Here is a 57169-nt window from a genome sequence, read left to right as displayed (position 1 = left end):
AGTGTTCGAATAGCCGAGGTCGCTCATGCGCAGGCTGGTCGCGTACGGACGATAGAGCGTGTCGGCGTCGAGCGTGTCGAGCGTATGTTGGCGATCGCGCAGGAAACGGCGATCCAGTGCCGGCGAAGCGCCGAACAGATACATCAGCAGCCAGTTGGTGCGGCGGAAATTGCGGATCAGCGCGAGATAGCGGTCGGACTGGAAGTCGACGGCGTTCGCGGTGGATTGCTGATCGGCATGCAGCAGCCGCCACACTTCTTCGTTCAGCGAATAGTTGTAGTGGATGCCCGCAATGCACTGCATCGTGCGACCGTAACGCAGCGCGAGACCGATCCGGTACACGTACTTCAGTTTGCCGATATTCGAACTGCCGTAGTGCGCGATTGGAATGCCTTCGTCGGTGTCGGGCAGCAGACCCGGCATGGAGTTGTTCCACAAGATCTCGTCGCCGAGTTCCGCGTAGACAAAACGATGCAGCGTGTCGAGCTTCTCCAGCGTGATCGCGACGTCGTGCTCAGCCGGCGTGATCAGCTCGAGCAGCGCTTCGGAATAATCTGTAGTGAGCGAAGGATGCGTGAGCGCCGAACCGAGCGCCGGCGAATGCGGCGTCAAGGCGAGCTTGCCCTCGTGCGTCACGCGCAGGCTTTCCTTTTCGATGCCGCGCAGGCCGCTTGTCAGCGCGTCGCGCTGCGGGCCTGAGGTCAGCACGGACAGGCGGTGCGAGAGCGCGTCGGTCGTGCGGGAAGGTGTCGTGTTTGGCATTGATGCGAGTCGGGCGTTGTCGGCCGCCATGTGCCGCAGCACTGCGCGGTGGACAACGTTCGGCGGAATTTTCAGTAGCGGGCACTTTAACATCTCGCCACAACGGCTGCTTGAGGCCGCTCCGGTAGGGCATCCGGGCGCGCCGGGCAGCCTCTTTTCCGGGCCAATTTGCCAGCCTTTTCGGCCAGTTCGTCGGCTGTGCGCCACACTACTCTACCCGCCACGCGCGTTGCGCGCGATCCGCTTTTCTCCCCGCTTTTCTTCCTGCCCGACGCCAGGCTTCAGCCGCCACGCGCAGCGCCGGCGCGGTCCGCCACTTCATTCCATAAATGCATCGCCGCGTACGCGCGCCACGGCCGCCACATGTCGGTGCGCGAGCGTTGCTGCGTGGGCCGCACGAGCGACGGATCGCGAGCGCAGATCGCCTGCATCAGCACGAGGTCCCATGCGGGCCACGCGTCGGCGTCACGCCATGCGCGCATCGCGACATACTCGACGGTCCACGGGCCGATGCCGGGCAGCGCAAGCAGCGCGGCACGCAGGGCGTCGGCGTCGGCTGTCTTGCTGTCGAGCGGCACGTCGCCGGTCGCGACCGCGTGCGCGAAACCTTGCAGCGCCGCCACGCGTTTTCCCGGCATGCCGATCTGCGCGAGGTTCACGGCGGCCAGAGCAGCGGGCGTCGGAAAGCGCCAGGCGGTGTTCTCGTGCGGATGACCCTCGATGCGCTCGCCGGCGCGCTGCACCAGTCTTCCGATGATGGTGGTCGCCGCCTTCACGCTGACCTGTTGTCCGACGATCGCACGCACCACCAGTTCGAAGCCCGACCATGCGCCCGGCACACGCAGGCCGGGCACGGCTTCGACGAGCGGCGCGAGCCAAGGGTCGGCGGCGAGCCCGGCGCCGATCTTTTTCGGGTCGGCGTGCAGATCGAACATCTTCGCAATCGGCGCGGCGAGTGCGTCGGCGTGACGGCTCACGGGCCCTTCGATGCTGGCGACGAGGCAACGCTTGCGCGGATGCAGACGCACACTGAGCGTGCCGCTGTCGCCGGCCCAATCGATCGCGCGACGGTACGCGCCGTCTTCCACCGCTTCGACGCCCGGCGTCGCGCGTCCGCCGAAGAAGCGCAGCAGGCGCGGCCAATCGAAGGGTGGTTTGAACGGCAATTCGAGGGTAGCGACTTCGTCAAGCGTGCTCACGCGGCGTGATCCAGTTTGTTGGTGGTTTCGTTGTCGATATTGGCGTCTGCAAGGGCGCGCTCGTCATGCCTTGTCTGGCCGCGCGAAAAATCACCGGCATGCTGGGCCTCGTTGTCGAGCAGCGCAGCCTTGCGCGGCAAACCCCAGCGATATCCCGCCAGCGCCCCGCCCTTTGCCACCACGCGATGACAAGGAATCGCCAGTGCCACCGGGTTCGTCGCGCAGGCGCTGGCGACCGCGCGCACGGCACGCGGCGCGCCGACCGTTTCGGCGATCTCCGAATAGCTGCGCGTCTCGCCGTATGGAATGCGCCGCAACGCATCCCAGACACGCTGCCGGAATGCGGTCGCGGCGATGTCGAGCGGCAGATCGAAGTCGTGGCGCGTGCCCCGCAAATAGGCGTCGATCTGCGCGATGAACGGCGCAAGGTGTTCGGTATCTTCCAACAGATCGGCGTTGGCGAGTTCGCTGCGAAGGTCGTCGGCGAGCATGGCGGCGTCGTCGCCGAAACCGATCTTGCAGATGCCCTTCTCCGTGGCCGCCACGAGCACGAAGCCGAGCGCCGTGGAAGCGCTGGCATAGCGCACGGTGAGTCCGGCGCCCTTGCGGCGATACGCGGACGGCGCCATGCCGAGTTCGGCCGAGGCGCTGTCGTACATCCGCGAGGGCGAGCCGAAGCCCGCGTCGAGCGTGGCGCGAGTGACGTCCGAGCCGCGCCGGAGCGCGTCGCGCAGCGCGGCGCCCCGTTGGGCGGCCTGATATTGCCGCGGCGACACGCCGACCACGCGTTTGAACAGGCGCTGAAGGTGAAACGGGCTGACGTGCACGGCGGCGCTCAACTGCGCGAGCGTGAGGCGTTGCTGCGGATCGGCGTCCAGCGCGGCACAGGCGCGGTTCACGATTTCCAGCTCGCGCGGCAAACCGCCGGGCTGGCAGCGTTTGCAATCGCGAAATCCTGCGTTGCGCGCGGCGGCGGCGTCGACGAAGAACGCGACGTTCTCGCGGCGCGGCTGGCGCGACGCGCACGACGGGCGGCAGAACACGCCGGTGGTTTTGACGGCGTAGAAGAACGCGCCGTCGGCCAGCGGCTCACGGCGTGTGACGGCTTCCCAGCGCTCGTCGTCGGAAGTCCAGCTGGCGGCGCTGGAGGGGGTGTCGGTAGGCGTGCGGTTCATGTTGGTCCCGGATCAGCGGTGTCGATGTTCACCAATGTAGGCCGCATGCCGACACAGTACGCCCCGGTTCTTGCTCTGTCATTGCGCTTCTTCGTAGCGCCCAAAGGCACGCCAGGCGCTCGTTTTGCCGCAAACTGCGACAAATTCGCACGATATCGGGTTTTCCCTTAAAAAGTTATTGCGTCGCACCAACCCCATGTGTATATTAGTACTTGTCTCCTCCATGTCTCCTCCTGATATGGATTCAGCCCGCTCCACATAGAGCGGGCTTTTTTTCGCCCATACCTGTCTGATCCGGCCCTCACTCGCGGCGCCGTCCTTTCTCCTACACTGGCTATTCACCCGTTCTTCGAACCGGCCAAAGGGGCGTTCGACATGAAAATCCATATTCGCGAGATCGATCATGTCGTCATTCGGGCGACGAACGTCGAGGCCATGGCGCGATTTTATTGCGACGTGCTGGGTTGCACCGTGGAGAAGGAGCAGCGCGATCTGGGTCTGACACAGTTGCGTGCGGGGCGCTCGCTGATCGACCTGTTGCAGGTCGGCGCCAAGCTCGACCATGCCGAAAACGGCGTGCCAGGAGCCGGGCGGAACATGGACCACCTGTGTTTGCGCATCGAGCCGTTCGACGCCGAAGCGCTCAAGGCGCATCTGACCGGACACGGCGCGCGGCTGGGCGAACTGGGGCAGCGCTACGGCGCGGACGGCTTTGGACAGTCGCTGTATCTGTTCGACCCGGAGGGCAACATGGTCGAACTCAAGGGGCCGCCGGACGCGGCGCGCGTGACGTCGCTTTAAGCGCTTCGAGCGTCGGCCGCGTTCAGTGTCAGGCGTTGGCGGGCGCCTTCAATACCGTCCATTCGATTTTCACCGCATCGGCTTCGGCGCTGCCGAGCCATGCTTCGCCGTCCTGCACCGTGCATTGCAGCCGCATGGTCCGTTCGGCTAGCGAGCCGAGCGCGCTGGCGACGTCTTCGCCGAGTGTCCACACCGTCACGTTGCGCATACGTTCGACCTTGTTGCGCACGCCCTGCCACCAGATGTCCGACGCCCGGCCGCCATAGGCGATCACGATCACCTGATTCGAGCGGCCGCTTGCCTTGGCGATACGCCGTTCGTCCGGCTGACCGACTTCGATCCAGGTTTCGATCGCGCCCGTGAGATCTTTTTCCCACAGATCCGGTTCGTCCACATCCGACAAACCTTTGCAGAATTCGAGGCGTTCCTGCGCGAACAGCGCGAATGCGGCGACGCGGACCATCATCCGTTCGTCGGTTTCCGAGGGATGGCGGGCGATCGTCAGCGAATGGTCGGCGTAATAATGCCGGTCCATGTTGGCGATCTGCAGTTCCGCCTTGTAAATCGTCGATTTGAGAGCCATGCCGTTGCTAAACCAGGCGCTCGCTCCACCGGAGCGAACTGAAAAAGAATCGTCGACGGCGCGTTGCCGTTTTCCGTGTTTGTGGTACATCTTTCGGTCCCTCCCGCGCCGTCAGCCGGCTGCTATTACCACGGGAGAAGCATTTATCGCGCCACTGCCGGCTCGAAAGCGGTGCCGTACACCTCGCCCGCGGCTCCCCGCAGGGCTTCCAGCACGACCGAGGCTGCCGGTGAAAGCAGGTGCGACTGGCGCGTGATGATACCGAATGTATCCATCCTGCACGGTAAATCGATCGGCACTCGTTTCAAAACGCCGTACTGTTGGTATTGACGCGCCACTTCGTCGGGTAGAACCGCCAACATGTCGCTTTGGAGCAGCAAGCTCGAAATCGCCAGAAAATTGTTCGTATTGACCACGTTTTGCGGCGGATTCAGCCCGATTTGAGAAAACATCAGATCGAAACGATGGCGCAAGACGCTGCCTGGCGGATGCAAAACCCAGCTCGCGTTGACGATTCCACGTAGCGTCAAACCCGTCTCATTTTCGAGATGATGGCCGGGCCGCGCGACCACGCAAAGCGGTTCATCGGCGAGCGGTTCATAGCGGACTTCGGCGTTGAACTGGTTTTGCCGCTCCAGAACGCGGCCGATCATGATGTCCAGTTCGCCTTCCGCCAGCCGCGGCAGCATCACGTCCGAGGTTTCCACCTCCACCCAGATCTGCAATTGCGGATAGCGTTCTTTCACCTCGGCAATCGCGCGAGGCACCATGGTTGCCGCGGCCGCCGCGATCACGCCGATCCGCACTTGGCCCGCCAGACCCGCGCGCAACGCCGATATTTCGTCGTGTGCGTGGCTCAGATTCGACAGCACCATGCGCGCATGGCGGATCATGACCTCGCCGTACAGCGTGGCGTGCATGCCGTGCGGCGTGCGGTCGAACAGGCTCACCTCCAGCATGTCCTCCAGCTCTTTGAGCAGACGCGAGGCGGCGGGCTGGGTCATGCCGAGCACGTCGGCGGCCCGGCGGACGTTGCCCTCCTCGTCCATCGCCGCGAGCAGCAGTAACTGCCGCGTCTTGAGCCGCGCCCGCACGAACCAGTTCGAGTAGCTACGCGTCATGGTCTCTCTCCAACCTGTTTTCTGATAAGCGGCTCGAAGCCGACCGCTGCGCGGTTTGTGCGGGGCGGTGCTCCATCATGCCATATCGAAATTGATATCGGGACGGCTTGAAAAGGGATTGGAAAGTTATTGGGACGGCTCATACCATTCGTGGACTTTCCGAGCTTCCTCACGTTCTGCCTTTCCATCGATGAACCGCGATCCCGTCCCACTCGCTGCAAGTCCGTTGCGCCACTACATCAATGGCGGATGGGAGACCGGCGCGACCACGGGCGTCTCGCTCAACCCGTCGGACCTGGACGAACCGGTCGGCGAATATGTGCGGGCCGATGTGCGGCAAACGGATACGGCCATCGAAGCGGCGCACCTGGCTTTCCGCGAATGGTCGCTGGCGTCGGCTCAACGCCGTGCGGACGTGCTCGATGCGATCGGCAGCGAGGTGCTCGCGCGCCGCGACGAACTTGCCCAACTGCTGGCACGCGAAGTCGGCAAGACGCTGCCCGAGGCCATGATCGAGACGACGCGGGCCGGCCAGATCTTCAAGCTGTTGGCGGCCGAAGCCTTGCGTGCCGTCACCGAGTCCGGCGCGAGCACGAGCGCGCGCGCCGGCGTCGAAGTGGACGTGACGCACGAACCGCTCGGCGTGATCGGCATCATCGCGCCGTGGAGCGCACCGCTCGCGGTCGCCGCGGCGAAGATCGGCGCCGCGCTCGCCCACGGCAATTGCGTCGTTTTCAAGCCGGCCGAATCGACGCCGGCCTGCGCGGCGGCGCTGGCGTCGATCATCAGCCGCGCCGGTCTGCCGGCGGGCGTGTTCAACCTCGTGATGGGCAGCGGCCGGCAGGTCGGCGCGCGGATCGCCGCGCATCCGTTGACGTCGGCGATCAGCTTCACCGGTTCGGCGGAAACCGGCACGCGCGTGCTGCAAGCCGCCGCCGCCCGCCAGGCGCGTGTGCAACTCGAGATGGGCGGCAAGAATCCGTTCGTGGTGCTGGCCGATGCCGATCTCGACGGCGCCGTCGATGCCGCCTTGTACGGCGCCTATGGCTCGACCGGTCAATGCAGCACCGCAGCGGCGCGGCTGATCGTCGAGCGCGCGGTGTTCGACCCGTTCGTGGACGCCTTGCGGGCGAAACTCGCGAGACTCACGATCGATCACGCCCTGAAGCACGGCACTGACATGGGGCCCGTGGCGAACGCCGCGCAGTTGCAGCGCAATCTCGACTATGTGCGCATCGGTCTGCAGGAAGGCGCGCACCTGCTGCACGGCGGCCGCCAACTGGAACGCGCGACGCGCGGCTATTTTTTCGAACCCGCCTTATTCATCGGCGAATCCGAACACCGTATCGCGCAGGAGGAAATCTTCGGTCCGCTCGCCGTCGTGCTGCGCGCGGACGACTACGACCACGCGCTGCATCTCGCGAACGACACCGCATACGGTCTATGCGCGGGCATCTGCACGCGCTCGCTCAGCCGCGCGCGGCATTTCCGCCGTCATGTGCATAGCGGTCTCGTCACGATCAATCTGCCGACCACGGCCGTCGAGCATCACGCGCCCGGCGGCGGCCGCAAGGCGTCGGCCTATGGCGCTACCGGCGCGGGTTTCTGGACGGCCGTGAAAACGGCCTACGTAGCGGACTGATGCTCATGAGATCCCTTCACCCCGTGGCGTCCCATCGCACTCATCCACGTCCCGGCTAACGCCGCCGTGCATCACCCGCTGCAAATAAACGAAACCAATGCAGCTTTTCAACCTCAGGAGACAGACATGACCAGCAAGCTTCGCCGTTTGACGCTATCCGCAGTAGCGGCCGCCGCGCTCGCCGCGCCCTTTGCCGCGCAGCTTTCCGCGCACGCGGATCAGCCGCTCAAGGTCGGCTTCCTCGTGAAGATGCCGGAGCAGGCGTGGTTCATCAACGAACAGAAGGCCGCGAGCGCGCTCGGCCAGAAGGACGGCTTTTCGGTAGTCAACATCGGTACGCCGGACGGTGAAAAAGTGCTGGCCGCGATCGACAACCTCGGCGCGCAAGGCGCCAAAGGCTTCGTGATCTGCGCGCCCGACGTGCGCCTCGGACCGGCGATCCAGGCTCGGGCGAAGCGCTACAACATGAAGTTCGTCACCGTCGACGATCAGCTCGTCGACTCCACCGGCAAGCCGCTGCCGAACGTGCCGCATCTGGGCATGTCCGCGTTCAAGATCGGCAATCAGGTCGGCACCGCGATCTCTGAAGAAATGAAGCGCCGCGGCTGGAAGCCGGAAGAAGTCGGCGCGCTGCGCATCACGAACTACGAATTGCCGACCGCGAAACTGCGTACCGATGGCGCGACGCAATCGCTCCTCGCCGGCGGCTTCAAGAAGGAAAACATTTTCGACGCTCCGCAAAAGACAACCGACGACGAAGGCGGCTTCAACGCATCGTCGCCGGTCCTCGCGCAGCATCCGAACATCAAGAAGTGGGTGATCTTCGCGCTCAACGAGGAAAGCGTGCTGGGCGGCGTACGCGCGACCGAGCAGTTGCATATTCCGGCGGCGGACGTGATCGGCGTCGGCATCAACGGCGCGGGTGAAGCATTCGCCGAATTCCAGAAGAAGGAACCGACGGGCTTCTACGGCACGATTGCCGTGAGTTCGACGATGCATGGCAAGGAAAGCACGGAGAACCTCGTCGAGTGGATCAAGGACGGCAAGCAGCCGCCCGCCGATACACAGACCACCGGCAAGCTGATGGTGCGCGGCAACTGGCAGGACGTGCGTAAAGAGCTCGGTATTTAAGCGGTATTCGAGTCTGCACGCCGCGGGCCGTCCCTCGCTCAAGCGAGAGCGGTCCGCTCTGGTTGTTCTTCCGCTTGAGGTTTTTCGATGACGTCTTTACACACCGAGTCCCACGCCGGCGAACCGGCGCCCTCACCTGCGCCCTTGCCTGCGCGCCCATCGGCCGAGCCGTATCTGCGACTCGACGGCATCACCGTGCGCTTTCCGGGCGTGCTCGCGCTCGACCAGGTGTCGCTCGAAGTGCGGCGCGGCGAAGTGCATGGCCTGATGGGGGAAAACGGCGCGGGCAAATCGACGTTGCTGAAGGTGTTGTCCGGCGTGAATCAACCCGCGGCGGGCACCTTGTCGCTCGACGGCGTTGAACAGCAGTTCGTCACGACGAAGGCGGCGATTGCCGCGGGCGTGGCGATCATCTATCAGGAACTGCATCTGGTCCCCGAACTGACGGTTGCGGAAAACCTGATGCTCGGAGCCCTGCCCAATCGTTTCGGTGTGCTGGACGAAAAAGCGCTGGTGGCGCGCGCCATGCGCGAACTGGAACGGCTCGGCGAAAAGATCGACCCGTCGCAGCAGGTGAAGAATCTCTCGATCGGCCAGCGGCAAATGATCGAAATCGGCAAGGCGCTAATGCGCGACGCGCGCGTGATCGCGTTCGACGAACCGACCAGTTCGCTGTCGTCGCGCGAAACGACGCAACTGTTCCGGATCATTCGTGCGCTGAAGGCCGAAGGCCGCGCGATCATCTACGTCACGCACCGGATGGATGAAGTGTACGAACTGTGCGATCGCGTGACGGTGTTTCGCGACGGCCGCCGCATCGATACCTTCGACGCGGGTGAAGGACTCGATCGTGATCGCCTGATCAGTTGCATGGTGGGCCGCTCGATCGCCGATGTGTACGGTTATCGCTCGCGCGAACTCGGCGACGTGCAACTCGATGTCAAGAACCTGATGGGACGCGGTCTGCGCGAACCGGCTTCTTTCACGGCGCGCAAAGGTGAAATCGTCGGCTTCTTCGGGCTCGTCGGCGCGGGGCGTTCCGAGTTGATGAAGCTCATCTATGGCGCGGTCAAACCGGCGGGCGGCGAGATCACGCTCAAAGGCAAGCGCGTGCGCTTTGCCACACCGCGCGACGCGGTGCGCGCGGGCGTGGCGCTGTGTCCCGAAGATCGCAAGCAGGAAGGCATCGTTTCGATCGCCTCGGTCTCGGACAACCTCAACATCAGTTGCCGCCGCCATTTCAGCCGCTTCAGCGTGCTCAACGGCCGCAAGGAAGCGCAGACCGCGAGGGAGTTCATCGGCAAGCTCGCGATCAAGACGCGTAATGGCGACACGCCGATCGGCACGCTCTCGGGCGGCAATCAACAGAAGGTGATTCTGTCGCGCTGGCTTGCCGAAGACATCGACGTATTTTTGATGGACGAACCGACGCGCGGCATCGACGTCGGCGCGCGCAGCGAGATTTACGGGTTGCTGTATGGGCTCGCCGAGGCGGGCCGCACGGTGATCGTCGTGTCGAGCGACCTCGCCGAAGTGATCGGCGTGGCGGATCGTGTGATCGTGATGAAGGAAGGCCGCATTGTCGGCGATCTGCCCAAGGCGCAGGCCACGCCGGGTGCGCTGATCAAGCTCGCCCTGCCCCGCTGACGCTGTCTTGCATCCTCGACACAACGAAGGCAACTGAATCGAATTGCGCTATTGAAACGGAATACACACCATGCACACACCTTCAACCGATTCATCGACCCCAGCCGTCGCCTCAGCGGGATTGAGCGCGCGCGCCGCGCGCACCTGGGACATGATCAACAAGTCCGGCATCGTCATGGTGTTCGTGATTCTGTTCGCGGTCCTGTCGTTCACCGTGCCCGACTTTCTGAGCTCGCGGAATATTCAGGGCTTGTTGCTTTCCGTCACGCTGATCGGTTCGATCTCCGTCACGATGATGTTCGTGCTCGCGCTCGGCGAAGTGGATCTGTCGGTCGCGTCGATCGTCGCGTTCGCGGGCGTGGTGGCGTCCACGCTGATCACCGCGACGCATAGCGTGATGCTCGGCGTCGCGGCCGGCGTGCTCGCGGGAGGTGCGGTCGGACTCGTGAACGGCGTGCTGGTCGCGCGCTACAAGATCAACTCGCTGATCGTCACGCTCGCCATGATGGAGGTCGTGCGCGGCCTCGCGTATATCACCTCGAACGGCGACGCCGTGATGATCTCCGAAGAACGTTTCTTCGACCTCGGCGGCGGCTCGTTCCTCGGTATTTCGTATCCGATCTGGAGCAACATTGTCGGCTTCGTGCTGTTCGGTTTTCTGCTGAAGAAAACCGTGTTCGGCAAGAACGTGCTGGCCGTCGGCGGCAATAGCGAGGCGGCCTTGCTGGCGGGCTTGCCGGTAACGCGCATCAAGATCACAGTGTTCGTATTGCAAGGCCTCGTGACCGGCTTTGCGGGCGTGATGCTGGCGTCGCGCATGAGTCTGGGCGACCCGAAAACTTCGGTTGGCCTCGAGCTCGGCGTGATTTCGGCGTGCGTGCTTGGCGGCGTCTCTCTCACTGGCGGCGTCGCGACGATTTCCGGTGTGCTGGTCGGCGTGCTCATCATGGGTTCCGTGCAGGACGCCATGAGCCTCCTGAATGTGCCGACCTTTTATCAATACCTGATTCGCGGCGGGATTCTGCTGCTCGCGGTGCTGTTCGACCAGTTCCGGCGCAGCAAGCGCGTGCACTAATGCGCGCCCCGCTCTACATGTTTGCCAACAGGAGATTTCATGGCTGATTCGAACCAGACTAAAAAGCCGCTGCGCAGCCAGGCGTGGTTCGGCCTCAAGGACCGCGACGGCTTTCTGCATCGCTCGTGGATGAAAAACCAGGGCATTCCGCACGACGAATTCGACGGACGTCCGGTCATCGGCATCTGTAATACGTGGTCCGAACTGACGCCTTGCAATGCGCATTTCCGCGAGCTGGCGGAGTACGTAAAAAAGGGCGTGCATGAAGCCGGCGGCCTGCCGCTCGAGTTTCCGGTGATGTCGCTCGGTGAGACCAACTTGCGGCCCACCGCAATGCTGTTTCGCAACCTCGCTTCCATGGATGTCGAGGAGTCGATTCGCGGCAATCCGATGGACGGCGTGATCCTGCTGGTCGGCTGCGACAAGACCACGCCGGCTCTGTTGATGGGCGCGGCTTCGTGCAATCTGCCCGCACTGGCGGTCTCCGGCGGACCAATGTTGAACGGCCGCTTTCGCGGCAAGAACATCGGCTCCGGCACGGGCGTATGGCAGATGTCCGAGGAAGTACGCGCCGGTACGATGACGCAGGAAGAATTCACCGAGGCCGAGTCGTGCATGAACCGCTCGCGCGGCCACTGCATGACGATGGGCACGGCGTCGACCATGGCCTCGATGGTCGAGTCGCTGGGCATGGGACTGCCGCACAACGCGGCGATTCCCGCCGTCGATGCGCGCCGTCAGGTGCTCGCGCATCTCGCGGGCCGGCGCATCGTCGACATGGTTCGCGAGGATCTGACGATGGACAAGATCCTCACGCGCCAGGCCTTTGAAAACGCGATCCGCACGAACGCCGCGATCGGCGGGTCGACCAATGCGGTCGTCCACCTGATCGCGCTCGCGAAGCGCATTGGCGTGGAGTTGTCGCTGGAGGATTGGGAGCTCGGTTCGAACGTGCCGTGTCTCGTGAATCTGCAACCGTCCGGCGAGTATCTGATGGAGGACTTTTACTACGCGGGCGGCTTGCCGGCCGTGTTGAAGCAACTCGGCGAGCAGGGGCTCCTGCATAAAGAAGCGCTGACGGTGAACGGCAAGACGCTCTGGGACAACGTGCGCAACGCGCCGAATCACGACGAGAAGGTCATCACGACCTTCGCCGAGCCGTTCAAGCCGAAGGCCGGCATTGCGGTGCTCAAGGGCAATCTGGCGCCGAACGGCGCGGTGATCAAACCGTCGGCGGCGACCGCGGCGTTGCTCAAGCATCGTGGCCGCGCGGTCGTGTTCGAGAACATCGAGGAGTTGCACGCGAAGATCGACGACGATTCGCTCGACATCGACGAGCATTGCATCATGGTGCTCAAGGGCGCGGGGCCGAAGGGTTATCCGGGCTTTGCGGAAGTCGGCAACATGCCGCTGCCGAAAAAGGTGCTGCAAAAAGGCATTACGGACATGGTGCGCATTTCGGATGGCCGCATGAGCGGCACGGCTTACGGCGCGGTGGTGCTGCACGTATCGCCGGAAGCGGCCGCGGGCGGCCCGCTCGCGTTCGTGCAAACCGGCGACATGATCGAGCTGGACGTCGAAGCACGCCGCCTGCATCTGGACGTCACCGACGAGGAACTCGCGCGCCGGCGCGCAGCATGGCAGGCGCCGGAAGCGCCCAAACGCGGCTACTACAAACTCTACGTCGAACACGTGCTGCAAGCCGACCAGGGCGCGGATCTGGATTTCCTGGTGGGATCGAGCGGTGCGCCGGTGCCGCGCGACTCGCACTGATATCGACACGGCTCCTCGCGCGACGAGCCAACGGTTGTTCCCTGCGCTTTGCGAGAAGGCGTACTGCCGATGCGGATCGACATAATCCGCATCGGCTTTTTTCTGTCCGGTTCCCAAGCGAATTGAACGCGCACAAATAAAAACGGCCAGGCATTTGATGCCCAGCCGATTTTTAACTCACAGGTTCACCGTCTCCGGCTTTTTAAAAGTCAGAGAATCGACGCACGCAAAATCACATTCCGGCATTCCGCCCGAATGACGGCGCTTAGCTTATTGCTTGATGAATCGATCGTTTGCCCAAAGTCCTTGCGTGTCGCTATTGCCGGAATTCACGAATTCGACGTCGTGACCAACCACGCGCACGACGCGGAAACTCGAATTTTCCGGTGTGGAGACACACTGGTATCCAGAGAAAAATTCCAGCATTTTTTGCTGTTCACCGGCTTGCGCATGCTGGTCGGCGGCGTCGAGTTTATCCTTCGACAGGCAGCCATATGCGTTGGCCTTGAACTGGATGGTTTGCTGCGGCTTGATCATGACGTCTTGTGCCTGAACAGTGGCGGCAGCCAATCCCGCAATGGCGAAAACAAGGGCGATTCGCATTTTCATATTTTCCTCCGGTGCGGGTGGATAGTCAGGTTAGCTATGTATTTAACTTTAACGTTGAACCCGCACCTTGCACTTTAGGAGAATGCGAGAGAACGACAAGCACATCTTGTGTGCGGTCGCAACAGCGGCGAATTGTCGCACCATGCTTTGCGGCTGCTTAATTGCTGGGCAACGGTTTAAGTGGGTGTGATTGCCGTGGGTAACTAGGAGACGGGCAGGGTGCGCCGCTTTAACTAGTAACGCTTTGCGCCGCGTATTCGCGTAAACGAGCAGCCTCAATTAAGCGATTTACTACATTAAATTTCGCGGGTTGGTGCATTGCACACAAAGTCATTCAACTGACCAAATTAAAATCACGAAATAACGGTGTATTTGCAGAAAATAAAGAGTGCCAGGTACGACAAGCTGTGTCGGCAGAGTTCGCTGCGATGGCAGCGCTTTGCCCGGTCGCACTTCATCGGACCTGCTGGTTCATCTTGAAGAACTCGTCCTGAAACATGCACATGCGCAGGGCGTTGTGATAGCTGCCGTTGCCGAAAAATTCCTCGATCAACTCGGCCTCGTGCCTGAACCCGCACTTCTCGTAAACGTGGATGGCCGACGTATTCGACTTGTCGACGATCAGATAAACCTTGCGCAAGTTCAGCACTGAAAACGCATAGTCGGTAGCGAGTTGGGTTGCCAGAGTCGCATAGCCGCGGCCTTGCGCATGGGGCGCGATGATGATCTGAAACTCGCCACGCCGGTGGATATAGTCGAGCTCGATCAACTCGACGACGCCGACCGTTTGCCCTTCGTTGTCGATCGCCACGAAGCGGCGCTCGCGCAGGTCGTGCACGTGCTGATCGTAAAGCTGCGTCAGTTCCGAGAAGGTTTCGTACGGCTCCTCGAACCAGTAACGCATGATTTTCGCGTTGTTGTTCACTTCATGGACGAAGCGAAGATCGGTACGTTCGAGCGGGCGCAACGTGAGTTCGCTGCTACGTTCGGTAGTCATTGGATTCCCCTTGAGAACTTGTTGGTCTGAGTGCGCGCGTGCCATATCGGATCGAGCGCTTTTCATTTTCAGTTAGTCAGGTCTTGATGCGGGGAGTTCTTGCAACCTCGTGCGCCCCTGCGCCACTTTTTTGCAATGCGCGAGGCGGCATGAGGGTTTGGTGAGGTGAGGGCGTCGCATTGCCGCAGGCTCGCGAATGGGCGCGCTCGCGTGATTGTGAGCGGCGCGGCACGGTATGGGTACGCGCGGTGCTCTACAATGAAATCATGCTCCCGCGATCGGAGGCCACCGTGATCGAGCACTTGATATTGGGCGTCTTTCTGGTCATTCCGCTGCTCATCGTCGCGTTTCTTTTCTCCGACGAATTGTGGCAGGAACACCGGCATCTGCACGAGATGCGACCCGCGCACCTGAAACCGCGTCGCATCGACTGGCGGCATCCGCTGCGCCGTTCGCGGCATCGGCTTTAACGCGCCGCGTTGGCTCGCCAGTTGACCCGTCTGAGATTGAATACCGCGAATTTTCGCAGCCGTTTCGGCGCGCGGGAGCGCGCGCGTCACTCACTCACCGTTAGTCTGCACGCCAATGCGCGCGAATGCGTTTAGCAAGCGCTTCGAGCGTTTCCGCATCGGCGACGTCGCGCGCGTGCATGCGCAGCGGCTGGCCTTCCCAGCGCGGAATCACGTGAAAATGCACATGCGCCACCGTTTGTCCCGCGGCGGCGCCGTTGAATTGCCCAATGAACACACCATCCGGCCGCAAGGCCGCGCGCACCGCGATCGCGAGTTTCTGCGTCATGCGTATGCATGCCACCGTCGAAGCATCCGACAACTCGAAAATCTCCGCCACGGCTTCCTTGGGCACCACCAGAAGATGGCCGTCGGCTTGCGGCATCAGGTCCATGAAGGCGAGGGCGGCATCGGTCTCGGCCACTTTGATGCAGGGTAGTTCGCCGCGCAGAATCCTCGCGAAGGGATTGCTGTTGTCGTAGGTCATCGCGTTCCTCTCATGGTGGAAGGTCATATCGGTGTTGCTGCGGTTGGCGATATTGTCCATCACCTGTGTTACATCACGCGCGCCGCACGCTTGATGGCCTGCGGCGGCTGGCCGTACGCCCGTAGAAACGCACGCCGCATCCGTTCGGTATCGACAAAGCCGGTTTCCGCGGCCACCGCCTCCATGGAATGGCGGCCCGCTTCCAGCATGGCGCGCGCGGCTTCGACGCGCAATGACTCGATAGCTTTGGCTGGCGATTGGCGGGTTTCGTCGCGAAACGCGCGGCTGAACTGACGGGGGCTCAGGTGCGCGACGTCGGCGAGTTGCTCGACCGTCAATGGCTCGCGCAGATGGCTTTTGGCGTACGAGAGCGCGTTCTGGATGCGGTCGGATTTCGGCTCCAGGTCCAGCATGGCCGAGAACTGTGACTGGCCGCCGGTGCGGCGGTGATAAACCACGAGCTTCTTGGCGATGGCGCGGGAGACCTCGACGCCGAGATCGTTTTCAACGAGCGCCAAACATAAATCGATGCATGCGGTCATGCCGGCCGACGTCCACACCGAGCCGTCGACGATAAAGATGCGGTCCTCATCCACGCGCGCTTGTGGAAAGCGCTGTTGCAGATTGCGGGCGTGAATCCAGTGGGTCGTGGCGTGGCGGCCGTCGAGAATCCCGGCCTCGGCCAGCACGAACGCGCCGGTGCAAATGCTGGCGGTACGCCGTGAGGCGACCAGCGCGTCGTTCAGGAACGCCAGCAATCCCGGCGACGACGGCGCGATCTGCATCGCGCCGGTGACCACCACGGTGTCGTAAGCCGGATCGCCGAACGGCTGGGTGGCGATCTCGACGCCGGCCGAGCTGCGCACCATGCCGCCATGCTCGGAAATGATTTCCACGTCGTACTCAGGCTGGCCGGCCTCCAGGTTCGCCAGTTCGAACACCGCGACCGCCACCATATCGAGGATCTGAAAGCCGGGAAAAACCACCACGCCGACGTGTCTCATTGCGATGTCCTAAAACGAGGTAAATACGACATTTGAGACAAAAGAGTACGCGCCTACACTTGCCTCGTCAACACCGCAATGCAACGCGAAACAGCGCAGCGGCGGAGGTTTCCAGGTTTTTTCCATTCATCGGACAGGGCAGAGGCGCCACGCGCCGCGCCCGCAAGGAGAGATACACATGGCAACGCAAACAGGCAAAGGCACGGCATTGGTGACGGGCGCTTCGTCGGGTATCGGCGCGGTGTATGCGGACCGCCTCGCGCGGCGCGGCTACGACCTGATTCTCGTGGCGCGCGACGCAGCGCGGCTGAACGCTCTGGCCGAGCGTCTGACGACCGAGACCGGCCGCCGTATCGACACGATCACGGCGGACCTCACCGTCAAAGCCGACGTGCGCCGCATTGAAGAACGGCTGCGCGCGGACGCAGGGATCACGATGCTGGTCAACAACGCGGGTGTCGGCGCAACCGCCTCGCTGATCGACTCGGACGTGGATGCGCTCGAAACGATGATCGATCTGAACGTGACGGCGCTCACGCGTCTGACGGCGGCCGTCGTGCCTGGCTTCGTGGCGCGGGGTAACGGCATCGTGATCAATATTTCGTCGATCGTCGCGCTCTCGCCGGAAACGTTGAACGGCACGTATAGCGGCACCAAGGCTTATGTGCTCAACCTGACGCAGTCGCTGCACCACGAAGTGGGCGACAAGGGCGTGCAGTTGCAAGCGGTGCTGCCGGGTGCGACCAGCACGGCATTCTGGGACCGTGCGGGTCTGCCGGTCGAGCATCTGCCGTCGCAGATCGTGATGACCGCCGAGGACATGGTGGACGCCGCGCTCGCCGGCCTCGACCAAGGCGAACTGGTGACGATCCCGTCATTGCCCGATGCCGCCGACTGGGAGCGCTTCAACAACGCGCGCCAGCACTTGCAGCCGAACCTGTCGCACAAACTGCCGGCCGCTCGTTATAAGCGCGTTGCGGCAACGGCATAAAGCGCCGATAAGCGCACTAGCGGCAAATCAGTAGAAGAGCAGACAAAAGCACGCCCGTGGCGCGCCCTTAACGCCAGTCAGTCGACACGTCGTCGGGATCGACCAGCGTCAATCCCGACGACGGCAGCGGCAGCGCCGTCTTGTAGCGCACCTGCTTGAGCGCAAAGCTCGAGCGGATATTGGAGATGCCCGGAATCTTCGTCAGATGATCGACGATAAAACGCTCTAGCGTCTGCATATCCGGCATGACCACGCGCAGCAGATAGTCGGCGTCGCCCGTCATCAGATAGCACTCCATCACTTCGGGCCGCTCCGAAATCGCCTGTTCGAAGCGCTGCAACGCGTCTTCCACCTGCTTTTCCAGACTCACCTGAATGAACACGTTGATGCGCAGCCCGAGCGGCTCCGGGTTCAGCAGCGTGACCTGCTGCTTGAACAGACCCAGCTTCTCGAGCGCCCGCACGCGGTTGAAGCACGGCGTGGCCGACAGGTTCACCGAACGCGCCAGATCCGAATTGGTAATGCGCGCGTTTTGCTGCAACTGACTCAGGATACCGATGTCGATGCGGTCGAGCCGTCTGGGTGGCGTGGCCATAGATGAAATATTCCGTGTCGTGAGGAAATTCCGGAACAAATAGCCTATCGCAGCGCGCCAACACAAGCAAATGAGACGCTCATTTTGTGGGCACGTGGTTACCATTGACTCATTCGATCTTGATCTGAACGCGGCGATGCGGGAGTGGTGCCATGACGGATTTGTCCAGCGGTAGCAAGCAAGTGCGGTTTTTGAACACAGAGCATGCAGACACCAAGGAGCAGGCCGATCCTGATCCGCAGGAAACCGCCGAATGGCTGGCGGCGCTCGACGGCGTGGTAGCGCATGTCGGCCGCGAGCGCGCGCAGTTTCTGTTCGACAAGCTCGCGAGCCATGCGCTGACGCTCGGTGTGGAATCGGCGCGCACGAACGTGACGCCGTATCAGAACACCATCCCGTTCGAGCAACAACCGCGCTATCCCGGCAATCTCGAACTCGAAGAGCGGCTCGCCGCCGCGCTGCGCTGGAATGCGCTCGCGATGGTGGTGCGCGCGAACAAGGCTTACGGCGAACTCGGCGGGCATATTGCGAGTTATGCGTCGGCGGCGGATCTGTTCGAGGTCGGATTCAACCATTTCTTCCGCGCCGCCGCGCCGGGCGGCGAGGCGGGCACGGGCGACCTGATCTACTTCCAGCCGCATTCGTCGCCGGGTGTCTACGCGCGGGCTTTTCTCGAAGGTTTCCTCTCCGAGGAGAACCTGCAGCACTACCGGCGCGAGATCGGCGGCCCGGGCTTGTGCTCGTATCCGCACCCGTGGCTGATGCCGGATTTCTGGCAGTTCCCCACCGGCTCCATGGGCATCGGGCCGATCAATGCGATTTATCAAGCGCGTTTCATGCGGTATCTCGCCAATCGCGGCCTCGTGCAAACGGAGGGCCGCAAGGTGTGGGGCTTTTTCGGCGACGGCGAGATGGACGAGCCGGAGTCGACCGCCGCGCTGTCGCTGGCCGCGCGCGAGGGGCTCGACAACCTCGTGTTCGTGATCAACTGCAATCTGCAGCGCCTCGACGGTCCGGTGCGCAGCAACGGCCGCATCATCGACGAACTGGAAGCGCAATTCATCGGCGCCGGCTGGAATGTGATCAAGGTGATCTGGGGCTCGGATTGGGATGCGCTGTTCTCGCGCGACCGCACCGGCGCATTGCTGCGCGCCTTTGCGCATACCGTCGACGGCCAGTTCCAGACCTTCTCCGCGAACGACGGCGCGTACAACCGCGAACGCTTCTTCGGTCAGAACCCGGAGCTTGCCGCGCTCGCCGCGCAACTGAGCGACGACGACATCGACCGCCTGCGCCGCGGCGGCCACGACGTGCGCAAACTGCACGCGGCCTACGCGAAGGCGCTGGCGCACCAGGGCCAGCCGACGGTCATCCTCGCGAAGACGATGAAGGGCTTCGGCATGGGCACCTCGGGCCAGGGCCGCATGACCACGCATCAGCAAAAGAAACTCGACTTCGACGACCTCAAGGCGTTTCGCGATCGCTTTCGCCTGCCGCTCTCGGACGAGGACGTCGAACAGGTGAAGTTTTACAAACCAGCGGAAGACAGTCCGGAAATGCAATACCTGCATGCGCGCCGGGCTGCCTTGGGAGGCTATCTGCCCAGAAGGCGGCGAGTCGCATCGAAGGGGCTGATCGTCCCGCCGGTGTCCTCCTGGGGGCAATTCGCGCTGGACTCCAATGGCCGCGACATGTCCACCACCATGGCGCTGGTTCGCATGTTGACCGCGCTGCTCAAGGACGCGGAAGTCGGCCCGCGCGTGGTGCCGATCGTCGCCGACGAGGCACGCACCTTCGGCATGGCGAACATGTTCCGCCAGGTCGGCATCTATTCGCCGCTCGGGCAGTTGTACGAGCCGGAAGATCTCGGCTCGATGCTGTACTACCGCGAGGACACGAAAGGCCAGATTCTCGAAGAGGGCATTTCGGAAGCGGGCGCGGTGTCGTCATGGATCGCGGCGGCGACCTCGTACAGCGTGCACGATGTACCGATGCTGCCGTTCTACATCTACTACTCGATGTTCGGTTTCCAGCGGATCGGCGACCTGATCTGGGCGGCGGCGGACCAGCGTGCGCGCGGTTTCCTGATCGGCGCGACGTCGGGCAAGACGACGCTCGGCGGCGAAGGCTTGCAGCATCAGGACGGCACGAGCCATCTGGCGGCATCGACGATTCCGAATTGCCGCGCGTACGACCCCGCGTTCGCCTACGAGGTTGCCGCGATCGTCGACGAGGGCATGCATGAGATGGTCGACGTGCAACGTGACGTGTTTTATTACGTCACGGTGATGAACGAGAACTACGCGCAGCCTTCAGTGCCGGGCGGCAATTTGCAGGCGCTGCGCGAAGGGATTCTCAAGGGTATTTATCCGCTCGCCACGCCAGCGCAGGAGGGCACGCAAGCCACGGTGCAATTGCTCGGCGCGGGTGCGATTCTCGGTGAAGTGATCGCGGCTCAGCAGATGTTGAAGGACGATTGGCAGATCGACGCCGCCGTGTGGAGCGTGACGAGTTTCACCGAGTTGCAGCGCGACGGCATGGCGGCGGAACGGCTCGCGCGTCTTGGTGAGGCGACCGGCGCGCCGTATGTCACGCAAGCGCTTGAAGCGTCGCAAGGCCCGATCGTTGCCGCGACCGACTACATTCGCGCCGTGCCGGAGCTGATCCGCGCGTATGTGCCGCGCCGCTACGTGACGCTCGGTACCGACGGCTTCGGCCGCAGCGACACGCGCCAGGCGTTGCGCGAGTTCTTCGAAGTGGACCGCAAGTCGATCGTGATCGCCGCACTGAAAGCCCTGGCGGACGAGGGCACGATCGACGCGAGCCGGCTTGCCGAAGCGCGTCGCAAGTATCTCGGCGACGCAGCGGCCGGCGCGGCGTCCTGGCAATGCTAGGAACGCGCCTCGCGGACGATCAGTCGCTCACCGCGACCTGGTTCTTGCCGTCCCGTTTCGCGCGATAGAGGCCGATGTCGGCGGCTTCGATCAGCTTCGTCACCGGCTCGGCGAGCGACGGTACGAGCGTCGCTGCGCCGATGCTGATCGTCACCACACCGGCTGCGGAGCCCGAATGCGGAATCGCCAGATCTTCGATTGCGATGCGGATTTTTTCCGCAAGCAGACGCAAACCACCGGCCGACGTGCCCGGCACCACCACGGCGAACTCTTCACCACCGAAGCGCGCCGCGAGATCGGGCGAGCGTCCGAGGCATGATTCGACGGTTTGCGCGACGCGTTTGAGCACTTCGTCGCCGGCGACGTGGCCATAGGTGTCGTTGTACGCCTTGAAGTTATCCACATCGATCATCAGGAAGCCGAGGCCGGTCTTGTCGCGTGTGCCGCGACGCCATTCGGCCGCCAGATATTGATCGAGGTAGCGCCGATTCGACAGACCCGTCAGGCCATCCGAATGCGTGAGGCGCTGCAATTCCAGATTGGTCGCGAGCAATTGTTGCTGCGATTGACGCAGCGCCTGGTAGGCCTCGTCGCGTTGCAGCAGATTCAGATACGAGCGCGAGTGATAGCGGATGCGCGCAATCAGCTCGATGCGATCCGGCAGTTTCACCAGATAGTCGTTGGCCCCTGCCGCAAAGGCGGCGCTCTTGACGAGCGGCTCTTCCTTGGTCGACAACACGATGATCGGAATGTCGCGGGTCGCCGGATTCTGCCGGTATTGGCGCACGAGCGTGAGTCCGTCCGTGCCCGGCATCACCAGGTCCTGAAGGATCACCGTCGCGCGCGTTTCGGCGGCGCAGCGCAGCGCGTCGTCGGGCGAGGCGCAGTAGTGGAAGTCCACGCTCGCTTCGTCCGCCAGCGCTTGACGCACCGCCTCGGCGATGATCGCCTGGTCGTCGACCAGCAACACCATGATCGGACACTCGGCCGCGGGCGGATTGCCGAGAATGCGCGCGAGCGCATCGTCGACGGCGAGATTGGCCGCGTCCACCGCGTCCAGCGTCTGCGCGTTCGCGTCGCCTTGCGCGAGATCCCGCGCGGCGGCGTTCTGATGCGGTTCAGGAGTGTCCATGTCGTTCAGCCAGAAAAGATGTCAGTGAATCAAAGCGGGTCATAGGCGGCGGGTACGCGGCTAGCGCGAGATGACCGCCGTCGCGAGCGCGGCGGCGATGCGCGGCAACGGCAGGATCGCGGCGGCGGCGTCGAGCGCCGCGGCCGCTTTCGGCATGCCGTACACGGCGCTGGTCGCCTCGTCCTGCGCGATCGTGTGATAGCCCTTGGTGCGCATCGCCTTGAGTCCGATCGCGCCGTCGCGGCCCATGCCGGTCAGCAGCACGCCGATGGCGCGCGCCGGCCAGCGGGCCACCACGCTGTGAAAAAACACGTCGACGGAAGGGCGATACGGCGTCTCTTCCGGGACGCGCGTGTAGCCGAGCACGTTGGGCAGTTTCAGATGCAGATGATCGTCGGTGGCGGCGAGCAGTACGACGCCCGCTTGCGGCCGGTCGCCTTCAATGGCGATTCGCACCGGCAGCGCCGATTGCTGATTCAGCCAGTCCGCCATGCCGGCGGCGAAGGCCGCGTCGACGTGCTGCACGATCACGACGGCCGCCGCAAAATCCTTGGGCAGGCCGGCGAGCAGCGTGGCCAGCGCAGCGGGTCCGCCCGCCGATGCGCCGATCGCCACCAGCGGCGTGTCGCGGTTCGTCGCGCAGGCGGGCGTTGTCGCGGCGGCTGCGCCGGGTGCGTTGCGTTCCTTGACGAGCGCCGCGATACGGTCGATTTTCGCGATCAGCGTGGCGATGCTCTTGTGCGCATCGGGACCGCTCAGCGACGGCGTATCGACGGCGTCGAGCGCGCCCGCGCCCATCGCTTCATAGACGCGCCACGCGTTCGCGCCCACGTCGACGGTGACGATCAGGATCGCGCAGGGTGCGCGCGCCATGATGCGGCGCGTGGCCTCGATGCCGTCGACGTTCGGCATCACCAGATCCATCAGCACGATGTCGGGCCGCTGCGCCGTGCAGAAATCGACCGCCTGCTGGCCGTCCTGCGCGATCCACAGCACCTCGTAGTCGTGGCGTGCCGCGAGTGCGCGACGCAGCGCCTCGACGGCGAGCGGCATGTCGTTGACCATTCCGATTTTCATCCGTTTTGCCCGTAGGTTTAACCGTAAGCTTCGCCGATCAGATCACGCACCGCATCGAGCAGTGCTTCGTCATGAAAACTGCCTTTCGCCAGATAGTAGTCCGCGCCCGCATCCAGCCCGGCGCGGCGGTCCTCTTCGCGATCCTTGTACGAGACGATCATCACCGGCAGTGACTGCAACTGCGGATCGCGCTTGATCAGCGTGACCAGTTCGATGCCGTCCATACGCGGCATGTCGATGTCGGTGATCACGAGGTCGAAGCGCTCGCCGCGTACCGCGTTCCAGCCGTCCATGCCGTCCACGGCGATCGTCACGTCGTAACCGCGCATGGCGAGCAGCTTGCGTTCGAGCTCGCGCACGGTCAGCGAATCGTCGACCACCAGCACGCGACGGCTGGTACGCTGAGCCGCGTGCGCGACGCCGTGCTGCGTATGCCGGAGATCACCGCCCGCCACGAGCCGTTCGACGGAGCGCAGCCAGTCGTCGACATCGGCGATCAGGACCGGATCGCCGTTCTCCATCAACGCGCCGGCGGTGATGTTGCGAATCTTGCCGAGGCGCGGATCGAGCGGCTGCACCACCAGCATCCGCTCGCCAAGAAAGCGGTCGACCACCACGCCGTAGGTTTGCGGGCCGTCGCCGATCACGATCATGCTGACGGCGTCGCTTTCATCCGCGGGCGGCGCGGTGTCGAGGATCTGATGCGCGGTGACGACGCCGATACGCCGGCCGGAAAAAGCGATGTGCTGATGCCCTTCGAGCAATTCGATCTCGGCGCGGCTCACGTGCAGCGTGCGGTTCACATGCGCGAGCGGCACCGCGTACGGCTCGCCCGCGACTTCGATCAGCAGACTGCGGATCACCGAAAGCGTCAACGGCAACTGCAATTGCACGCGCGTGCCGAGACCGGCCTCATGCGTGATCCGCACGGTGCCGCGCACACGTTTGACGACGTCGTGCACCGCGTCGAGTCCGACGCCGCGGCCCGAGACGTCGGTCACCTGATCGCGCAGCGAGAACCCCGGCAGGAACAGGAATTCGAGCAACTCGGCTTCGGACAGACGCGTGGCCGTTTCCTCGCTCGCGAGCTTCTTGCGCACGATCGACGCGCGCAGCGCGTCGAGATCGATGCCCGCGCCGTCGTCGGAAACGGTGATGAGCAGCGCGCCGGCCGTGTGACGCGCGTCGAGCGTGAGCGTGCCTTCCTCCGGCTTGCCGCGTGCGAGACGCACGGCGGGCGCTTCGATGCCGTGGTCGAGCGCGTTGCGCAGCATATGGCCGAGCGGCGCTTCGAGCAGATCGAGAATGTCGCGGTCCACCTGGGTGGATTCGCCGACCAACTGCCAGCGCACCTTCTTGCCGAGCGAACGCGCGACGTCGCGCACCATCCGCGCGAGGCCGCTCGTGCCGTCGCCGAATGGACGCATGCGGCATTGCAAAGCGGCGTCGTAGAGCTGTTGCGACAGATGCGTCGAGCGACGGTCGAAGCTCTCCAGATCGGCGAGACGCTCGGCCAGCAGATGCTGCGATTCGGCGGTGAGGCGGCGCACTTCTTCGAGCGCGGCTTGGGCGCGCGGATCGAGCTTCAGATCGGCGAGCGTTTCGTGCAGTTGATCCAGCGCGCGGGTGCTGTCGCGTTGGACGCGTTTGACGCGCAGCATGGATTGCGCGAAGGGTTTCAGCCAGCGCGATTCGACTAGCGATTCGCCGGACAACGACAGCAGGCGGTCGAGGTTGTCGGCGCGCACGCGCAGCATGCGGCCGGATTCGGCCGTGATGTTGCTCGCGCTGTTCGCGCTGTTCGATGCGGACGGTTTTGCGGATGCGGCGTCTGGCGCATTCTGCTGCGTGGCCTCGGCGCGCAACGCGTCGGCTATCAGGTTGAACGCGGCGTCGGGGTCCGGGCGTGGGTCCGCGCTTGAGCTGACAGCAGGCGTGGGCGATGCCGCGGCTGCGCTCGGGGCGGGTTCGGATACCACTGCGGCTGGCGGAGTCACATCGCGCCGTATTACGGCCCCGTGCGGCAACACGTCAACCATACGCGCCTGCAACGAGGCCACGCACGCACCCACCGCATCGCGCGCCGATTCGTCCTCGTCATTGCCGATACGCGCGACGATATCCACGCCGCGCAGCAACTCGTCGATCCAGGCCGGGTCGAGCAACGCGCGCCCTTCCTGCGCAGTAACGAAGCAATCCTCCATGGCGTGCGCGAGTTCGACGCCGACCTGCACGCCGACAATGCGCGCCGCACCCTTCAACGAATGCGCGGCGCGCATGCAGGCCTCGAGCGCGGCGGCATCGCGCGGCGCGCGATCGAGCGCGAGCAGTCCGTCGTTCAGTACGCGTGCCTGCGTCCGCGCTTCTTCGCGGAACAGATCGATTAGCGACGGGCGGCGCGGCTCGTCGGTCATCCGAGACTCCGGTTCAAAGTGTCGAAGAGCGCGTCGGCGTCTAGCAGGCCAACGCTCATGCCGCGCCACGGTGCGACGGCGCGCGTATGCGCGGCGGCCGCTTGCGAGAGCGTGGCGGGCGGCGGGCAAAAACTGGCCGCCGCGATGCGGTGCACGCCGTCGACCTGGTCGACGGGGAACACCGCGTGTTCTTCCGCGCGCGAAACCACCAGCAAACGCGGCAGATCGTGGCGAGCACGGTCGTCGCGCGCGGCGGTGTCGGTTTCGAAACCGAGCAGGTGCGCGAGCGACAGGCACACCAGCAACTCGCCTCGCACATTCACCACGCCGAGCACCGCGCGATGCTGCCGATGCGGCAACGTGTGAATCGGCCGCGTCTGCACGATGCGTTTGAAGATCGGCGTGGGCAGCGCCAGCCATTCGTCGCCGATGCGAAACACGAGGAACGATTCGCTTGCGCCTTGCACATCGTGCTGCGCTTGCGCAGGCGCGCGAGCGTCATGCAGCGAGAGATCCACCTCGGGAATCGGCCGTTCCAGCAGTTTGGCTGCAGCGGCTTCGAACACCGGGCAATTCAGGCAGCGCACATGCTCGACGAGACGCTCGCACGACGAATCGCCGCGCACGCCGATGCGATTCCAGCAGTCGTCGAAGCTCACCGTCTGCGCGTCAGCCACGTTGCGCTCCCTGTGCGCGCGCCGCGCGCTGCATCAACAGGCGCGCGCCGTCGTGGTCGCCCTCGAGTTCGAGCGACGTCGCGAGATGCGCGAGCGCTTCCGCGTGCTGCGGATCGAGATACAGCGCCTTGCGATAGTGTCCGCGTGCGAGGTTCGCGTCGCCGTTGGCATCGGCGAGAACGCCGAGCAGATAAAACGCGTCGGCGTGCGGAACGTGGTGCTCCAGATAGGCGTTGATTGTCGAAGCGGCTTGCGCGAGGCGGCCGGCGTCGGCGAGTGCACGCGCAGCCTGCAACGTGTCGTTTGCCGCGTGGGTCGTTGCGGGGCTTGGCGCGGACAGCGGGTTGGGTACCGACGACGCGGCTACCGACATCTTGCGCATGGGTGACGCGATGCTGTCGCGCGGCGCGAACTGCGTGGCGCCATGGAACGGCGTGCGCGCGACCTGACCGGGCCACGCGAAAGGCTGCGCGGACAATACTTGCGGTCGAGCAATAGCGGGCATTTGTGAAGGCGTCATCGCGAGCGCGGCGGCGGTGGGGCGCGGCGCGGCGCGCCAGCCGTTCGACTGCGCTTCGTCGGGCGCGCCGCGATGAAATGCGAAGGCCAACGGAATCCTGGCGGACTGCATACCGTAGCGCATCAGCAGCCCGGTTTCCGCAGGGCCGACGAACAGCGTGCCGTTGTCGGCCAGCACGCTATTGAGCGCCTGCAACGCTTTCTGCTGCGCGTCGCGGTCGAAGTAAATCAGGACATTGCGGCAGAACACGAAGTCGTAGACGCCAAGCGCCGACGCGTCGAGCTGCATCAGATTGGCGCGCGAGAAGCGCACCGCTTCCACGATGCGCGGCGCAAGACGCCAGCCGTCCTCGGTACGCGTGAAGTGCGCGTCGCGGAACGCAAACGCATTGCCGCGAAACGAATTGCGCCCGTACACGGCGCGCTGCGCGACGGCGAGCGAACGGTCGCTGATATCCATTGCGTCGATACGCAACTGCGTGGCGTCGATGCCCGCATCGAGCAGCGTCATCGCGATCGTGTACGGCTCCTCGCCGGTCGAGCAAGGCAAGCTCAGGATACGCAGTGGCAGTGCGCCGCCGCGTTCGGCAACGCGCTCATGTGCGAGCCGCGCAAGCGCCTTGAACGCGTCGGCGTCGCGGTAGAACCAGGTCTCCGGCACGACGACCGTTTCGATCAGCGACTGCAGCATGGCCGGCGAAGTTTGCGCGGCTTCCCAATAGTCGGTGAGCGTGGCTTCGGCGTGCCCCTCCGCGTACCACGCGGCGGCGCGCTGATCAACAGCACGCTCGATCGCGCTATGACCGAGCGACGCCGCGTCGAGCCCCATGGTCCGATGCAGCAGTTCGGCGAAGCGTCGATAGAGCGGCGCGTTGTCGTGATGCGCGTTCATGCGTGCGCCTCGGGAAACAGGAGCGCCTTGACGTGGTCGGGCAGCAGATGCTCGGTGCGGATCCACTGCACGAGGCCGCCCGCAACGCTGGCGACCGGGCCGAGATAGCGCGCGTGCGGCATGTCGAGGCCGGCATGCTGAAATGCCGTCACGTCGAGGCGAATGGTGCGCGTCGCGCCTTCCAGCAGCAGCGCGAGCAGACGCGTCGTGCCCGCATGCGGATAGCGCACCAGCACCACGCGTGTGGACATGAGTTGTGCTGCGGGGCGGCCGAGCGCGAGCGCCGGCAGATCGATCAGCGGCAGCGGTGAGCCTTCGTGATCGAGTACGCCTGCCACCCATGAGGGCGCGCCGGGGATCGTCTTCGGCGGCGACTGCGGCGTGAGCGGCATCAGACGCTCCACCTGCGTTGCGTCGATCACGTACCGTTCGCTATCGAGCGTGAAGAGGACGAAGAGCATCGGCATGTGCGTGGGCGATGGATAGGCGTGCGGGGCCGGTTTCGAGCTGCGCGCCGTAGCGCGTCAGGCCGTCACCTTGAAGCGCGACACACCCGTGCGCAGACTATTGGCGACGTGCGTCAGATCGTCGATCGCCTGGGTCGACTGGCGCAGTGATTCCGCGGTCTGTTGCGCGGCCTCCGAGAGTTGCGTCAGTGCCTGGGTGATCTGCTCGGCCCCGGTGGCTTGCGTTTGCATGCCTTCGTTCACCATCGAGAAACGCGGCGCGAGTTGTTGCACCTGCTGGATGATTTCCGTGAGATGGCCGCCGACGTGCTGCACGTCGAGCATGCCGCGCCGTACCTCTTCGGAGAACTTGTCCATGCCCATCACGCCGGCGGCGACCGCCGACTGGATCTCCTTGACCATCTGTTCGATGTCGTAGGTCGCCACGGCGGTCTGATCGGCGAGGCGGCGGATCTCCGTAGCGACGACCGCGAAACCGCGACCGTATTCGCCGGCCTTTTCCGCTTCGATCGCCGCGTTCAGCGAGAGCAAGTTGGTCTGGTCCGCGACCTTGGTAATGGTGGCGACGACCTGGTTGATGTTGCTGGCCTTCTCGTTGAGGATGGCGAGCTTCGCGTTGACGGAGCCCGCCGCTTCCATCACGAGACGCATGGTTTCTTCCATGCGCGCGAGGCCGGCGTGGCCGGTGCCCGCGAGCACCGCCGACTGGCCGGCCACTTCCGACACTTCGTTCATGGTGCGCAGCAGATCGCGCGAGGTCGCGAAGATTTCACGCGACGTGGCGCCGATTTCGGTCGTGGTGGCGGCGGTTTCGTTCGCGGTGGCTTGTTGTTCGCGCGAGGTCGCGGCGATTTCAGTGACCGACGTGGTGACCTGCACCGCCGACTTCTGCGCCTGGCCGACCAGCGCGGTGAGTTCGTCGGTCATGCGGTTAAAGCCGGCTTCGAGCGCGCCGATTTCGTCCGCGCGATTCAGTTGCAGGCGTTGGGTCAGGTCGCCCGTGCGCATGACGTCGACGACTTGCAGCACCTTGGCCATCGGCATGGTGACTGCACGCAGCAGCCAGTAGCCCGCCAGCGCGGCGACGACGGCGGCGGTGAGCAGCATGACGAGCAGCACGATGCGCGTCGTCTCGACCGAACTGCGGATGCTGTCTGCGGCCTGGTCCGCGTAGCCTTTGTTGTTCTCGACGAGCTTGCGCACGGAGAGCCGGCCGGTTTCCCAGAGCGGCGTGAGTTGCGTATTGAAAATGCGTGCGGCGTTGTCTTTCGAAGACGGCAACGCGTCCAGCACCGACGCCTGGATCGGCAGGTACTGCGCCTGTTGCTGACGGAAGTCGTTGAAGAGGTCGCGATCGACGTCGCGGAAGATCGTCGCGCCGTAATCGCTGATGAGCTTCTGGAGCGTTTGCTGGGTCTCCTGCAAACGGGCTGTGTCGCGCTTGACGGTGTCCGGGTCCGCGTCGACATAGATGAGGCGCTGCGTGACGCTGTAGTTCTCGAACCACGCCGCGCGCATTGCGGTCGCGTAGTAAAGGCCGGGCATCGAGTCCTGCTGCTGGCTCTTCGCATCGCGGTCGATGCCGCCGAGCTGCTGGAAGGTGACGATTGCCATTGCCAGCATCACGATCAGCACGATCCCGAAGCTGCACAGAATCCGTTGCCGGATGGTCCATTGTTTCACGCGAACGCCCCTTACTTTTGGCTTTGTCTCGACCGGTGTTGTCGACTTGGTCTGTCCTGAATCGACGGGTCGGAAAGCTTTACGGGTCGTCAGATTTACCCGACGGCTTATGTGGCGAATTTTACATTGATCGGGCGAATGCCAGGCGAACAAAGGAACTGGAGGCAGGTTCGCGACGAGCGCCGGTTAGTGCGTTACATGAGTAATGTGCCGTTACCACTTGCAGCATCTATTTCCGCGTGCGCCAGCCACAATCGGTTCCATGCCTGAACGGCGAGGAGTCAAACATGAAAAAGATCGCAGTGGCGTTGTTGATGGTGGGAAGTCTGAGCGTAGCCGGGCAAGCATCGGCGCACGGCAATGGTGGCGACGTGGTGGGTGCGTTGATTGGTGGCGCCGTGCTGGGGGCCGTAGTGACCTCCGCGCTGAATCCGGCGCCCGTGGTGGCTTACCAGCAGCCGGCGTATCAGCCCGCGCCCGTGTACGCCCAGGCGCCGCCGGGATACTGCTATGACCAGTACCAGCGCGCCTATGTGGCGTGCGGTGCACCGCCGCCGCCCGCGCAGTATGGATATCCGCAACCGCAACCGGGTTGGTGATTGCGCAGCGCGCGCATGCTGTGCGCGTCACAGTAAAAAAGGCCGTCGCTCGATGCGACGGCCTTTCATTTCATTGCGCTGATTAGTGCTTGTGATGCAGCCACTCCGCGTAGTGCGTGTCGAGCCAGCGCTCGAGTTTTTGCGGCTTTGTCTTCTGGTGGTAGCGCGACGCGGCCCAGATCGCCACGCCGACCAGCAGCATCACGGTAGGCCCCAGCAAATAAGCTATCAGTGATTCAGACATGGGAGCCTCCGTATCGGGTTGCGTGCAACCTTCAGTGTAGGCGATCAAACGCGGGAAAAAAGGACCGCGTGATTCAATCGTGGCGCACGCTTGTTGGTGTGGGATTTCTCCCTTTCGAAACCTGGCGTGAAATTGAATTTCTCAATTACGGCAATGAGTTACGGCTGACGTGAGTGGTGCTGTGTACCAAATGACGGCTTGTTGTGACAGCCGGCAGAACGGCACCAGGATTGTTGCAGGGCCTTTCATGGCGAGGCGGTCATGGCGTCGCGGACGCCCTTGATCTGCTCGTCGACGAAGTCTGCCCAACGCTGCATGATTCGGCGCTGATCCGCTGCGTTTTCCGCATTCGCGCCTGGCTTCCTGGGCTCGGGCACTTCGCCCGCATTCTGGCCGAGCGCGTCCGCGTGCTCCGTCATCTCGCGTACGTGCGCCGTTGCAGTGCGCCGGAAGTCATGCAGGACGAAATGCTCCACGTCGAGACCCAGTGCCTTAACGGCCTGGTTCAACGTACTTTTGGCGATGGGCCGGTCGTCGCCCCTGACGCTCGGGAATACGAAGTTTCGGCTGGCTTTGGCGTGCTGCAGCTCGCGCAGCATGGAAACCGCCTGATGCGAAAGAGGCACACGCTGATCGCGGTCTTTTTTCAGGCGCGCGGCGGGGATCGTCCATAACGCTTTGTCCAGATTGAATTCGGGCCACGTCGATTCGACCAGGTCCGATTTGCGCGCCATGGTCAGCACCAGCAGATGCAGCGCCAGCTTCAGGGGCCGGCGGATGCTCGACGCGTCGATCGAGCGAAACATGGCGCCGATTTCGTCGCCCGAGAGCACGCGGTTGCGAGTGTCGAAGGTGGCGATGGAGCGCGCCGGAACGACCTCGGCCGGGTTGCTGACTGCGAGTTGCCGCGCAATCAGATACTCATAGAGACGTTTGATCACATTGCGCGTATGCAGCGCCATTTTCGGCGAACCGCGGCTTTTGATTCTGTCGCATATCGCGACGATATCGGCGGCGGTGACCGCTTTGATCGGCATGTGGCCGATGGCGGGCAGGACGTCCTTGTCGAGCGCGCGCCGCGTGGTGCGGCGATATTCCTCCGACTTGCCCGCCATTTCTGTCGCGAGATAAAGCTCGGCGGCCTCGCGCAGGACGTCCGCCTTGCTTTCCGCGCCGCGATCGCGCCGCGCTGTGGCGACCGGCGAAATGCCTTGAGCAACCATCTCCGCATACTTTTGAGCTTTCGCTCGCGCGACGCGCAGGGAGATCATCCGGTAATCGCCGATCGTTGCGAGCGGCTGGCGCTTGCCGTTTAGCGAATAGCGGAAGCGCCAGACCTTGGTGCCGGTCGTCATGACTTCGATGACGAGACCGTTGCCGTCCGCGACGCAATAACGGGTGGCGCGCGGTTCGAGCGCGCGGATCTGGGCTTCGGTGAGGGGAACGGCTAGACGGGGCATGCTCGGATCGTTCAAACACGGACAGCGGCGATTTTAAACCTATGCTGGCTGTGTACCAAAGAAATTGCTGTTTTTGGGTCAACGAAGGGAGTTTTTGCATCCGCGATGGCACGCTCTCGGTGCTGCGGGAAGTCCTTCAGGTCGGCTTTCTTGGCAAAGAGGCAATCCGCGTTACTTGCCGATACAGAATCTACTAAAAATCACTCCGAGCAGATCATCCGAACTGAATTCGCCAGTGATCGAATTCAACTGGTCTTGGGCGAGGCGTAGTTCTTCAGCGAACAGATCAAGCGCCTGCGAGTTTTGATCCGCATGCGCGGCGGCGGTCGCGAGATGCTCTTCGGCGGCGCGCAGTGCAATCAGATGCCGCTCGCGCGCCAGGTACACGCTTTCCGCGCCCGCTTGCCAGCCGGCGATTCGCAGCAACTCGTCGCGCAACAGCGCCACGCCGTCGCCTTGTTTGGCCGAGAGCCGCACTTCGCTCAGTTCGAGTTCGGCGTCGAGCGTTTGCGCTGCTGGCGCGAGGCCCGTCAGGTCGGTCTTGTTCAATACGCGCACCACCGGCACGCCGACCGGAAAGCGTCCGGCGATCACCTCGTCTTCGGCTGTCATGCCGGTGCGTGCATCGAGCAGATGCAGCACGACATCCGCACGCTCGATCTCACTCCAGGTGCGCGCAATGCCGATTTTTTCGACTTCGTCCTCGGTATCGCGCAGGCCGGCCGTATCGATCACGTGCAGCGGAATGCCTTCGATCTGAATGGTCTGCGCGACCTTGTCCCGCGTCGTGCCGGCGATCGGCGTGACGATGGCCAGCTCCGCGCCCGCCAGCGCATTCAGCAGCGACGATTTGCCGACGTTCGGCTGCCCGGCCAGCACCACTGAGAGGCCTTCGCGCAACAACGCGCCTTGCCGCGCCTCGCTCAGCACGTGGGCGAGGCGCTCGCGAATCCGCGCGAGCTTGCCGCGGGCGTCGGCGGCTTCGAGGAAGTCGATCTCTTCCTCGGGGAAGTCGAGCGTCGCTTCGACGAGCATGCGCAGCGTGATCACGTCTTCCACCAGCGCGTGAATGTCGCGCGAAAACGCGCCGTCGAGCGAGCGGCCCGCTGAGCGCGCGGCGGCCTCGGTGCTGGCCTCGATCAGGTCGGCGACCGCTTCGGCTTGCGCCAGATCCAGCTTGTCGTTGAGGAACGCGCGGCGCGTGAATTCACCCGGTTCGGCGAGACGCAGACCGAACGCACGGCCGGCGTCGATGCAACGTTGCAGCACGAGTTGCAGTACCACCGGACCGCCGTGTCCCTGCAGTTCGAGCACATGCTCGCCGGTGTAGGAATGCGGCGCCGGGAAGTACAGCGCGATACCACGGTCGAGCGCGTTGCCGCTCGCGTCGAGGAACGGGACGTAGCTGGCGTGGCGGGCCGCGAGCGTCTGACCGGTGAGCGCTTGCATGAGCGGCTGGGCCGCCGCCTCACCCGCTCGTCCGAACGAGATCCGCACCACGCCGATACCTCCCCGGCCGGGCGCGGTGGCAATGGCGACGATCGGATCGGAATCGGTGGTGAGCATAGAAGCGTGGCAGAAAAACAGAGAGGAGGGCGGGGTGCCGGCGGTCAACGCGGCGCGAGGCATTGTAACGCGGCGGTGTGTGAAGGCTGACCGACGGCGCGGCGGAGCCGTCGCTTTGACGACTCGGAGCTGATTTCGGATTTATCTCACAAAAGCTAAATTGCGCTGTGATTTTTTGAGAATCACTAAGATTGAACGAGATGGCTATGCGCCCATCAGACTGTAAAAAAGGGCAAAGACGCACAATTTTTAAAATCGCGCCAGCCTCACGGCTGGCGCTGGCAAAAGCTAAAAAATATATTAATTTCGATAATTGCTAGCCTGATTGGTTGAGAACCCATGGCTCGGGCGCTTGCACAATCCGATCCATGACGACCAAACCATTGAAAGCCGCGTTTGCCGAACGACTCAGCCGCTCGATGAAGCGGCGCAATATTTCCAACGGGGCCGAGCTCTGCAGAAAATTCAATCTCATCCACACCGGCGCAGATGTGACGGATCAGGCCATCTACAAATGGCTCGACGGAAAGACGATGCCGCGTCCAGCCAACCTGCGCACGCTAGCCAAATTGCTGGACGTGGATAAGCATTGGCTGGCCTACGGACTGTCGAAGGGTACGAAGGCCAAGCCGCTCGCGCCCGGCGAGAACTATCCGCTTTCGGCCGAGACGATCGAATGGGAGCCGCAAAAGGGTGCGCTGGTTTTGACGATAAACCTCGAAGACCGTGCCGGATTCCAGGAGGTGACTGTCCGCCTTACTAGCCAGAATGGCGAGGAAAGTTAGTGAGGGTGGGGCCTGCGGGTCTTTCCTTTGATCGCTGATGCATTCGGCGCTCAACGGCTTCGTACCGACCGGCCTCGGTAGTACCAGATCGTGTCGACCTAACACCCGGACGATCCGGACGACTGCGCCGCCTGACGGACTGCCGGCCGGTTAACGCCACAAGCAAGTCGGATTTATCTCAATCAGGCTAGGATTGCTACCGCGTTTCTTGCGGAAAAATAGGACGCCGCCGGACCTAAAGGCCACGAGCGGCCGACCGCACAACGAAAAACAACAAAAAATGACAACTTCGGCAGATGCGTTGTTCGGCGGCGCCTGCAAGCTAAATGTATCTCAAATAAGCTATAACGAAGCCTGGCTGGTTGTCAACTGGTTGAACGTTGAATTGCACAATCCGGCCCATGCCGACCAACAAAGAAAAAGCCGCCTTCGCCAAACGGTTGAAGGACCTGCTAGAGCCGCTGAAAATTCGCGGCGGGACCAAACTCGCCGAGCAATTCAATCTCCGCTACCGGGGTGAACGTGAGGTTACGCCGCAGACCGCTCACAAGTGGTTATCCGGTACGACGATCCCGAAGCCGGACAAGTTGCGCACGTTGGCCGAATGGCTGAACGTCAAGGAGCATTGGCTTCACTACGGACCGCCACCGGGCACAAATGCGAGGCCGTTGGCGCGCGGTGAAAAATATCCGCCGACGCCGGAGACGATCGAACTTGCTTCGAAGATTCAGTCGCTGACGCCGAAAGACCGCTTTCTGGTCGAAGAGATGATCGTGCGCTTTTACGGCGAGGATGCGGAAGGAGAGTAACGACCGCGTCGTCGTTTAAGCGCGTTTAACGTGACCATAAAAAATGCCGCCCGGTTTGCACCGGGCGGCATTTTCTTTCGCTGCTTCGTTGTCAGCCAGACGCGGCTTGCATCAGCCTGCGCTGGCGGGCGTTGCCGCCCGCCTCAGCCGCGAAATCAGGCGGCTTTGGTTTTCGCCTGGCCCATCATTCGCGTGATGTAGTACTGCTGCGCGATCGAGAGCACGTTGTTCACGACGTAGTACAGCACCAGACCGGCCGGGAAGAAGAAGAACATGACCGAGAACGCGATCGGCATGAACATCATCATCTTGGCTTGAACCGGGTCCGGCGGCGTCGGGTTCAGCTTGGTTTGCAGGAACATCGAGACGGCCATCAGCACCGGCAGAATGAAGAACGGATCCTGTTGCGACAGATCGTGAATCCAGAGAATCCACGGCGCGCCGCGCATTTCCACCGACGACAGCAGCACCCAGTACAGCGAGATGAACACCGGAATCTGAATGACGACCGGCAGACAGCCGCCGAACGGATTGACCTTCTCGGTCTTGTACAGCTCCATCAGCGCGGCATTCATCTTCTGCGGATCGCCCTTGAAGCGTTCACGCAGTGCTTGCATGCGCGGCGTGATCGCCTTCATGCGCGCCATCGACTTGTAGCTCGCGGCCGACAGCGGGAAGAACACAGCCTTGATCAGCAGCGTGAGCAGCACGATCGACCATCCCCAGTTGCCGACATAGCTGTGGATCTTCTCGAGCAGCCAGAACAGCGGCTTCGCGATGATCGTCACCCAGCCGTAGTCCTTCACCAGTTCCAGACCCGGCGCGATGCCCTCGAGCATGCGCTCTTCTTCCGGACCGGCGAACAGGCGCGCGGAGACGTCGACGGTTTGGCCCGGGGCGATGGTCGCGACCGGTTCCTTCACGCCGACGCGGTACAGCGCCGGATCGATCTTCTCGACGTAGATGTCGCGTTTCGCACCTTGCTGCGGAATCCAGGCCGACGCGAAGTAATGCTGAACCATCGCGATCCAGCCGTTGTCGGCCGAAGTCGCGTAATCCTGCTTGTTCTTGTCGATGTCGCCGAACGTCATCTTCTGGAAGTGATGCTGGTCGGTGTAGACAGCCGGCCCGATGAACGTGTGCGAGAAGCGCGGCGTTTCCACCGGCTGGTCGTCACGCACCAGTTCCATATAGACCGACGGGCTCACCGGCGTGGTGCCGACGTTCTGGATCTTCGTGTCGACGCCGATCACATAGCTGCCACGCGTGAACGTGTAGGTCTTGATGACCTTCACGCCGCCCTTCACCGGCGACTCGAAGCTGAGCTGGAACGACTTGGCGTCGCCCGTCAGGTCGTGCGGCTGGTTCGGCAACGGCGTGTAAATGTCGTTGTGATTCGGGAAATCGCCGCCGAGCAGGCCCGTGCGCGCCAGATATGTATGGTTCGCGGTGCGGTCGAACAGCGTGATGACGAGATCCGGTTGCTTGCCGTCGCCTTGCTTGACCAGCGACAACTTCGACAGCGTGCCGCCGCGAGTGTCGATTTCGCCGCTATAGACGTCGGTGTTGAACTTGATCAGTTGCGATTGCGTGGCCGCCGGCGCGTTGCCCGGAGCGGCTGCGTTCGTGGCCGGCAGATCGGCGGGCTGGGTTCCCGGCGTCGTGGTTCCCGGTGCGGCACTACCGACGGTCTTGGTCGGCGTGGCGCTCGGGAAGAACATCGACGGGCGTCCGTGGTCGCGTTGCCAGTTGTCGAACAGCATGACCGCTGACATGAAAAAGATGACCCATAGGACGGTGCGTTTGATATCCATGCGTTGTCTCAGTGTCGATGGAACGGCGCGTCAGCGCTTTTCAGAAGTGGGAGGCGGGACGAGATCGATGCCGCCCGCGGAAAACGGGTGGCAGCGGCAAATACGCCTGGCGGCGAGATAAGTCCCGCGCGCGGCGCCATGATACTGGATTGCTTCGCGCGCGTAATCAGAGCAGGAAGGGTAAAAACGGCACCGGTTGCCGAGCATTGGGCTCACGGCAACCTTGTAGAAACGCAGTAAAGCGAAAAGTACCGTTTGCATGGCTGGTGCGGCCGGACGGCGCCGCGCAACGTGGAGTACCGGGCGACGCCCGCGCAGCACGGCCGCCGGAGCGGCCTGAACTGCAAAGCGGGCGGTCACTTGAGCGTCATTCCGTCTTGGGCGCTTCCGCGGGCGGCGCCTCGCGACGGGTCACTTCGCGCGCTGCCTTGTCGAGCAGCGCCTCGATTTCGCTGCGGCACAGCGCCCTCAACGGCGGCGACGAAGCGCTCGGCAAAGCCTTCTTGTCGAAGCGCGTGTGCAAACGCAGCAGCACATCCCAACCGCCGAATTCGGCGCGACGCAGCCGGAAGGCTTCACGCGCGATTCGACGTACCAGATTACGCGTGGCCGCGCGCGGCGCATACTTCTTGCCGATCACGAGGCCTAAGCGAGCTTCGTTGCCGGTGGGCCGGCCGTACACCACGAAGTGCGCAGTGCGGCGCCACGGGCGCAAACGAAAAACGGATGAAAATTCATCCGTTTTCAGCAGCCTTGCGGCTTTGGGGAAGGCGGCTTGCGCTCGCAACGGAACCGAGCCCAGTTGCTGCGCCTCAGCCGTTCCCGCTTCACCGCGGGCTTCACTACCCGGCATAAGCGTCGCGTGCAACGCCTGCCTTAGATGGCGAGGCGCTTGCGGCCCTTCGCGCGACGTGCGTTGATGACCTTGCGGCCACCTGCGGTCTTCATGCGAACGCGGAAGCCGTGGGTGCGCTTGCGACGGGTAACGGAAGGTTGGTAAGTACGTTTCATGTTGCTCTCACTTGATCGAAAAATAACCGCGCGATCATCGCTGAAAGCGCAATGGCCGGAGGTTTACTGAATTGGTTTTCGCGGAACCCGCTATTTAAACCGGTTTTTCGTTGACCGTCAATAGTTTAGCCTGGTTCGGCCGTTCCCCGCGAGCAGTTCGCCAGGTGATCCGTCCCTGTGGATAACTCCCTTGTGGGTCCGATTTGGCGTTAGAATCTCGCCTTACTTCCCAAAAATCCTGCACGCCGCTCCGGCTCGCTTGCCCCGCAAACCCTTGTGGCACAAGCGCCTGGAGCCATTGCGCCTGGTTAGTCTGGCTGCTCAGGGCCTTGTTGCGTGCGCGCGACGGGGGCAGCGGCAACCGCCGTGCACACCATAACGACAGCAACTCGATGAACGATTTCTGGCAACACTGTTCCGCATTGCTGGAGCGTGAGCTTACGCCCCAGCAGTACGTGACGTGGATCAAACCGTTGGCCCCGGTCGCCTTCGACGCCGCTGCGAACACGCTTAGCATCGCCGCGCCGAACCGTTTCAAGCTCGACTGGGTCAAGAGCCAGTTCTCCGGCCGCATCGCCGATATGGCCCGCGATTTCTGGCAGGCTCCCGTCGACGTCCAATTCGTGCTCGACCCGAAAGCCGGCATGCGCGCCCCTGTGGCAGCCGCGCCGGCACCGGCGCCGGTGCGTCCGGCTTCCGCGCCTAGTTCGATGGGCGGTAGCGCCGGTAATGGCGCTGCGGTGGACGCAGCCGTCGGCGCCGTGCAAGCGGCGCAGGCCGCGCGCACCGGTGGGGCGAACGGCGCGAACAACGCGATGGCCAATCTCAACGCGAATGCCCGCGCGGCAGCTGAACAGAACGCGAACGCGCGCGCCGCGGCGGCAGAAGATTCCGCCGACCTCGATCTGCCCAGCCTCGACGCGAACGAAGCCGCGGCCGCCCGCCGCACGTGGCGTCCGGGTCAAAGCGCCGGCTCGAACGGCAACGGCGAGACCGACTCGATGTACGAGCGCTCCAAGCTGAACCCGGTGCTGACCTTCGACAACTTCGTGACCGGTAAGGCCAACCAGTTGGCGCGCGCCGCGGCGATTCAGGTCGCGGACAATCCCGGCATCTCGTATAACCCGCTGTTTCTGTATGGCGGCGTGGGTCTGGGCAAGACTCACTTGATCCACGCAATCGGCAACCAGCTCTTGATGGACAAAGCCGGCGCGCGGATCCGCTACATCCACGCGGAACAATACGTGTCCGACGTGGTGAAAGCGTACCAGCGCAAGGCGTTCGACGATTTCAAGCGCTACTACCACTCGCTCGACCTGCTGCTGATCGACGATATTCAATTTTTCTCAGGCAAGTCGCGCACGCAAGAGGAATTCTTCTACGCGTTCGAGGCGCTGGTCGCCAACAAGGCGCAGGTGATCATCACCAGCGACACGTATCCGAAGGAAATTTCGGGTATCGACGACCGCCTGATCTCGCGCTTCGACTCCGGCCTGACCGTGGCGATCGAGCCGCCCGAGCTGGAAATGCGCGTCGCGATTCTGATGCGCAAGGCGCAATCCGAGTTCGTGAGCCTGAATGAGGACGTCGCGTTCTTCGTCGCGAAACACTTGCGCTCGAACGTGCGTGAACTCGAAGGCGCGTTGCGCAAGATCCTCGCGTACTCGAAGTTCCACGGCCGCGAAATCACGATCGAAGTAACGAAAGAAGCGCTAAAAGACCTGCTGACGGTGCAGAACCGGCAGATTTCGGTGGAAAACATCCAGAAGACCACGGCTGACTTCTACAGCATCAAGGTCGCGGACATGTATTCGAAGAAGCGTCCCGCGAACATCGCGCGGCCGCGGCAGATTGCCATGTATCTGGCGAAAGAGCTGACCCAGAAGAGCTTGCCGGAAATCGGCGAGCTGTTCGGCGGACGCGACCACACCACGGTGCTGCACGCGGTGCGCAAAATTGCCGATGAGCGCAGCAAGGACGCGCAACTGAACCACGAACTGCACGTGCTGGAGCAGACGCTGAAGGGCTGAGCGGACTGTCTGGAAAAAACGACCTGTTTATTTCTGAAGTCGCCCCCATTTTAGTGAGGCGGTTCCGTTTTCAGGCACAATACAGGTTTAACCGCCCGGCGGCCGCGGGCGGATTTCACGCCGTGACAGGCGCTGCGTGGCGCCGGCGGGGAGCCACGGCTGCGCGCGGGAACGCTGTCCTGGCAAGGCGCGCAGGCCGTTATATCAACGAAGGAACTCTATGCAACTGGTCAAGACCGAACGCGATAACCTCCTCAGGCCGCTGCAAACTGTGAGCGGCATCGTCGAACGCCGCCATACGTTGCCGATCCTCGCCAATTTGCTGATTACCAAGAACGGCCCGGACGTGTCGTTCCTGTCGACCGACCTCGAGTTGCAGATCACCACGCGTGCCGATTTCGGCGTGGGCGGCGATTCGGTGGCGACCACGGTGGCAGCGAGAAAGCTCCTCGACATTCTGCGTGCCATGCCCGACGGGCAGGTCACGCTCACGCTGAACGACAAGCGTTTGACCGTGCAATCCGGCAAGAGCCGCTTTGCGCTGCAAACGCTCGCCGCGGACGAATTCCCGACGGTCGCGCAAGCTAAAGACTACGGCGCGAACCTCGTGGTTCCGCAGAAGACGTTCCGCCAGTTGCTCGGCATGGTCCATTTTTCGATGGCCCAGCAGGACATCCGCTACTACCTGAACGGCATGCTGCTGGTGGTGGACGGCGACCAGCTGATGGCGGTCGCAACGGACGGCCACCGTCTGGCGTTCTCGTCCATGAAGATCGAAGGCTCGTTCCAGCGTCAGGAAGTGATCATTCCGCGCAAGACGATCCTGGAACTCCAGCGTTTGCTGGAAGACATCGACGACACGCTGAAGATCGACATCGCGCAAACGCAGGTCAAGTTCACGTTCGGCCAGGTCGAACTGGTGTCGAAGCTGGTGGAAGGCAAATTCCCCGACTTCCAGCGCGTGATTCCGAAGTCGCACAAGAATCAGTTCGTGATCGGCCGTGAAGAACTGCAGCGCTCGCTGCAACGCGCCGCGATTCTGACCTCGGACAAATTCAAGGGCGTGCGCTGCATCATCGAGCCGGGCCAGTTGAAGATCATGTCGACCAACGCCGATCAGGAAGAGGCGCAGGAAGAACTGGAAATCGCATACGACGGCGACAGCGTCGATATCGGGTTCAACGTCACGTATCTGCTCGACGTGCTCGCGAACCTGAAGGTTGACACGTTGCAAGTGAGCCTGGGCGACGCCAGCTCCAGCGCGTTGATCACGATTCCCGAGAACGACGAATTCAAATACGTCGTCATGCCGATGCGCATCTAACGCGTCCAACACCAAAGAACACACCAAGGGGCGCAGCGCCCCTTTGGCGTTTTTATGGTGATTTGAAAAGTCCCGAGCAGCAACCTTGCAGCAACGCAGAACCGGAAAAAATCCATGACTGAAACGAACAATTCGCAACCCGACAACAGCTACGGCGCATCCTCGATTCAGATCCTCGAAGGTCTGGAGGCGGTGCGCAAGCGGCCCGGGATGTACATCGGGGATACATCGGACGGGACCGGTCTGCATCACCTCGTATTCGAAGTGCTGGACAACTCCATCGACGAAGCGTTGGCGGGGCATTGCAACGACATCCAGGTGATCATTCACGCGGATAATTCCATTTCCATCACCGACAACGGCCGCGGCGTGCCGACCGGTCTGAAGATGGACGACAAGCACGATCCGAAGCGCAGCGCCGCTGAAATCGTGATGACCGAGTTGCACGCCGGCGGCAAATTCGACCAGAACAGCTACAAGGTGTCCGGCGGCCTGCACGGCGTGGGCGTGTCGTGCGTGAACGCGCTGTCGGCGTGGCTGCGTTTGACCATTCGCCGCGACGGCAAGAAGCACTTCATGGAATTCCACCGTGGCGTGCCACAGAACCGCATTATCGAAGAGATCGACGGCGTGGCCGTATCGCCGATTCAGGTTACCGGCGAGACCGAGAACCGCGGCACCGAAGTGCACTTCCTCGCCGACGAGACGATTTTCGGCAACATCGAATATCACTACGACATTCTGGCCAAGCGGATTCGCGAACTGTCGTTCCTGAATAACGGCGTGCGAATCAAGCTGACCGACCAGCGCACCGGCAAGGAAGAAGATTTCGCGTTCGTGGGCGGCGTGAAGGGCTTTGTCGAGTACATCAACAAGAACAAGTCCGTGCTGCACCCGAACATTTTCCACATCAGCGGCGAGAAAGACGGCGTGGGCGTGGAAGTGGCGATGCAGTGGAACGACAGCTACAACGAAAACGTGCTGTGCTTCACGAACAACATTCCGCAGCGTGATGGCGGGACGCACTTGACCGGATTGCGTGCGGCGATGACGCGCGTGTTGAACAAGTACATCAACGATCACGAAGTCGCGAAGAAGGCGAAGGTTGAGACTTCGGGCGACGATATGCGTGAAGGGTTGTCGTGCGTGTTGTCGGTTAAGGTGCCGGAGCCGAAGTTCAGCGCGCAGACGAAGGACAAGCTGGTGTCGTCGGAAGTGCGCGCGCCGGTGGAGGATGTGGTCGCGAAGGCGCTCGAAGAGTTTCTGCTCGAGACGCCGAATGACGCGAAGATTATCTGCAGCAAGATTGTGGATGCCGCGCGCGCGCGGGATGCGGCTCGGAAGGCGCGTGAGATGACGCGGCGGAAGGGTGTGCTCGATGGTGTTGGTCTGCCTGGGAAACTGGCGGATTGTCAGGAGAAGGATCCGGCGAAGTCTGAGATTTATATCGTCGAGGGTGACTCGGCAGGCGGGTCGGCGAAGCAGGGTCGGGATCGGAAGTTTCAGGCTATTTTGCCGCTGCGCGGCAAGGTGCTGAATGTGGAGAAGGCAAGGTATGACAAGCTGCTTTCTTCGGAGCAGATTGTTACGCTGATCACCGCGCTGGGTTGCGGGATTGGTAAGGAAGACTACAACCTCGATAAGCTGCGTTATCACCGCATCATCATCATGACCGATGCTGACGTTGACGGTGCGCACATTCGGACGCTGCTGTTGACGTTCTTCTATCGGCAAATGCCGGAGATGATCGAGCGTGGGTATATCTATATCGCGCAGCCGCCGTTGTTCAAGATCAAGGCGGGTAAGGACGAACGGTATTTGAAGGATGAGGCTGAGGTTAATGCTCACATTCTGAAGCTGGCGCTGCAGGGGTCGGAGTTGTTGGCTTCGGAAGGGGCTACGCCGATTACTGGTGATGCGTTGGGGGAGTTGGCTCGGGCTTATTTGCTGGCGCAGGCTGTTGTTAATCGGTTGAGCCGGTTGTATGACGCTGGGGCTCTTGAGGCTGTGATGGATGGGATTGCGATCGATCTGTCCAGCGAGGAAGCGGCTGATGCGTCGGCTAAGGCTCTTGAGGCGAAGCTAAGGGATGATCCGTTGAAGCCTGAAGTTAAGGTTACGACGATGTATGACCCTGTGCGTGAATTGCGCTCGCTGCGGGTCGCGCGGACGCATCATGGGAATCAGAAGATTTCTGTGTTGGATCAGGATTTTCAGCTCACGGCGGACTATCAACAGCTGATCAATACCGCTAATACGTTTAAGGGGTTGATTGGGACTGGCGCTGTCATTAAGCGTGGTGAGCGGAGTATGGCGGTTACTGACTTTAAGTCCGCTATGAAGTGGTTGTTGGCTGATGCTGAGCGGAATATTTCGAAGCAACGATACAAAGGCCTGGGTGAGATGAATCCTGGGCAGCTTTGGGAGACTACGATGGATCCGACTGTGCGTCGTCTTCTTCGGGTGCAGATTGAGGATGCTATTGCGGCTGATGGTATTTTCACTACGCTCATGGGGGATGATGTGGAGCCGCGTAGGGCGTTCATTGAGTCGAATGCGTTGAGGGCGGGGAATATTGATGTTTAACTATGTTTGTTGTCGGTGCAGGGAAACGGAAATCATTGGACTAGATGCAGGTTAGCTGGACTTGAATGCACGGAAATGATTGGATTTTCGCGCTTATCGTCAGACAGCACTGAACGTTAGGTCCACGCCACATGTTTTGATGGGTGCGATTCGGCCGCGGTTGGCTCGAATCACCCGATTGAGGAATTCGAAGGGTTACGGGCGAACAGCCTGTAACCCTTTTCTTATTTAGGTTCGGGGCAATATCGCTAGGGAGGCAGGTTCGGCCAACCTCGAGGAGGAGCATCGGCGCGTTACGAGCACTTCCCGAACGGTCAGCTCCTCTTCGGGCAAGACAAGAGGGACTGTACCAACTAAACCCACGCATTCGCTAGCCGAAGTCATCCTGATTCGCTTGGGCATCACGGCTACGTGTTTGAGCGCCAACTATCCTGTCGACTTATTCAAGACGTTTCGCTAGGTCCTCCGCCCGGGGATGGTAGTAGCGCATGAGCATGCGTGGGTCCTTGTGTCCAGTAATTTTCGTCAGTTCGTGCATCGGGAAGATCGAAGCTAGGCGTGAGGTGGCCTCGTGCCGCAAGTCATGAAAGCGGATGTCAGTCAGGAACTTACCATCTGGCCGTTGCTTGGCCGTCTTGCACTCCTCCTCGACGTACGCGTTGCGAGCGCGCTTTGCGGCTCGTTCAAAGGCTCTCGTGATGGCGTCACTGCGTATCTCGAACACCCGTCCAATGTCGGCCCCTTCGTCGTCGTAGGATTGCGTAGACTTGCATCAGCAGTCTTCACCGGAAGGACGTTGCCTGGAGACGATGAACTTCTACGTATTGAAGGCGAAATGACGCGAGAGGCGAGGATCGGCGGTTTTTTCAGAGAGGGCGAAAAGCTTGTGACAACCCGTGAGACTCAGGTATTCGATCCACCGCGACGAGGCGCGAAAGGCCAGATGCATGACGTCAAGGCGTCATTTTCGGCCCCAGCGCCGTTGGTCGAGTCTTTGACTGATGCGATCGGGTTAAATGGACAGGTCAACCGTCAGGTATTGGACGCTCGACTGGACGAGCTGTTGAATAGCATTCCCGGCGCGGAACCCAGCCTGCAAAGGAGACAGACGCGATTGCGAACACCTTGGGCGGCAACGCAACAAGACGATTTACACCAGTTAACGTCTCCATTTGGAATTGAAATTTCGAGCAGAACTTCGATGGTTTGATGGATTAGAAGGGCAAAAGACATTGCAGTCCTCTTGTCTTCGCCTTTCTCGACTCACGGTTAGCTCGGGTACCCAAAACAGTCCCGCGGGTATGTCGCTAGGCACTGAGTAGCTGCCTGGTCGCGTGTGGCATAGTCATTGGCTTCCACGTGAATCATGGCATAGATGGTGGTGGATCGTTTTGCTGGGATCTGCGCAAGAAGGTTTACTGGATTCGCCTGCCCTGATTAAAGAGGGAATCTCGATTTCGACGTCGAAGTCTTCCTGGAACCGTTGAGTAGCGATCGCTAGATCCTTGAATTCACAATCTGGGTCATGCCCAACCGCGTTTCAAAGGCGTCATTGAGCGATTTGTGAAGACTGTTACCCTTCTCTCATAAACGGTCACGTCGCGCTGCTTTTCTTATGGTCAGTCAAACAGTGCTAGGCGCAAGTCTGTTTTATTGACTCGGTTCTAACGCATCATGCGATTTAGTTACCATCCGACCAGGCGACCCAACAGCTGACCATTCCGTGTCGCATGGCTAAACCGCTTGATATTCCAATGCGTCGGCAAGGCCTACCCCCTTTATTCTTGGCGAAGTCAGGCAATAGTTACCCATTTTGCGTTTTGCATTATTTGTGGGGAATAATTTCCGATCAAGTGGCGCGAGAAATGCATCTATTACATTTGACACTTTTCGTCTGGAGATTCTGTAAAATTCCGATCACTGATCGGGGCAGCAATAAGAGGGAATCGTGGTGACCAATCTTGCTCAAGACTTTCAAAAAGTCTTTGCGGACCGCCAGCAAAGCAGACTGCTGCGCTTATTTTTTCCGCATGGCGACGCGCCGTACCCGACATTGCTCGCAAATCGATTGGCAGGCACAGAAAGTCTGTCGCGCGATTTCGAATTCAAGGTCGAAATCCTTTCAGATAATGCGTCACTCTCCCTTAAAGATTTCCAGGGGAAGATGATTACCGTAGAACTTGCGAGAGCGGACGGAACGTCGCGCTATTTTAACGGCTATATTTTTGCGTTCCGACACGTCAAAACCGACGGTTCCGTTGCCTTTTATGAAGCCACGATCGGCCCATGGCTGCGCTTCCTGACCCTCCGCACGAACAACCGCCTGTTCCAGGACCAGGATCTGCATACGCAGACGAACACGCTGCTCCAGGACTACGGCGTGCTTCCCGACTGGGACTGGAAGGTGGCCGGCGCGGATCCCGTTATGACAATGGCGGTCCAATACGGCGAGAGCGATCACAACTACCTGCACCGCAGGTGGGAGGCGGCTGGTTTCTATTACTGGTACGAGCACACGGCAAAATCGCACAAGCTCATCGTCTCCGATGCGTCAATTAACGCAAAGCAGATCGATGGCAATTCCGCATCCGTGCCATTCCAGCGGGATTCGGGCTCCAAGGTTGAAGACGGTTTGGCGCTCTGGAGCCCGGTGCGCTCGGTCATGCCGGGGCAATACACGGTCGCGCGCTTCGATTTCAAGAGCCCGCGGCCGGCGACCGCCGGGGTGCCCACCATAAACCAGCAAGGTGGCGTACCGAATCTCGAACAATATGAATACGTCGGCGCCTATGGCTTCGGAGGCAGTCAGGACGGTGATGGACTATCGAAGCGTCGTATGGAAGAGATCGAGGCCGTCGCCAAGCGCTTTGAGGGCGAAGGCAACAACCGGTATGTGATGCCCGGGCGCTGGTTCGAGTTGACCGATCACTTCGGGCATGCCGCTGGCTCTCAAGATGACAACCAGTTCCTTGTCGTCGGGGTCGACCACATCGCCAGTAACAACTATCTTCAGGGTGTCGATGCGCCGTCCGACTATCGCAACGACGTCATCGCGATCCGCAAGAAAATTCCGTGGCGTCCCGGGCGTGGATACAACAGTGTCGATACACGCATCAACGCGCCCCAGACTGCAACTGTTGTGGGACCGTCGGGACAGAGCGTTTACACCGACAAATACGGCCGTTGCCGCGTGCAGTTTCACTGGGATCAGCTTGCCAAGGGCGACGAAAGCAGTTCTGCATGGGTTCGCGTGGCGACCGCGTGGGCGGGCGGCGACCAGGGATTTGTTGCGCTACCACGCGTGGGTTCAGAAGTGATCGTGCAATGGCTGGAGGGCAGTCCCGACAGGCCCATCATCACTGGTCGCGTTCACAACGAATCCAATCTGCCGTCGTGGCAATTGCCCGACCAGAGCGCCCTTATGGGGTTCCGGAGCCGGGAACTCTCCGGCGCCAACGGCAACATGGCCAGTGGGCGGAGTAACCATCTGCTGTTTGACGACACGAAGGACCAGATCCAGACCCAGTTGCGAAGTGACCACGAGGCGAGTCAGCTTTCGCTCGGACACATTACGCGCGTCGAAGACAACACGGGGCGACAGGACGGTCGCGGAGAAGGCTTCGAACTGCGCACCGACAGCGTTGGCGCGATTCGGTCAGGCAAGGGCATGCTGATCAGCACGGACGCCCGGCCACTCGCCAAGTCCCATATTTCAGATATCAATGAGGCGACTACAAGACTGGGTAAGTCCCAGACGCTGCAGGCGCAACTCGGAAAGCTCGCTCAGCAGCATAGCGCGCAGGAAAGCGGCGACCAGTCGAATGTGGCCGACGCGCTTCAATCCCAGAATGATGGGCTAAAAGGCTCCTCCAGCGGCGGTAATGGGTCATTTCCTGAACTGAACGAGCCGCAACTGCTTGTGGCCAGTGCGGCCGGCACGGCCGTGTCGAGTACGGGGTCGACACACGTCGCGAGTGGTGAGCACACGGCCGTGACGGCAGGCTCGAATATCTCGCTTGGTGCGGGTAAATCGATTTTTGCATCGGCGTCCGAGAAACTGTCAATTTTCGTTCACCGCATGGGCATGACGCTAATTGCCGCAAGCGGGAAGGTACAGATCCAGGCACAGAACGACGAACTTGAAGTACTCGCGAAGAAAGTTGTTGGCATCATCAGCACCACTGACTGGGTCAATATCACTGCGAAGCAGGGGATCCGCCTGACCGCTGGCAATAGCCAGTTTGTCGTCAGCGCTGAAGGCATAAACGGCTTCACGCCTGGCGGCAATACAATTCACGCTGCAAACCACGGGACGCAGGGGCCTCAAAGTATTCCAGCCCAGTTCCCTGGCGCCGACCTGTGCCAGACCATGACCCATAGCGCGGCCGAAGCGGGGAGCGCGTCTGTGCCGCTTGCTTAGGGTGAGGGGAGAAAAATAATTATGGATGCCCTATTGCGTGCGGTGCCAGCACCGCAGGCGCCTTTCAGCCAAGGCTATGTTCTCATCGAAACAGCGACGATAGGTTACGCCGCAGGACTTGAGACATTGCCCAGCGTGCCTTGCGCGCCAGCAGCCCTTTCGCATCGCATCGAATTGATGCCGCGCCTCGTCAATGTGAGTGCGCTGAGCCCCGAGCAGCAGACTGAAATCGCGGAGGTCATGCGTGACGAGCTTGACGGCGATCGCCCGCCAGTAATCTGTGCATGGCTACAAAGTTCCTGGCCTGTAGATCGACTCGCTGAACACGTGGCCCGTTACCTCGTCGGTCCTGGCGCCAACGGAAGCCCAGTGCTATGGCGATACTACGATCCGCGTGTGATTTCGCTTGCGACCAGCGTGCTTGAGCTGGCCAAGTTGTCCGCATTGCTCGGTCCAGTGGACACGTGGACCCTACCGGCCGTTGGACGGTGGTGGACGATTAGATGTGACGGGCACGAGGCGCCCCCCCTTGAAGGAATTACGCCGGCTTGGCCAACACCTTCGCAATGGGAACGGATTGAGTACAGCGACCTCGCGGCCCGCGCGCTCGCCCGACTCAGTGACCAAAAATACGATTTCAGAGATCTATCGAGGCTCATGGCAGCGCTGTGCAAGAGTTTCGATGATGCGAAACAGAAGGCCGGGCTTTCGGACCCTGAAGCACTTGTTGACTACGCGGTCCATGACATGCGCTATGGCCGCGCTTTCACCGAACACAAGAAGCTCGAGCAGGCGTGGCCGGCAATCCGGCGAGGGGAACTCAGCTGGCCGGGAGCCCTTGCCCTACTTACGTCCGCCGATTTCGAATCACTAAAAGATCAATACGCCGTCATCGCCTGAAGGACCGACCATGCCTGTATCCTGCAACCTGTGTGACCGCAAATCGCTACTACTTTACCCGGTACGATATGCCGTGGCCTGTCCTCACGGTGCCGCGAAGGCGCCGGCCCTGGGAGGCAACTTCAAGATCGATTCCACCAAAGCACCAGCTTCAGTCGGGACCGCAAAATACACCCTACGGGCCATGCGGGCTGGCTACCTTTACGTCTATGAGGAAAAGCACAAACGCCTGAAAGCATACATGGTCCTGCCGAGCGGCATGATGTGGAGTTTCATCCCGGGAATGATGCCGCCCAATCCAGCAGTCGTTCCGACGAACTGCCTGGACAGACAGCAACTCGCGCTCGGCTATTGCATCGACGTTGAACACAGCGACTCCGATCCAGCCACCAATGTCTGGATCGGATGGTCCAACGTACTCTGGACCAAACGACTCGTTGGTCAGGCCGATGACGCAGGATGGCGGATGCTTCATATGCAATGCATCAACGTGCCTTCCATGCTTTCAGGAGGCGCCTCCGATACGGGTGAATTTCAGGCGAACAATTCAAAGATCGCCCACTTTGCGATGGACGAAAAGGCGATGAAGACGGCCTTCAAGTTCAGCAATACCGATCCCAAGATGGAGAACCATCAACATACGGAGGCCCCCCGCATTGCAGCCGCCATGGCGCGGTCTCCGATGAAAAAGGGATTTATCGTGGCAGTGCACGACCCAGTCGGCTTGACCAACGACCTTGGCGAACTCGTCGTTCCCAGCATCGACAGCGGATTTAACGAAGACGTTTATCGCGGATCAATTACCAAGCAGTTGCTCGAGCGCGCCGAGCGGGGAATTCGCGCGCAGGCGCGTGAGGAAGCCGGATTCGAATACCGCACGTCGGAAATGGTCAACCAGGCGAATCAGAACCCCATGTCATACTCTACGGGAGGTGGTGCCGTTGATATCATCGGCGCGTGGAAGTTCGTCACCGGGTCGATCAAGGCGGGCGGGATCTCGAATTACACCGCAGAGCAGGCAGCCCAGGACAAGAAGTACGGCGCCGACGAGGCCGGACATCAGAAAGCCGCGGAGGAGGAAGCGTGGGACGAGGCGAGCCACACCGGAGAGGGGAGTGCACGCAAGTCCGCGATCGATCGCAAGCATCTGGATAATTTCCCGAAGGAATACAAAGACGCGCTCGACAAGTTCAAGCCCCAATGGGACGAGCTGGTCAAGGCGCATGCCGGATGGCTCAACTGCAAACTTCTGTCAGATTGGATGAGCGGCGTTCATGACGACGCAGATATTCGCAGTGGGTACGCGTACAGCGAATCGTGCTCTCAAAGCATCGGCAGCGCGGCAGCCACAGACGCGTGCGGCAAGGTCCTGAACGACTGGCTCGAGACCGGACAGTTTACGAACAGTCGCAATCTGTATGCGCGCGCACTCCTTTTCAATCAGAAGCAGTTGATCGATGCCGCCCAGGCGCAGATCCACAAGTCTGATATCCAATACGAAAATTTCCTTAACCTCTACAAGCAAGCGCTCGCGCGTGTAAAGCCCGGTGAAGCAGCTCGGCTTCTCGACAAGCTTGTCCTGACAACCGGAAGCGTGATCGTCAAGGCCTTGACCAAAGGCGCGCGCAGCGTTGCCTTCGTGCCAATCATGATCCGGTTGTCGCTTCATTCCGGGACGGTCATCCGAGCAAGCTCACAATCGAAAGCCGAGTTGCGTGCATGGGCGATCGACGAGGCGAAAAAGGCCGGCATCAAACTGGAGACGGATCGGACGCAAACACGCGCCGACGCACTGAAGGCTGCAAAGACTGCGGTCAAGGCAGGTCCGAAGTCCGACGTCAATGTCGTCATCTACGAGCTCGATGTCGACGCGCTCGAAAAGGCGGGCAAGATCGAAGCTGGATCTATCAAGGCCGTTAAGCTGCCGGGCGCGGACAAAGTGAAGGCATGGCTCGGTTCTTCGGCTCCTGAGGCATTCCATCTTGGCGTGGCTACATTCATCTTCCAGCTCTTCACGCTCCAGGCCGCAGTCGAGGACGTTGCTGGCAACGACAGGTTCAATCGTGTGGAAACAGACACAAAGGCTGCAGCGGCAGTGATCAACATTGTTGGAGCCATGATGGAAACCGTCTCGGAGACAGTGGAAAAGGGGCCCGCCCATCCTCTATCGGCGTTTATTCTGAAACAGTGGTCGCTGGGCGAAAGGGAATTGGCTGGGCTTAAGCTAGGCGGTAGAGCCCTCGGCGCGATCACCGGCGCCGCCTTGGCGGTTTTCGACGTAATGAACGCGGTAGAGTCCTTCAAGAAAGAAGAATTCGGCCTCACCGCACTGTACGCAGGAAGCTCGATTCTCGGTTTCTATGTCGCGGCTTTCGCCATCACTGGCGCAATTCCCGGCTTCTGGATTGTCCTGGCCGCTTCAATCTTAATCGCGCTTGCCATTGCGCATTACAAAGCATCTGCAATGAAAGACTGGATCAGTCGGTCTTATTTTGGTACGGGCGAGGAAAAATATCCAACGCTTGAGGAAGAGTTGAGCGCATTCAACTCTGCGGCAGGAGGCTAAGGTATGGATGAACGTTTGATGAAGAAGTGTATCGGTCTTTCCGTGCCGGAATGGGACATGGCGCACCGCCTCCCAATCAATCGTGTTGTTGGACCTGACATGTGGGATAGCGGAACAATTTTTCGCTTTAATTCCGCATACATGGACGTGACTGACCAGTCATTCATGGAAAAACAATGGATGATGGGCGCTGCGCTTATCGCATCGATAGCGATTGGGTGTGGACTGTTTTTTCTCGCGTTGTTCATGAGCAATCCTCATGCGCCGCTATTCCTATACGTAATTCCAGCGGTCTTCATTGGCGGCTTCGGATTCCTTTTAATCCGCTTCGGGCGCGGCGTTATGTTTTCGCTGACTCGCATGCCCATCCGCTTCCATAGAAAAGCACGCAAGCTGTTCGCCGTACGTGGGCGACGTTACTTTGGTGCGAAGAACCAAGGCGATCACGTTTGGGAGATTCCTTGGGACGAAGAAGAATTATTTTGCTTGCACAAGGAAGTAACCCAGTTCGGCACTGTCTATCACATCCGTCACTACGCGCTCGACGCCAAAGGCAAAGTCGCCCGCGTGTTCTCTATTGGACGCGAGTGGACCGGAAAGCCAGAGATCGAGATTCTGCTCGCACAATGGAACTACTGGTGCACCTTCATGAATGAAGGACCGCAAGCGTTGCCCAAGCCGATGTTGTTCCATACGGAACGCGAAACGCCGCGGGAGTCGTTCCTGTATTCACTCTATGGTTTCGGGCTGACAGGTTCGCTCTTGTGGCGACTTGTCACCATGCCGCTGGTGCTGATCTTTACACCATTACGGATGCTTGCCATCGCAACGTCCCGGCCGCCTATCTGGCCAGAATCGATCGAGGAGATCAGTCAGATCGATTCCAACGATGCGTTTGCTGAGCCGAGAAGAGGTACTCCGGTCGGTTGGGCAGAGACCGTTCTGGCGCAACAGCGCAAAGAATATCCCGACGCACCGCAACGTAAAACGGAGGGATGGTCTGGCGCAAAGGACGGCGTCGAAAACGCCAATCAGTGGGCTCTTGATCAGCCGCCGAAGAACTTGGCGGGCTAACGGCGCAGAGTGCTGTTGACGCGCAATTGGCTCTTCACTTGCACTTGCAGCTTTTCGAGTTCTCGTAAGGGCGTACGCGTTGCGCGACGATTCGGCAGGATGGGCTGGCGATGGATGTAGTCGCTAATCGAAGACAGTCGGACCACGCGAATCGGTCAGAAAGGGGCTTCACGAAGATGCTACGAAAAATCATTCTTGTCGGCGACCCACCGAGCACCGGGGGCGCTGCTCTGCCTCACGATGGGGCCTACATCACCGGAGTTGACGGTAGACCCGCCGCGCTCATCGGCGGGAAGGTTTCATGCAGTGCCTGTCAGACCACCGGTGTCATCTTCAAGGCCGGTGGTCCATACCGAAAGCGGAATAATGGGCAGGAGATTGCCCTCGAGGGAGACCGCGTCCGCTGCAAGTGCGAAGTCAATCCGACCATGGTATCTGCGGTGGGCTACGATTGGCTGCCGCAGGTTGACGACCAGATCGAAGGACTGGGGCAATACATTTGCTATGACCAGCAATTCCAGCTCAAAGACAAGAATGGCACACCAATGACTGAGATTTACTACACCGCGAAACTACCAAGCGGAGAGACTCGGCACGGGATAACCGACGAGCTAGGAATGACGGAACGATACGAAACGGAATCGCCGCAAAAAATCGCCATTCATCTCGGGCACCTCCCCACAGAATCGAGCGAGGGATAACAACTACAATTCTCGTTTGTGAGTGCCTCGAAGCCCGCTATGTCATAGCTAGACGGGACGCTCTATCTTCATAGAGGCTGCCGTGATCGCCAGCACGGGCAGCGGCGCCGGCCTCCCGGTGCATTCCGGCAAGCCGGCGTTGAGCCGAATTGAGACTTTACAAGGATGCCCGCCCGACGGGCTGGCGGTACATAGATTGATCAGTTCGTAGTCGACTTCACCAGATCAAGAATGCTCTGCAGATGCTGATTCTGGTCTTTCCGCAGATCGTAGATGCACTCAAAATACGCAATATCGTTGATGTTGCGTACCTGTGGAGCGGTAATGTCTGGCTTCCACTTTGATCCGGCGAATTTGTTGATGGTGCAGAATCTCTTCATCCTGTCCTGTTCGCGCATGTAGTCCGAAAGGAGAGCGGCGTTGGGATTTCCCTTGGGGATCGATTGGGCGATCGCCGCATAAAGTGCTTTGTTAGCTGTTTCCATATCGGCGGCCGCTACCATGAAGCAATTTGAGTCCATGCTGCCGCTACCGCTCAGGTGTTTAAGGCACTCCTCGTCATCACTTCCATAGGCACTCCCGGAAATGAGCGCAAGTGCGGCTAGTGCTGGGACTATCTTAGTGACTCGCATCGTAGACTCCGGAGGCAAACATGTTAGCCTCGCTTGAACGTCGCGGAAGCAGGCGCGGATTTCGTACATAAAAATGGCGAATGGATTCCGGGATTGTCGAATAATTACCGGCATTGACGATATCCGCCATATCGTCAGCCGCGCTGCCACCGCCCGCGTTAAAAATGACGCTCACCAATGCGTCGTATTCGTACTGAAAAAGCGGCACGTGAATCTTGGAATTGATGGCCTTTTCTGTGCGTACGAGATCCGCACGGAGTAGCTGTTGTCCGCGTTCAAGCGTGATCGTGTCGCCTGCATGGAGATGGTCGGCTGGCACAACGAGGTGCCCGCACCCTACAGTAGGGTTGCCTTGGTCGTCGTTGTAGACTGTCAGGATCATGCCATTGGTGACATGATAATCGTGGTGAGTGTGATTGCTGTAGAAGATCCGGACCACGCCATTGCGGCTTCCGCTCTCCCACTCGGCTAAGAAAGGCAACACGCGATCGGACGCGTGCCACGGCTTTGCGAGTCGCTCACTTGTACCTGTAACGACCGAATTTGGATCGCTGTTCGTTGCTCCAGTCGCGATCGGCTGGCTCATGATCTTTCTCCCGAGTTTGCTGCGGCCTAAGAACATAAGGTGTGACTGACTGGATGCGCCAGCACTCATGTCGACATTGCTTGTCCATGGCAAGCGCATGCCATGGCTTGGCCTTTCGATGACACCGGGGTGAATATAACTAATTAGATGCACTTTATCCACGGGCGAGAACGTCTCACGGCAATATTGGACTGAATCGATGCTGATTGAATTTAGAGCGATAAGCGAAAGGATTTTAGGAAAATACTTCCTGTGGTCGACCCACCGAGCTCGCGCCGAAAGGTGCCCGTTCCCACGGGTATCACTCAGGTGAGGGAAGCCAGCAGGTCCCACTGGCGGGCGGGTCTAGTGCGACCGCCTGTCATGCGGCGGGCGTTACCTTAAAGAGTGATCCCCACCGAAAGCTGAACAATTGGCGACACATGGCCCGTAACGGGGAGTGCTTTCGATGAAAGCGTCCGGTCAATCCGACGATGGTGTGTGCAGCAGCCTACGAATGCCTAGGGCAGGTCGACGACCAGATTGCCGAGCTCGGCGGACACCTGAGTTATAGATGACGGGCCAAGGCCCAAGAATACGTTCGCTCATTGGGGATACACGGAGACAAAGATGTTTCAAGCGGGAGTCCATCATGCAAAGCGCTAGGAAGTGGGGCGGACTAGCGCTGCTGTTGTTGGCGAGCACGGCAACCTTTGCGAAAGTGGATGAGTGGTGCCTTAAACAACTTGGCGGTACCAGCTACGACATAGCGTGCTTCGAAGCACTCACGAAGGAGGTCGCGGCAGATACGAAAGCAACCTACGAAGAGATCAGAAAAACGATCCCGCGAGGAAATAAAAATCGGGACTTACTTGATGCCTACATGAAGGCAGAGGACGATGCCAAGCGGTTTTGTAGCCTTGAAAAAGAGACCGGCACAGGTTGGCTACCGTCACCGACGCTGGGTCACTACAATATGTGGGACTCTGCGTACGCAGAATGCGTATACGATCAACGGAAATTGCAGAATAAGCGTCTTCATGAAATTCTCGACGAGCACAATGCTCAATAACAAACCCTAAATTGCCTGCGCGGCTGGATGGTTCGACCGTGCATGCTCTGCCGCCAGCATAGAGCTGTAGTATCAGCTTGGGCCTGCTGCAGGGGCGACAAAAGATCTTGATGAAAGAGCTGACCTACCTCCCCTTTTACGCTTCCAACGAACCGGCGAAATCTCAGCAAGGTTTGTATTCGTAAGCTGAACGTCACGGGACACGCTTGGCGCTATCATCGGCATTGACGTTGCGGTGCTTAGGCACGCTAGCGCTATTGACGCTTTCAGAAAAGGCGGGAAGTGGATGGGCCTTTGGTACACGATGAGTGAGTCATTTGGAAGCTTGCAACTGGGTTCATTGACGATGAAAAAAACAGCTCTTGCCGCTCTTCTTTTGATCAATTCAGGTTTGGCTTCAGCCGAGCCTGGCTGCAACCTCGACCAGCTAAAGACGAACTCCACGACATGTGATCGCAGTCAGGTCTCAGTTCAAGACAAAACATCCTATGTTGACTTCAGAGTTAAGGAGGTCGCCAGACTCCGGCCGGACGACGTCCAATTATTTTTGGATTCCTTAAAAAACGCGGTTGAGTCGAACGACAAGGTGTACCTCAGCAATGTAGCCCGGTATCCCCTCCGATATTTCGAACATAAAAAACGAAGTTCTGTGAGGGGCCCCGCGCAGTTTCTAAAAAAATATAAGGTTATTTTTACCAACAAGGTCAAGCATGCGATTGAGAGCCGACAGTATCAGAACCTCTCCGTCGATTCTGAAGGAATAATGCTGGGCAATGGTGAGGTATGGGTATCGGGTATCGTGGAAAAGACAACTCCTCAGAGAACGAATATCAAAATCATTGCTATCAAAGGTCAGTGAAAAGTGCTCTGAAGCGCGTATCATTCCGGTGTGCCACCCGGGTATGGCCAGCAACGTGTGCTAGTGAACGTTCCGCCAAACAATCTTTGTATCATGCGTAACCAGATTCGTGATCGCTCTTAGCATCCTACAGGGTTGGTCTACCAGACGAATGTCGGCAACTTCAAACATCTAAGGAAGGTCTGCAAAAGTCCTGGCGTTGACGTCTGGGTCGACTATCCTGGGAGAAGGCAAGTTTCAGGGGTTCCCCGATGACACAGCTCGGTCTTGGTCTGGATCTTTCAACGAAACGCACG

Annotated in this window: 49 protein-coding genes and 1 pseudogene (1 of these 50 cut by a window edge); 22 read left to right on the top strand and 28 right to left on the bottom strand. The window is 61.0% G+C overall.

All coding sequences use genetic code 11. The features are described from left to right. The 4 genes from gshA to AC57B1_RS11240 all read right to left on the bottom strand — a co-directional run. Nucleotides 1–762: the 5' end (the start) of a glutamate--cysteine ligase gene (gene gshA, locus AC57B1_RS11255; RefSeq protein WP_496417542.1), read on the bottom strand. It extends 855 nt beyond the left edge of the window; only the first 762 of its 1617 coding nucleotides appear in the window; its start codon is at nucleotides 760–762; the stop codon falls past the left edge of the window. 281 nt (nucleotides 763–1043) lie between these two features. Continuing rightward, nucleotides 1044–1961: a DNA-3-methyladenine glycosylase family protein gene (locus AC57B1_RS11250; protein ID WP_496417541.1), complete on the bottom strand. Its 918-nt coding sequence runs from the start codon at nucleotides 1959–1961 to the stop codon at nucleotides 1044–1046. Continuing rightward, entirely contained in the window at nucleotides 1958–3136 is a 1179-nt protein-coding gene (ada, locus tag AC57B1_RS11245) for a bifunctional DNA-binding transcriptional regulator/O6-methylguanine-DNA methyltransferase Ada (RefSeq protein ID WP_496417540.1), read from the bottom strand. Before ada ends, AC57B1_RS11250 begins: the two co-directional genes overlap by 4 nt. A gap of 78 nt (nucleotides 3137–3214) precedes the next feature. Next, on the bottom strand, nucleotides 3215–3541 hold the full coding sequence (locus AC57B1_RS11240) for a hypothetical protein (protein ID WP_496417539.1): 327 nt from the start codon (nucleotides 3539–3541) through the stop codon (nucleotides 3215–3217). On the opposite strand from AC57B1_RS11240, the gene AC57B1_RS11235 reads away from it, so the two are divergent. Next, on the top strand, nucleotides 3512–3937 hold the full coding sequence (locus tag AC57B1_RS11235) for a VOC family protein (RefSeq protein WP_091797703.1): 426 nt from the start codon (nucleotides 3512–3514) through the stop codon (nucleotides 3935–3937). The two genes, AC57B1_RS11240 and AC57B1_RS11235, sit on opposite strands and share 30 nt — an antisense overlap. Nucleotides 3938–3965: 28 nt before the next feature. Here the strand turns inward: AC57B1_RS11235 and AC57B1_RS11230 are convergent, their stop codons facing one another. Together AC57B1_RS11230 and AC57B1_RS11225 are read right to left on the bottom strand one after the other, a co-directional pair. Beyond that, on the bottom strand, nucleotides 3966–4520 hold the full coding sequence (locus AC57B1_RS11230; protein ID WP_091797700.1) for a YaeQ family protein: 555 nt from the start codon (nucleotides 4518–4520) through the stop codon (nucleotides 3966–3968). A 143-nt stretch (nucleotides 4521–4663) separates the two neighbouring features. Then, the gene (locus AC57B1_RS11225) at nucleotides 4664–5641 is read right to left on the bottom strand and encodes a LysR family transcriptional regulator (protein ID WP_496417538.1); all 978 of its coding nucleotides are present in this window, start codon (nucleotides 5639–5641) and stop codon (nucleotides 4664–4666) included. A gap of 190 nt (nucleotides 5642–5831) precedes the next feature. Here AC57B1_RS11225 and AC57B1_RS11220 point away from each other — a divergent pair, with 190 nt between their 5' ends. The 5 genes from AC57B1_RS11220 to AC57B1_RS11200 all read left to right on the top strand — a co-directional run bounded on the left by AC57B1_RS11220 (nucleotide 5832) and on the right by AC57B1_RS11200 (nucleotide 12909). Then, nucleotides 5832–7283 (top strand): aldehyde dehydrogenase family protein, encoded by a 1452-nt coding sequence (locus AC57B1_RS11220; protein WP_496417537.1) that lies wholly within the window; start codon nucleotides 5832–5834, stop codon nucleotides 7281–7283. 126 nt (nucleotides 7284–7409) lie between these two features. Next, nucleotides 7410–8414, top strand: coding sequence for an arabinose ABC transporter substrate-binding protein (locus AC57B1_RS11215; RefSeq protein WP_091797691.1), 1005 nt, complete (start codon nucleotides 7410–7412; stop codon nucleotides 8412–8414). A gap of 87 nt (nucleotides 8415–8501) precedes the next feature. Continuing rightward, a complete protein-coding gene (gene araG / locus AC57B1_RS11210) occupies nucleotides 8502–10061 on the top strand; it encodes an L-arabinose ABC transporter ATP-binding protein AraG (protein WP_496417536.1) in 1560 nt (519 codons plus the stop codon). Nucleotides 10062–10131: 70 nt separating this feature from the next. Continuing rightward, entirely contained in the window at nucleotides 10132–11136 is a 1005-nt protein-coding gene (araH, locus tag AC57B1_RS11205) for an L-arabinose ABC transporter permease AraH (RefSeq protein ID WP_408479467.1), read from the top strand. Nucleotides 11137–11175: 39 nt separating this feature from the next. Next, nucleotides 11176–12909, top strand: a complete 1734-nt coding sequence (locus AC57B1_RS11200; protein WP_496417535.1) for an IlvD/Edd family dehydratase — start codon at nucleotides 11176–11178, stop codon at nucleotides 12907–12909. Between the two features lie 270 nt (nucleotides 12910–13179). On the opposite strand, the gene sap1 is transcribed toward AC57B1_RS11200, so the two are convergent. Both sap1 and speG read right to left on the bottom strand, forming a co-directional pair. Continuing rightward, on the bottom strand, nucleotides 13180–13518 hold the full coding sequence (gene sap1, locus AC57B1_RS11195; RefSeq protein WP_496417534.1) for a surface attachment protein Sap1: 339 nt from the start codon (nucleotides 13516–13518) through the stop codon (nucleotides 13180–13182). Nucleotides 13519–13972: 454 nt separating this feature from the next. Beyond that, on the bottom strand, nucleotides 13973–14515 hold the full coding sequence (speG, locus tag AC57B1_RS11190) for a spermidine N1-acetyltransferase (protein WP_091800922.1): 543 nt from the start codon (nucleotides 14513–14515) through the stop codon (nucleotides 13973–13975). A 290-nt stretch (nucleotides 14516–14805) separates the two neighbouring features. Between speG and AC57B1_RS11185 the strand changes: the two genes are divergently transcribed. After that, a complete protein-coding gene (locus AC57B1_RS11185; RefSeq protein WP_091800919.1) occupies nucleotides 14806–14985 on the top strand; it encodes a hypothetical protein in 180 nt (59 codons plus the stop codon). Between the two features lie 100 nt (nucleotides 14986–15085). On the opposite strand, the gene AC57B1_RS11180 is transcribed toward AC57B1_RS11185, so the two are convergent. Next, the gene (locus AC57B1_RS11180) at nucleotides 15086–15511 is read right to left on the bottom strand and encodes an HIT family protein (RefSeq protein WP_408187317.1); all 426 of its coding nucleotides are present in this window, start codon (nucleotides 15509–15511) and stop codon (nucleotides 15086–15088) included. Between the two features lie 68 nt (nucleotides 15512–15579). Beyond that, on the bottom strand, nucleotides 15580–16515 hold the full coding sequence (locus tag AC57B1_RS11175; RefSeq protein WP_496417533.1) for a GlxA family transcriptional regulator: 936 nt from the start codon (nucleotides 16513–16515) through the stop codon (nucleotides 15580–15582). Nucleotides 16516–16693: 178 nt separating this feature from the next. Here AC57B1_RS11175 and AC57B1_RS11170 point away from each other — a divergent pair, with 178 nt between their 5' ends. Further along, nucleotides 16694–17506, top strand: a complete 813-nt coding sequence (locus tag AC57B1_RS11170; RefSeq protein ID WP_496417532.1) for an SDR family NAD(P)-dependent oxidoreductase — start codon at nucleotides 16694–16696, stop codon at nucleotides 17504–17506. A gap of 67 nt (nucleotides 17507–17573) precedes the next feature. Here the strand turns inward: AC57B1_RS11170 and AC57B1_RS11165 are convergent, their stop codons facing one another. Continuing rightward, the gene (locus tag AC57B1_RS11165) at nucleotides 17574–18101 is read right to left on the bottom strand and encodes an Lrp/AsnC family transcriptional regulator (protein ID WP_091797665.1); all 528 of its coding nucleotides are present in this window, start codon (nucleotides 18099–18101) and stop codon (nucleotides 17574–17576) included. 152 nt (nucleotides 18102–18253) lie between these two features. Between AC57B1_RS11165 and mdeB the strand changes: the two genes are divergently transcribed. Beyond that, nucleotides 18254–20995: an alpha-ketoglutarate dehydrogenase gene (gene mdeB, locus AC57B1_RS11160; RefSeq protein WP_496417531.1), complete on the top strand. Its 2742-nt coding sequence runs from the start codon at nucleotides 18254–18256 to the stop codon at nucleotides 20993–20995. Nucleotides 20996–21014: 19 nt separating this feature from the next. Here the strand turns inward: mdeB and AC57B1_RS11155 are convergent, their stop codons facing one another. The 7 genes from AC57B1_RS11155 to AC57B1_RS11125 form a co-directional block, all read right to left on the bottom strand. Next, nucleotides 21015–22127 carry a diguanylate cyclase gene (locus AC57B1_RS11155; protein WP_496417530.1) on the bottom strand — a complete coding sequence of 371 codons (1113 nt, stop codon included), beginning with the start codon at nucleotides 22125–22127 and terminating at the stop codon, nucleotides 21015–21017. Nucleotides 22128–22187: 60 nt separating this feature from the next. Then, complete coding sequence (locus tag AC57B1_RS11150; RefSeq protein WP_496417529.1) at nucleotides 22188–23204, bottom strand: chemotaxis response regulator protein-glutamate methylesterase; 1017 nt, start codon at nucleotides 23202–23204, stop codon at nucleotides 22188–22190. A 17-nt stretch (nucleotides 23205–23221) separates the two neighbouring features. Beyond that, nucleotides 23222–25618 (bottom strand): hybrid sensor histidine kinase/response regulator, encoded by a 2397-nt coding sequence (locus AC57B1_RS11145; RefSeq protein WP_496417528.1) that lies wholly within the window; start codon nucleotides 25616–25618, stop codon nucleotides 23222–23224. Next, nucleotides 25615–26295 carry a chemotaxis protein CheW gene (locus AC57B1_RS11140; RefSeq protein ID WP_091797650.1) on the bottom strand — a complete coding sequence of 227 codons (681 nt, stop codon included), beginning with the start codon at nucleotides 26293–26295 and terminating at the stop codon, nucleotides 25615–25617. The genes AC57B1_RS11145 and AC57B1_RS11140 overlap by 4 nt, the downstream gene beginning before the upstream one ends. Beyond that, entirely contained in the window at nucleotides 26288–27706 is a 1419-nt protein-coding gene (locus AC57B1_RS11135) for a CheR family methyltransferase (protein ID WP_496417527.1), read from the bottom strand. Before AC57B1_RS11135 ends, AC57B1_RS11140 begins: the two co-directional genes overlap by 8 nt. Continuing rightward, nucleotides 27703–28167: a chemotaxis protein CheW gene (locus AC57B1_RS11130; protein ID WP_496417526.1), complete on the bottom strand. Its 465-nt coding sequence runs from the start codon at nucleotides 28165–28167 to the stop codon at nucleotides 27703–27705. The genes AC57B1_RS11135 and AC57B1_RS11130 overlap by 4 nt, the downstream gene beginning before the upstream one ends. Nucleotides 28168–28230: 63 nt before the next feature. Beyond that, a complete protein-coding gene (locus tag AC57B1_RS11125; RefSeq protein WP_496417525.1) occupies nucleotides 28231–29856 on the bottom strand; it encodes a methyl-accepting chemotaxis protein in 1626 nt (541 codons plus the stop codon). 287 nt (nucleotides 29857–30143) lie between these two features. On the opposite strand from AC57B1_RS11125, the gene AC57B1_RS11120 reads away from it, so the two are divergent. Further along, the gene (locus AC57B1_RS11120; RefSeq protein ID WP_496417524.1) at nucleotides 30144–30455 is read left to right on the top strand and encodes an ecotin precursor; all 312 of its coding nucleotides are present in this window, start codon (nucleotides 30144–30146) and stop codon (nucleotides 30453–30455) included. A gap of 82 nt (nucleotides 30456–30537) precedes the next feature. Here the strand turns inward: AC57B1_RS11120 and AC57B1_RS11115 are convergent, their stop codons facing one another. The 3 genes from AC57B1_RS11115 to mnmE form a co-directional block, all read right to left on the bottom strand. Then, entirely contained in the window at nucleotides 30538–30699 is a 162-nt protein-coding gene (locus AC57B1_RS11115) for a hypothetical protein (protein WP_177205047.1), read from the bottom strand. Between the two features lie 245 nt (nucleotides 30700–30944). Continuing rightward, the gene (locus tag AC57B1_RS11110; protein WP_496417523.1) at nucleotides 30945–32159 is read right to left on the bottom strand and encodes a tyrosine-type recombinase/integrase; all 1215 of its coding nucleotides are present in this window, start codon (nucleotides 32157–32159) and stop codon (nucleotides 30945–30947) included. Between the two features lie 171 nt (nucleotides 32160–32330). Then, on the bottom strand, nucleotides 32331–33725 hold the full coding sequence (gene mnmE / locus AC57B1_RS11105) for a tRNA uridine-5-carboxymethylaminomethyl(34) synthesis GTPase MnmE (protein ID WP_091797635.1): 1395 nt from the start codon (nucleotides 33723–33725) through the stop codon (nucleotides 32331–32333). A gap of 368 nt (nucleotides 33726–34093) precedes the next feature. On the opposite strand from mnmE, the gene AC57B1_RS11100 reads away from it, so the two are divergent. Together AC57B1_RS11100 and AC57B1_RS11095 are read left to right on the top strand one after the other, a co-directional pair. Continuing rightward, nucleotides 34094–34510 (top strand): helix-turn-helix domain-containing protein, encoded by a 417-nt coding sequence (locus AC57B1_RS11100; protein ID WP_091797632.1) that lies wholly within the window; start codon nucleotides 34094–34096, stop codon nucleotides 34508–34510. Between the two features lie 401 nt (nucleotides 34511–34911). Beyond that, on the top strand, nucleotides 34912–35319 hold the full coding sequence (locus AC57B1_RS11095) for a transcriptional regulator (protein WP_091797629.1): 408 nt from the start codon (nucleotides 34912–34914) through the stop codon (nucleotides 35317–35319). 155 nt (nucleotides 35320–35474) lie between these two features. On the opposite strand, the gene yidC is transcribed toward AC57B1_RS11095, so the two are convergent. The 4 genes from yidC to rpmH form a co-directional block, all read right to left on the bottom strand. Next, nucleotides 35475–37133 carry a membrane protein insertase YidC gene (gene yidC / locus AC57B1_RS11090; protein WP_091797626.1) on the bottom strand — a complete coding sequence of 553 codons (1659 nt, stop codon included), beginning with the start codon at nucleotides 37131–37133 and terminating at the stop codon, nucleotides 35475–35477. A 30-nt stretch (nucleotides 37134–37163) separates the two neighbouring features. Beyond that, complete coding sequence (yidD, locus tag AC57B1_RS11085; RefSeq protein ID WP_081936011.1) at nucleotides 37164–37394, bottom strand: membrane protein insertion efficiency factor YidD; 231 nt, start codon at nucleotides 37392–37394, stop codon at nucleotides 37164–37166. Between the two features lie 106 nt (nucleotides 37395–37500). Further along, nucleotides 37501–37986: a ribonuclease P protein component gene (locus AC57B1_RS11080; protein ID WP_496417522.1), complete on the bottom strand. Its 486-nt coding sequence runs from the start codon at nucleotides 37984–37986 to the stop codon at nucleotides 37501–37503. A 23-nt stretch (nucleotides 37987–38009) separates the two neighbouring features. Next, nucleotides 38010–38144, bottom strand: a complete 135-nt coding sequence (gene rpmH, locus AC57B1_RS11075) for a 50S ribosomal protein L34 (RefSeq protein WP_004198824.1) — start codon at nucleotides 38142–38144, stop codon at nucleotides 38010–38012. A gap of 392 nt (nucleotides 38145–38536) precedes the next feature. On the opposite strand from rpmH, the gene dnaA reads away from it, so the two are divergent. From dnaA to gyrB, 3 genes are all read left to right on the top strand, one after another. Then, entirely contained in the window at nucleotides 38537–40174 is a 1638-nt protein-coding gene (dnaA, locus tag AC57B1_RS11070; protein ID WP_408343918.1) for a chromosomal replication initiator protein DnaA, read from the top strand. Between the two features lie 220 nt (nucleotides 40175–40394). Then, complete coding sequence (gene dnaN, locus AC57B1_RS11065; protein WP_007180118.1) at nucleotides 40395–41498, top strand: DNA polymerase III subunit beta; 1104 nt, start codon at nucleotides 40395–40397, stop codon at nucleotides 41496–41498. Between the two features lie 114 nt (nucleotides 41499–41612). Then, a complete protein-coding gene (gyrB, locus tag AC57B1_RS11060) occupies nucleotides 41613–44084 on the top strand; it encodes a DNA topoisomerase (ATP-hydrolyzing) subunit B (RefSeq protein WP_091797614.1) in 2472 nt (823 codons plus the stop codon). A gap of 439 nt (nucleotides 44085–44523) precedes the next feature. Here gyrB and AC57B1_RS11055 read toward each other — a convergent pair. Continuing rightward, a pseudogene (locus AC57B1_RS11055) lies at nucleotides 44524–44814 on the bottom strand (tyrosine-type recombinase/integrase); the annotation flags it as partial. Between the two features lie 1218 nt (nucleotides 44815–46032). Between AC57B1_RS11055 and AC57B1_RS11050 the strand changes: the two are divergent. The 5 genes from AC57B1_RS11050 (at nucleotide 46033) to AC57B1_RS11030 (ending at nucleotide 53745) form a co-directional block, all read left to right on the top strand. Then, nucleotides 46033–48504, top strand: coding sequence for a type VI secretion system Vgr family protein (locus tag AC57B1_RS11050; protein WP_496417521.1), 2472 nt, complete (start codon nucleotides 46033–46035; stop codon nucleotides 48502–48504). Nucleotides 48505–48525: 21 nt separating this feature from the next. After that, on the top strand, nucleotides 48526–49404 hold the full coding sequence (locus tag AC57B1_RS11045) for a DUF4123 domain-containing protein (RefSeq protein WP_496417520.1): 879 nt from the start codon (nucleotides 48526–48528) through the stop codon (nucleotides 49402–49404). A gap of 10 nt (nucleotides 49405–49414) precedes the next feature. After that, nucleotides 49415–51970: a T6SS effector BTH_I2691 family protein gene (locus tag AC57B1_RS11040; RefSeq protein WP_496417519.1), complete on the top strand. Its 2556-nt coding sequence runs from the start codon at nucleotides 49415–49417 to the stop codon at nucleotides 51968–51970. 3 nt (nucleotides 51971–51973) lie between these two features. After that, entirely contained in the window at nucleotides 51974–53044 is a 1071-nt protein-coding gene (locus tag AC57B1_RS11035) for a DUF6708 domain-containing protein (RefSeq protein ID WP_496417518.1), read from the top strand. A gap of 176 nt (nucleotides 53045–53220) precedes the next feature. After that, the gene (locus tag AC57B1_RS11030) at nucleotides 53221–53745 is read left to right on the top strand and encodes a PAAR domain-containing protein (protein ID WP_496417517.1); all 525 of its coding nucleotides are present in this window, start codon (nucleotides 53221–53223) and stop codon (nucleotides 53743–53745) included. A gap of 200 nt (nucleotides 53746–53945) precedes the next feature. Here the strand turns inward: AC57B1_RS11030 and AC57B1_RS11025 are convergent, their stop codons facing one another. Both AC57B1_RS11025 and AC57B1_RS11020 read right to left on the bottom strand, forming a co-directional pair. Then, nucleotides 53946–54377, bottom strand: coding sequence for a hypothetical protein (locus AC57B1_RS11025; protein ID WP_496417516.1), 432 nt, complete (start codon nucleotides 54375–54377; stop codon nucleotides 53946–53948). Further along, a complete protein-coding gene (locus AC57B1_RS11020; protein ID WP_496417515.1) occupies nucleotides 54364–54963 on the bottom strand; it encodes a lysozyme in 600 nt (199 codons plus the stop codon). Before AC57B1_RS11020 ends, AC57B1_RS11025 begins: the two co-directional genes overlap by 14 nt. A gap of 631 nt (nucleotides 54964–55594) precedes the next feature. Between AC57B1_RS11020 and AC57B1_RS11015 the strand changes: the two genes are divergently transcribed. After that, nucleotides 55595–56014, top strand: coding sequence for a hypothetical protein (locus tag AC57B1_RS11015; protein ID WP_496417514.1), 420 nt, complete (start codon nucleotides 55595–55597; stop codon nucleotides 56012–56014). Nucleotides 56015–56300: 286 nt separating this feature from the next. After that, the gene (locus AC57B1_RS11010) at nucleotides 56301–56873 is read left to right on the top strand and encodes a hypothetical protein (RefSeq protein ID WP_496417513.1); all 573 of its coding nucleotides are present in this window, start codon (nucleotides 56301–56303) and stop codon (nucleotides 56871–56873) included. The last annotated feature ends 296 nt before the right edge of the window (nucleotides 56874–57169 follow it).

Source organism: Paraburkholderia sp. BGA-UO-ETr-F21 (assembly GCF_059567925.1).
Note: the sequence above shows the minus strand (reverse complement) of the source record. Positions and strands in the feature narration are given on the sequence as shown.

What these genes read in the sequence shown, in the direction of transcription:
- AC57B1_RS11040 (WP_496417519.1), top strand. Translation starts at nt 49,415, where the DNA reads ATGCCTGTATCCTGCAACCTGTGTGACCGCAAATCGCTACTACTTTAC.
- AC57B1_RS11025 (WP_496417516.1), bottom strand. Translation starts at nt 54,377, where the DNA reads ATGCGAGTCACTAAGATAGTCCCAGCACTAGCCGCACTTGCGCTCATT.
- araH (WP_408479467.1), top strand. Translation starts at nt 10,132, where the DNA reads ATGCACACACCTTCAACCGATTCATCGACCCCAGCCGTCGCCTCAGCG.
- AC57B1_RS11010 (WP_496417513.1), top strand. Translation starts at nt 56,301, where the DNA reads ATGGGCCTTTGGTACACGATGAGTGAGTCATTTGGAAGCTTGCAACTG.
- AC57B1_RS11080 (WP_496417522.1), bottom strand. Translation starts at nt 37,986, where the DNA reads ATGCCGGGTAGTGAAGCCCGCGGTGAAGCGGGAACGGCTGAGGCGCAG.
- araG (WP_496417536.1), top strand. Translation starts at nt 8,502, where the DNA reads ATGACGTCTTTACACACCGAGTCCCACGCCGGCGAACCGGCGCCCTCA.
- yidC (WP_091797626.1), bottom strand. Translation starts at nt 37,133, where the DNA reads ATGGATATCAAACGCACCGTCCTATGGGTCATCTTTTTCATGTCAGCG.
- AC57B1_RS11235 (WP_091797703.1), top strand. Translation starts at nt 3,512, where the DNA reads ATGAAAATCCATATTCGCGAGATCGATCATGTCGTCATTCGGGCGACG.
- mnmE (WP_091797635.1), bottom strand. Translation starts at nt 33,725, where the DNA reads ATGCTCACCACCGATTCCGATCCGATCGTCGCCATTGCCACCGCGCCC.
- dnaN (WP_007180118.1), top strand. Translation starts at nt 40,395, where the DNA reads ATGCAACTGGTCAAGACCGAACGCGATAACCTCCTCAGGCCGCTGCAA.
- AC57B1_RS11020 (WP_496417515.1), bottom strand. Translation starts at nt 54,963, where the DNA reads ATGAGCCAGCCGATCGCGACTGGAGCAACGAACAGCGATCCAAATTCG.
- dnaA (WP_408343918.1), top strand. Translation starts at nt 38,537, where the DNA reads ATGAACGATTTCTGGCAACACTGTTCCGCATTGCTGGAGCGTGAGCTT.
- AC57B1_RS11095 (WP_091797629.1), top strand. Translation starts at nt 34,912, where the DNA reads ATGCCGACCAACAAAGAAAAAGCCGCCTTCGCCAAACGGTTGAAGGAC.
- AC57B1_RS11120 (WP_496417524.1), top strand. Translation starts at nt 30,144, where the DNA reads ATGAAAAAGATCGCAGTGGCGTTGTTGATGGTGGGAAGTCTGAGCGTA.
- AC57B1_RS11165 (WP_091797665.1), bottom strand. Translation starts at nt 18,101, where the DNA reads ATGGCCACGCCACCCAGACGGCTCGACCGCATCGACATCGGTATCCTG.
- AC57B1_RS11170 (WP_496417532.1), top strand. Translation starts at nt 16,694, where the DNA reads ATGGCAACGCAAACAGGCAAAGGCACGGCATTGGTGACGGGCGCTTCG.
- AC57B1_RS11130 (WP_496417526.1), bottom strand. Translation starts at nt 28,167, where the DNA reads ATGCTCTTCGTCCTCTTCACGCTCGATAGCGAACGGTACGTGATCGAC.
- ada (WP_496417540.1), bottom strand. Translation starts at nt 3,136, where the DNA reads ATGAACCGCACGCCTACCGACACCCCCTCCAGCGCCGCCAGCTGGACT.
- AC57B1_RS11150 (WP_496417529.1), bottom strand. Translation starts at nt 23,204, where the DNA reads ATGAAAATCGGAATGGTCAACGACATGCCGCTCGCCGTCGAGGCGCTG.
- yidD (WP_081936011.1), bottom strand. Translation starts at nt 37,394, where the DNA reads ATGCAAACGGTACTTTTCGCTTTACTGCGTTTCTACAAGGTTGCCGTG.
- AC57B1_RS11100 (WP_091797632.1), top strand. Translation starts at nt 34,094, where the DNA reads ATGACGACCAAACCATTGAAAGCCGCGTTTGCCGAACGACTCAGCCGC.
- AC57B1_RS11225 (WP_496417538.1), bottom strand. Translation starts at nt 5,641, where the DNA reads ATGACGCGTAGCTACTCGAACTGGTTCGTGCGGGCGCGGCTCAAGACG.
- AC57B1_RS11220 (WP_496417537.1), top strand. Translation starts at nt 5,832, where the DNA reads ATGAACCGCGATCCCGTCCCACTCGCTGCAAGTCCGTTGCGCCACTAC.
- rpmH (WP_004198824.1), bottom strand. Translation starts at nt 38,144, where the DNA reads ATGAAACGTACTTACCAACCTTCCGTTACCCGTCGCAAGCGCACCCAC.
- AC57B1_RS11015 (WP_496417514.1), top strand. Translation starts at nt 55,595, where the DNA reads ATGCAAAGCGCTAGGAAGTGGGGCGGACTAGCGCTGCTGTTGTTGGCG.
- mdeB (WP_496417531.1), top strand. Translation starts at nt 18,254, where the DNA reads ATGACGGATTTGTCCAGCGGTAGCAAGCAAGTGCGGTTTTTGAACACA.
- AC57B1_RS11175 (WP_496417533.1), bottom strand. Translation starts at nt 16,515, where the DNA reads ATGAGACACGTCGGCGTGGTGGTTTTTCCCGGCTTTCAGATCCTCGAT.
- AC57B1_RS11180 (WP_408187317.1), bottom strand. Translation starts at nt 15,511, where the DNA reads ATGACCTACGACAACAGCAATCCCTTCGCGAGGATTCTGCGCGGCGAA.
- AC57B1_RS11135 (WP_496417527.1), bottom strand. Translation starts at nt 27,706, where the DNA reads ATGAACGCGCATCACGACAACGCGCCGCTCTATCGACGCTTCGCCGAA.
- AC57B1_RS11035 (WP_496417518.1), top strand. Translation starts at nt 51,974, where the DNA reads ATGGATGAACGTTTGATGAAGAAGTGTATCGGTCTTTCCGTGCCGGAA.
- speG (WP_091800922.1), bottom strand. Translation starts at nt 14,515, where the DNA reads ATGACTACCGAACGTAGCAGCGAACTCACGTTGCGCCCGCTCGAACGT.
- sap1 (WP_496417534.1), bottom strand. Translation starts at nt 13,518, where the DNA reads ATGAAAATGCGAATCGCCCTTGTTTTCGCCATTGCGGGATTGGCTGCC.
- AC57B1_RS11215 (WP_091797691.1), top strand. Translation starts at nt 7,410, where the DNA reads ATGACCAGCAAGCTTCGCCGTTTGACGCTATCCGCAGTAGCGGCCGCC.
- gyrB (WP_091797614.1), top strand. Translation starts at nt 41,613, where the DNA reads ATGACTGAAACGAACAATTCGCAACCCGACAACAGCTACGGCGCATCC.
- AC57B1_RS11240 (WP_496417539.1), bottom strand. Translation starts at nt 3,541, where the DNA reads ATGATCGATCTCGCGAATATGGATTTTCATGTCGAACGCCCCTTTGGC.
- AC57B1_RS11115 (WP_177205047.1), bottom strand. Translation starts at nt 30,699, where the DNA reads ATGTCTGAATCACTGATAGCTTATTTGCTGGGGCCTACCGTGATGCTG.
- AC57B1_RS11145 (WP_496417528.1), bottom strand. Translation starts at nt 25,618, where the DNA reads ATGACCGACGAGCCGCGCCGCCCGTCGCTAATCGATCTGTTCCGCGAA.
- AC57B1_RS11230 (WP_091797700.1), bottom strand. Translation starts at nt 4,520, where the DNA reads ATGGCTCTCAAATCGACGATTTACAAGGCGGAACTGCAGATCGCCAAC.
- AC57B1_RS11200 (WP_496417535.1), top strand. Translation starts at nt 11,176, where the DNA reads ATGGCTGATTCGAACCAGACTAAAAAGCCGCTGCGCAGCCAGGCGTGG.
- AC57B1_RS11155 (WP_496417530.1), bottom strand. Translation starts at nt 22,127, where the DNA reads ATGGACACTCCTGAACCGCATCAGAACGCCGCCGCGCGGGATCTCGCG.
- AC57B1_RS11045 (WP_496417520.1), top strand. Translation starts at nt 48,526, where the DNA reads ATGGATGCCCTATTGCGTGCGGTGCCAGCACCGCAGGCGCCTTTCAGC.
- AC57B1_RS11110 (WP_496417523.1), bottom strand. Translation starts at nt 32,159, where the DNA reads ATGCCCCGTCTAGCCGTTCCCCTCACCGAAGCCCAGATCCGCGCGCTC.
- AC57B1_RS11030 (WP_496417517.1), top strand. Translation starts at nt 53,221, where the DNA reads ATGCTACGAAAAATCATTCTTGTCGGCGACCCACCGAGCACCGGGGGC.